Origin of the sequence: Nocardia speluncae NBRC 108251, from assembly GCF_001613245.1 — a bacterium.
Lineage (GTDB): Bacteria > Actinomycetota > Actinomycetes > Mycobacteriales > Mycobacteriaceae > Nocardia > Nocardia speluncae.
On record NZ_BDBZ01000001.1, the window covers coordinates 346,030 to 403,700 of the forward strand.

Consider the following 57,671-nt stretch of genomic DNA (forward strand, 5'->3'; position numbering starts at 1 on the left):
TCCTGGCCCACATCTCCCCGGCACACAGCGCCAACATCAACTTCTTCGGAGCGATCGAGGTCGATATCGATGCCGAGTTGGCGCAGCTCGGCCTACCGGGGATCGGCCTCTGCGCGTGCGCGGCACCCTGTTCTGACATTGCCGACTGCTGGGCCGTGCAAGAGTCCCGCCACAAGCTGGCCCGGGACGTGTGCCACGGCAAGCGCGGCACCATCCATCAGGCGTACCGCGACGGCGTTGAGGACCAGTTTGGCGCGCTCGGCCTGGTCCTCAACGCCGTCGTGCTCTGGACCACTCGCTACATCGACGCCACCATCGTCCAGTTCTAGGCCGAGGGCCACGAGCTCCGGGAGGAGGACGTCGCCAGGCTCTCCCCGCTCGATCGCAACCTGAACCTTCTCGGCCGCTACAGCTTCACCCCGAGCGTCCCATCCGCTGGCGCCCTGCGCTCGCTGCGCGACCCGGACGCGTCGGAACTGGACGAAGACGAGACCGGCGTGAATGAATCCGGCTCGCTGCTGCCCGCGACCCGGCGCAGGCTCGCTCGGTTGGTCAAAGGAGGGCGCCGCCGGAGACCTCGATGCGCTGGGCGGTCATCCATCGCAGGCCCTGCGACGCCAGCGTGGCGATGGCGTCGCCGATCTCCTCGGGTTCGCCGACGCGGCCGAGCGCGATCTGCCCGGCGAGACCCTGGCGCATCTCGGCGTCATCCCGCATGGCACCGCCGTTGAAGTCGGTGGCGGTCGGCCCAGGGGCAATGGAGTTGACCCGGATGCCGCGGGGGCCGAGCTCTGCGGCCAGAGTGCGGCTCAGGGCCTCGACGGCGGCCTTCGAGGCTGAGTAGACCGAGGTCGCGGGACTGGTGTGGCGCGTCAACGACGACGAGACGTTGATGACGCGGGCGCCCTGCGCCAGCAGCGGCACAAGCGCCTGGATGAGGAAGAACGTGCCCCGCACGTTCGTGCCGAACACCGTGTCGAAGTCGTCGGCCGTGACAGCTTCCAGCGGGCCGAAGACACCCACCCCCGCGTTGTTGACCACGATATCGAGCCGCGAAGCCCCCCAGCGCTCGAGCAGTCCGCTCAGCTCGGAAGTGAAGGCTCCGAAAGAGGAGACGTCGCTGATGTCGAGACGCACGACAGCGGCAGTCCCGCCCGCAGCGTGCACTTGCTGCGCCGTCTCCTCGGCCCCGGCCGCATCACCGCGATGGGTAACCACGACCCGCACCCCGCGCGCCGCCAGGGCAAGAACCGTACTTCGACCCAGGCCACGGTTCGCACCGGTCACCAAAGCGATCCTGTCGACTGTCATCAACTGCTCCTCGTCGCACGGCACCCGAGAGACGGCGGGCACCGCAATCAGATGCGAGTCGGTTGACTCGCCTTTCCGTCGCACTGTAGGCATGCCGAAGGAGGCGAGTCAAGTGACTCGCCTCGGAGCTAGGGCATACTGCACGCATGGCAGCAGAGCTCTCCCCCCATCACCGCCGCCTCGCCCAGCAAAAGCGTGAGGCGATCATCTCCGCAGCCACGGACCTCTTCCTGAACCGCGGTTACGACGGCACTTCCCTCGCCCGCATTGCCGAAGGGGCGGCAGTCTCGAAGTCCACCCTGTTCAAGCAGTTCCCCACCAAGGCAGCCCTCTTCGAGGCCATCGTCACCGAGTCCTGGCAGCGCGACGCCGGAGGCACTGTCGCACGGCCTCAGGCCGGAGACCTGCGTTCCGGCCTGACCTCCATCGGCCATCGCTACGCCGACCTGATCGGCCGGCCCGGCATGACAGCCCTGTTCCGCATCGTCATCGCCGAGCTGCCCCGCTTCCCCGAACTGGGGCGGATGCAGTTCCAGCTCGGCAAGCTGCCCTACTTCACCTCAGTCCAGCACTACCTCGAGTCGGAGCACGAGGCCGGTAACGCCGACGTCCCGGACGCCGAGAGCGCCGCCAACCAGTTCCTCGGGATGATCGCCAACTACGTCCTGTGGCCCCGTATGCTGCTGACCGACTGGAACCCCGCAGCCTCTGACATCCGCTACGCCGTCGAGCAGGCTGTAGAGACCATGCTCGCCCGCTACACCTCCGATCGACCAGCCTGATCCGAAGCCGGAATTCGTACGCCGGCACCGAGTGCTGGAGGGCCCGCGGAGCTGCGGCCGTGCGGACCTTCGCTGTCGGCAAACGATCCTTTGACGACATCGACCCGAGTCGCATTCGCGCTTGCCCGGATCGGCGGAAACAGCGCACCCCATCCGATGCGATCCATTCCGGTCTGACGACAGATAGAACGGGAACGGGAAGGCACTCAGGTCGCAGGAAAGGGCGCCGTGGTCATGGCCGAACTCGTCTACACCCGAGTGTCCACCGACGAACAGAGCACCCAGCGGCAGATCCACCTGCTCACCGAGGCCGGGCTCGTCGACGGCGCACCCGGCGTGCGGCTGTTCGCCGACCCGGCCACTTCCTCCAAGATCCCCGCGCTCGACCGCGACAGCGTCCACCAGCTCGCGCAGTATGCGCGCGGCGGTGACCGGCTGACGGTGTCCGAGCTGTACGGGAAGTGCGCCGCGGACAGGGGGCTACAGTCTGCACGTCACGGCGCCGCTGCACGTCCACCAGGCGCTGCCGGCCGCCGCCGAAACAGTCGGACAGAGCACCTCGGCCGCCGACCGCAAGGCATACCGGATCTACCGCGACCGCCTCAGCCAGCGGGTCCCATCCTGACGAGGTTTCCTGAGCGCGAAAACCGGCCTACTACGTCAAATCTGTTGTTTTTCGCGGAACCCCGACATCCTGAGCTGTTCCGTAAGACGTTCCACCACCGGAACACCGCGGCCGGGCGAGTCCAGCCATGGTCGCAGGTGTTCCGCGTCGGATACGTGCGCTGCTCCAGACAGTGTGGTCCGGGAGCAGTCCCGAGATCCCTTGACATGCGCGCAGGGCGTTCGCTGACCCACCATGATGCGTTGGATACATGTCCCTGTCAGAGTCCGAGTTTGGTGACGGCATTGTCGGCGAGGGGGTCGGCGGTTCTGATGTAGCGGTGGACGGTGCGTGGGTTGCTCCAGCGGCCCTGGCGCATGATTTCTCGGTCGGCGGCGCCGCCGAGGGCGGCTTGGGTGGCGAATCCGGCGCGCAGGGAGTGGCCGGAGAAGAGGGTGGGGTCGAGTCCGGCGCGGGCGGCGTAGCGTTTGACGATTTCGGCGACGGCGCGGCCGGAGAGTGCGGTGTCGCCGAGTCCGCCGTGCCGGTTGACGGCGGGGAACAGGGGTTGTGCGGGGGTGAGGCGGGGGTCGGGCCGGTAGCTGTGGCAGCGGTGGATGTGGGGTTCGGCGGTGGGTAGTTCATCGATCCAGGTGCGGATGTTGCGGGGGTTTTCGGTGTGCGTGGCGAGTAGCTGTAGCCAGTCGGCGCAGGCGCAGATGGGGCAGGTGCGTGCTTGGCTGCCGCGGGGTAGGGCGACGTGTTGTTCGGTGATTCCGGTGGGGTCGGTTTTGGTGGTGGGCAGGTGGATCAGCAGGAGTGGTTCGCCGGTGGTGTGGTCGGTGCCGAAGTGGATATCGGTGATGCGCAGGGCGGCGAGTTCGCTGCGGCGTAGGGCGCCGGCGAAGCCGAGGAGTAGGAGCAGGGTGTCGCGGCGGCGGGCGGGTTCGCCGGGCCAGCCGGGTTGGGGGAGGCCGGTGAGGAGTTCACCGAGGGTGTGCAGCAGGATCGGGCGTTTGCGGTGGGGCCGGGTTCGGCGGGTTCGGCGGATTCCGCGGAGGGTGAGGCGGACGACGTCGCTGCGGGTGGGTGCGGGTAGTCCGTTGGCGGCGTGGACGGCGGCGATGGCAGCGGATTTGCGTTCGAGGGTGGCGGGACTGTAGGCGTGGCGGCCGTTCGCGTGGCGGGCGTCGGCGGCGGCGGCGAGGTAGACGGCGACGTCGAGGGGGTCGGCGGGGAGGGCGGTGCGGTTTTCGCGGGTGCACCAGGCTGCCCAGGCGATCCAGTCGGTGCGGTAGGCGCGCAGTGTGTTGGGGGATTGGGAGGCGGTGAGGTAGCGGCCGAGTGTGGTGGCTTGTTCGGTGTCGAAGCGTTCGCGGACGTTGCGTAGTGCGGCGGTGTCGACGAGGACGCTGGTGATGCCGCGGCGGAGTTCGGTGCGCACGGTGTCGGGTAGGTCCACGGCTGGTTCGGTCACTACGTGTTCTCCTCGTCGGTAATTGCGTCACGTAATACGTTTCGTTGGGGGCAACGTAACGAAACGTATTAACCGGAAGTGCTCCGCCCGCAACCTTACCCGCCTAGCCTCCGATAATGTTCACTTATCGGAGGCTAGAACCATATAGGTCTCACTGAGTCCGCCACGCCCGCTTCAGGTTTCGTTTCGTGTCATACCGTTTGATCGGACGAAACAAACGCTACGATTCTCAGGTGCCGACAACCTGTAACTATCCCGGCTGCTCCCAGCCGATCCCACGCCCCACCGGCCCCGGCCGGCCTTCGGAATACTGCGACCGCCCCGAACACACCAGATGGCGTGCCTGGCGTGAAAGGCAACGGCTACAGCAGGAAGCCGACCTCCAACCCGATACCGTCACTGTGACGCAAACCGGTCCGGTCACGTCCGCCCGGCTACGCGCCGACGAACTGCTCACTCAATTCCGCAACCTGGCCGAACAACTCGGCACCACCCTCAATGCGGCAGTTACCGAAATGTCGACACTGGCCGACCCCTCGGCAGCCGAAGCGCAGGTCCAGGCCGTGCAAGCCGATGCCGCGCGCCGCATCGCCGAAACCGAAATGGCCGCGGCCGCCGCCGAACAGGCACGCCGCGACGCGCAGCAGGCACGGATCCGGGCGGAGGAAGCAGCCGAAGACGCGGTCGCAGCCGCAGATACCGCCGACGCCCGCATCGCCGAAGCCCGGTCACAGACCGCGGCCGCCGAAGCCGCCCGCGACGAAGCGCTTCACGAAGTGGAGGCCGTCACCACCCGCGCCGCGGACGACGTTTTCGCGGCCCGCTGCGCGGCCGAGGAAGATATTCGGGCCGCGCGGAACGAGGCCGCCGCGGAGAGAGAGCAGGTCCGGGCCGAATGCGCCGCGGACATCGATCGCATCCGCCGCGCCGCCGAAGCCGATATAGAACGCGCAGACCGGGAGAACACTCAGAAGGTAAAGGCGGCCGCCGCTGATCGGGATCTGGCCGTACAGCGGGCCGCCGATACCGAGCGCGCACTGGAACGGGCAGAACGGTCGGCCACCGAACGTGAGGAAGCAGCCCGGGAAGCTCGCGCCGAATTACAGCGGCTGCGGGCCGAATACGACACCGTCCGGCAGGACCTCGCCGAACTCCGTCGCGCTGCGGCCGCGGATCTGACTGCGGTCCGCGCCGAGGCCGCAGCGGCTGCCGAGCAGGTGCGCACGGAGACCACCCAGCGTATCGAGGCACTTGATCAGGCACGGACACAAACCCTGGCCCGCGCGGAACGCGCGGAACATCAACTCGATACGCTGATGTCCGAACGGGCGAAGCCCCCGGCGGAACCCGAACCGGCCGCAATACCGTCGAGAATCGTATGACCCCGGGGCAGTGAGGCACAGTCATCACACAGGGCGGCGGGCCTCACCGAAGACGATACTGCGGGTCCGGGCGCCGGGATCGGTGAATGCCAGCAACGCGTCGGCTTCTTCGGTCACCGCGGCCGCGTCCTCTGTCGTGAACGGCCGCGCGTAGGGGTGGATGGTGATGGTCACGGACCCGGTGTCGCGGGTGATCACCCAGTCGCCTGCGGTGAATCCGTGGAGCAGCAGGATCTGCGGCGCGGGGCGCTGGGTGCGGTACCCCTGTTTGCCGTACTCGTCGGTGATCACCCGGGTGCGGTCTGCGTAGGAGAGCAACAGGTTGTCGAAGTCGTACAGAAACCTGGGCGGAGCCGGGGTGTCGGGGTCCGGGCGTGCCGCGCCGGGGAGGTCGAACAGTTCCTGCCCGTGCTGATCCCGAAAGACCATCAGGTCCGGCCGGATCCGGTCGACGACCTCACGCAGCTTGGTGAGGCCGGACCACACCTGCACATCCTTCACGCCGGCCGGACCGAACGCGGCCAGGTACCGCAGGATCATCTGTTCCAGCGACGCGGGGCCTGTCGAGCCGACGCCGAGCCACGCGTCGGCAGTGGTGTGCGCGATGGGCCCGCTTCGGCCCCAGACACCACGTGGCGGCACCTGCACCAGTGGCACCTGGTTTCGGATGGCGTAGACCAGTGAGGCCGGCGCGCGGCCGGGCCAGCGCAGGGCGAGTAACGCGCCGAGCTGCTTGTTGGTCAATGGTTTCGCCGCGAGGAGCTCGGCACCGTCGGCGATGAGTTTCGCCATGTCGATGCCTTCGATGGGTTTGCCGTGGGTGTGGTTGCGGTAGAGGTCGCGATCCAATACAGGCTGGATCAGTGGCCGCAGCGCGCCCGCATCCTGCGGGGTGACCAGGTGAATCGTGGAGCGCATCAGCGCGATTCGAATCAGAGTGCGGTCGGTGAGCAGGTCGGCGGCCTGTTCGGGGGTGAACCCCGCCAGTCGTGACCACAACCCGATATACCAGGTATGTGGTGTCTGGGCTTGTAACCCGACCAGATGCTCGACCGCGGCGACGACCGGCAACTCGCATCGATGCAGCAGCAACTGCCGATCGAGTGTGGCGCGATTGAGTGCCCGGCGACCGAGTACGGGAGTCATCAACGGAAACCTTCCGACAGAACAAAGGTGGTGGCGCCGAACCGATGCCACCACCTTCCAGGACGCTACCGTGATCCCATGGCCGAGGACCCGCTGCCACACCTACGCCGGCTGTGCACCGCGCTGCCGGAAACCACCGAACGGCTCAGCCACGGCGAACCGACCTGGTTCGTGCGCGGCAAGAAAACGTTCGTCACCTACGCCGATCACCATCACGACGATCGGCTGGGCTTCTGGTGTGCGGCTCCGCCGGGCGCCCAGGAGGCGCTGGTGGCGGCGGAGCCGCGGCGGTTCTTCCGCCCACCGTATGTGGGGCATCGCGGCTGGCTCGGTGTGTATTTGGATGTCCCTGTCGATTGGGCGGAGATCGCCGAGCTCGTCACCGACGCCTACCGGCTGGTGGCGCCGAAAACTTTGGTGAACCTCCTCGACGATCTGTAGCCCGGGGAGGGTCCTACCGGGTGGAGCTGCCGGTAGCGGGCGCCGCCGCCACCTCGCCGGCGCTGCGGCCGCCGAGGTGGCGGGCGAAATGCTGTTCGATCGCGCGATACAGCATGGCCTGGTTCTCCGGGTTGTCGAAGCCGTGTCCCTCGTCCTCGGCGACCAGGTACTCCACCGGTACACCACGTTCACGCAACCGGGCAACGATGTTGTCCGATTCGGCCCGCACCACGCGGACATCGTTGGCGCCCTGGGCGACGAGAAGTGGCGTGCGGATTTCGTCGACCATGGTGATCGGGGAGCGGGCCAGCATATCGGCTTCCTGCTCCGGGATCTCCGGGTCGCCGACGTAGCGGTACCAGTTGTTGACGTTGAAGACGCGGGCGAACGGCGGCAGGGTACGCAGGAAGTTCGCGAGGTCGGAGATGCCGACGTAGTCGACGGCGGCGGCGAAGCGTTCAGGGGTGACGGTGACGCCGACGAGGGCGGCGTATCCCCCGTAGGAGCCTCCGTAGATTCCGATGCGGGCGGGATCGGCGTACCCCTCGGCGACGGCCCAGTCGACGGCGTCGATCAGGTCGTCGTGCATCGCGCGGGCGAATTCGCCGATCGCTGCGGTCACGTGCCGTTTTCCGTGGCCGAGCGACCCCCGGAAGTTCACTTGCAGTACCGCGTATCCGCGGTTGGCGAGGAACTGGACATCGTTGCTGTACGCCCACGAGTCGTGGTACCAGGGGCCACCGTGTACCACCAGCACCAGCGGGAGGTCGCGCGGTGGCACGCCGACCGGGAGGGTGAGGTAGCCGTGCAGGGGCAACCCGTCGCGGGCCGGGAAACCGACTGGTTGCATGGGGGCCATGGTGTCCGGGTCGCGGTCCGGGAAGGCCCGGAACAGCAGCCGGGCTTCGCCGGTGGTGTGGTCGTAGAACCAGGTGACACCGGGGTCGCGGTCGTGGACGAAGGTCGCGATCCAGCGCTGCCCGGAGTCGTCGCAGGACAGGGTGCCCAGCACACCGTCGGACAGTTTCTGCAACTGGGCGTGGATTTCGGCGAAGTGCGGGTCCAGGACCTCGATATGGGGGCGGGCGGCCACGAAGCGGGCGGCGAGGATGTCGCCGGTGCGCCGATTGGTGTGCACCGGGGGTGGTAGCACGCCTGGCAGCATCATTCCGCTGATATCGAGATCGTGACCGTCGACGGCGGCGACAACGGTTTCCGCTCCGGTCTCGTGGTCTATGCGGACCAGCCGCAGATTGTCGCCGTCCTGGTAGGAGCCGACGAGCAGGCCTTTTCCGTCGGCGGTGACCTGCTGGGGGTGGATACTCATCGGATGTTCGGCGCCGCCGAGACGGCGCAAGGGCCGCGTCCCGCCGGTGCCGGGGTCGATCGCGGAGATCTCGACGGCGCCGTCCGCGGCGAGCGCGGTCCGGAACACGGGCACCCCACCGCGGTCGAGCAGTATGGCCGCTGTCGGATCGTCCTGTTCGAGATGCAGAGTCGTGTCGCCGGTGGCGATGTCGATGCGGAATGTGTCGAAGTACAGTGGGCGCCGGTTCATCGTGACGAGCACGCTGCCGGGTTCCGACGGCAAGTCTTCGGCACCTACCACCCGTGATCCCGGGTCCATCGGGGTGAGGTCGACCGCGGGTTCGCTTGGGTTGTCGAGGTCGGCGCGGTACAGGTGCCAGTCCTCGTTACCGTCGGTGTCCTGCTGGTAGAGCAGCCAGCGGGGGTCGTCGGTCCAGTAGTAGGTGGTGATCCCGCGACGGGTGTCGTGGGTGACGGGGACCGCGTCGTCGTGGGTCGCGTCGATACCGCGAACCCAGACGTTGCGGCGGCCGCGGTGTGGGGCGAGGTAGGCGATACGGGTGCCGTCGGGGGAGATGGAGGGGTTCGCGAACTGTGGGTCGGCGAAGAAGGTGTCGATATCGATCAGTGCCGGTCGCTGGTCGATCGGGTCTCCGGTCGTGGTCATTACGCACTCCGCTCTGTTTCGGCTCGCGATGTCACCTCCGACTCAACACTGTGCCGTTGCGGCACACTCAAGCCCGTGGCATTGTGTTCCCGCCCACGCCCCTTTGTATCGCCCCGCGTCCCGGGCCGCGGGTCACATGCGCAGTGGTAGTCCGGCTTCCGTCCGCGTGACACGATCGGCGTGCACGATATGCGCCCGGTCGAGCAGCGTGACCAGTTCGGTTTCGCCTTCGCGGATATGCCGCCGGTACTTGGCGGGCAGGCCGGCGATCGTCTTCTCTTCGCCCAGCATCTTGTGATAGGTGCGTTCCCGCAGGCTCTGGTCGGCTTCGTAGCCGAGGTCGAGGTAGCGGGTGGCGTGGCGGCGGGCGTTGCCGACGGCGGTCTGCGCGCGTCCGGCGGGGCTGAGCAGGGAGGCGACGATGGTGACCACCAGTATCAGCACGATGAGGGCCAGCGACAGGCCGGTGGAGATCTCGGTGACCGGTACCGGTTCGCCGTGGTTGATGAACGGGACGTTGTTCTCGTGCAAGGCGTGCAGGACGAGTTTGACGCCGATGAGGGCCAGGACTGCGGCGAGCCCGAAACCGAGGTAGATCAGGCGATCCAGCAGGCCTTCGAGTAGGAAAAACAGCTGGCGCAGGCCGAGCAGGGAGAACGCGGTGGCGGTGAAGACGATGAACACGTTCTGGGTGAGCCCGAAGATGGCGGGTATGGAGTCGAGGGCGAACAGGACGTCGGTGCCGCCGATGGCGACCATGGCGAGCACCATCGGGGTCATATGGCGGCGGCCGTCGACGGTGGTGAACAATTTGTCGCCGTCGTAGGTGTCGCTGGTGCGCAGGAAGCGCCGTGCCAGTCGCAGGACGATGTTGTCGCCGGCGTGGCTGTCTTCCCCTTCGGGGCGGAGCATATTACCGGCGGTGAGGAGTAGGGCGGCGCCGAACAGGTAGAACACCCAGGCGAACCGGTTGATGAGGGTGGCGCCGACGAAGATGAATCCGGTGCGCAGCACGAGGGAGAACACGATTCCGGCGAGCAGCACCTTTTGCTGGGCGGCACTGGGGACCCGGAAGGTGGTCATGATGATGAGGAAGACGAACAGGTTGTCCACCGAGAGCGCTTTCTCGGTGATGTAACCGGCGAAGTACTCCAGGCCCATATCGGATCCGCCGAACCCCCACACCGCGAACCCGAATGCCACCGCGACAGTGATGTAGGCGGCGGACCAGACGGCGGCTTCGGTGAGTGATGGGGTGTGTGCGCTGCGGACGTGGAAGAAGAAGTCGAACAGCAACAGTCCGGCGATCAGGGCTAGGGTGCCTCCCCATACCAGTGCGGGAACGGTCACGACGACCTCCTGACTGGTGCCCTCGATACGTATCTCGCTGCGACTGTAGTTGCCCGGACCGGCTGGTTGTGCGGTTTACTGCGCAGTGTCGCGGGCCCGGTGGAGGGTCGCCGACAGGCGGATGGGGCAATCGTCCGGCAATCCGGCCCGTCGGCCCATATCATTCAGCTATGCCGACCTACGAGGAAGCGGGGGACGCTCCGGTGTTCGGTCGCGGTGTTCGTCAGACGATGCTGTCGATGGGGGTGTGTTCGGTGGTGATCGGGGTCGCGACGGTGGCGTGGCCCGATAAATCTCTGGGCGCGGTGGGGAACCTGTTCATGTTCTCGCTGTTGTGCGGCACGGTGTCGTTGGCGACGGTGGCGGTGGGCAGCAAGCTTGGCCGTTTTCCGCGGACTCTGCTGTTCCTGGCGGCGGTGGTGTCGCTGGTGACGGCGACGCTGTGTTTCCGGGCGGGGAACTGGACGCTGCTGTTGGCGATGTGGCTCGGGTTGGCGTGGTCGGTGCGGGGCATTGCGCATGCTGTGGCGGGGGTGTGGGACGACGACGAGGTGACCGGGCAGGGGAAACAGGAGCTGTTCGGTCTGGTGACGTTGGCCGCGGGTTTGGTGATCGCGGTGGCCCCGTTCGACAGTATCGAGATGCTGGCGGCGGTGGCGGGTTGCTGTATGACGGCGTTCGGTGCGCTGGAGGTGTGGACGGCTTTGCGTTCACCGCTGGCGGTGCGGTCGCCGGAGTCGGATGAGCTGACACCGGAGCAGCATCTGACGTCGGTGATCGCGAACGCGGGCGGTTCCGGGGGACGCGCCTCGGACTGAACCGCCGGATCGGTGCGGGTTTCGCTACTCTTTCCTGCTATGGCGATCAATATGAGCCATCGGATCATGCGCCTGCGTGCTCTTATCGAGCACCCCAATACCGGGGCCGGCGAGCGGGCGACCGCGCAGCGGATGCTGGATCGGCTGCTGGCCCGTAGTGGTGGCACGCCTATCGGTGACCGCACCTACGGAGACCGTCATCACCGGGTCGGTAAACACGCGGATCTGCCTGCTGTGGCGGAGATGATCCGCGCCGATATCGCGCTCGGGCGGATCATGTTCGCGCCGCAGACGCGGGTCGGTGAGCCCGCGATCCGGGACCCGCTCGGCGACGCGCCGGTGCAGATCGAGATCCTGGTGGATCTGCCGCATCACGCATGTATCGATGTCACCATCGACAAGGTGCCGCGGACATGGGGCTGGGTCGTGGAGGACGGTATCGAGCGGGTCGGTCCTCAGTTGCAGGAGCTGGCGACCGAGCTGGCCGACATCATGAACGGCTACAACTTCGACGGCAGCGATATCGCGAAACGGTTCTTCGGCCGTGTCCGTATCCCGGAGCTCACGTTGGTTTGGTAGATACCGTGGTGTCTGTTCGAACGGCAGCGGCGCCCGGCCCGGCTCATCCGTCGACGACCTCGCCCCGCGGAGGTGTAGGGGGCGCCGGACAGTTCACCGGTTCGGAAGCCTGGGTGGTCTTCTGATAGGCGGCGGTCAGTTCGGCGAGTACGCCGTTCTCGGGTGCCGGGTGCCGGTGCAGGTGGATGTCGCGGAGTTCGTCCATGAACCGCTGCCCGAGTTCGGGGCCGCCGGTGGCGAGTAGCTGCGCGCGGATGGCGAGTTCGGGGGTGGTGGGTAACCAGCGGGCGCCCCAGGCGCCGAGTTCGGTGATGAGGGGGACGAGCGCGATGGCGGCTTCGGTGAGGTGGTATTCGACTTTCTGCCGGTGGCTGGGGTCGTCGTCGCGGGTGAGTAGTCCGGCGGTGACCAGCTTGCCGAGCCGGGCGGCGAGCATATTGGAGGCGATCCCTTCCTCGGAGGAGCCGAGTAGCTCGCGGAAGTGGGTATTGCCGCTGAACATGATGTCGCGGAGCACGATGAGGCTCCATCGGTCGCCGAGCAGTTCCATTGTCATGTTGATCGGGCATCCGGATTTGCCGGGCGCTACGTGAAGCAGCGACGGAGAAACTGGTTGCGTCATAAGACCAGTCTAGGTAGGTTCACAACCGGTTGCAGAATAAAACCAGAAGGAGCTTCGATGAGCCCACTCGTGCGTGTGCAGAATTTCACCGTCTCCGTCGACGGCTACGGAGCAGGTACCGGCCAGAGCCTCGACCGGCCGTTCGGCCACGCAGATCCGCGGACCCTGATGGCGTGGGCCGGCGCCACCGCCAGCTGGCCGAACCGCACCGACCCCGGCGGCACCCGCGGCCTCGACGACTACTTCACGCGCGATTTCGCCCACAATATCGGCGCGGAGATCATGGGACGCAACAAGTTCGGTCCCCAGCGCGGGCCCTGGGAGAACCACGACTGGCAGGGCTGGTGGGGTGACGAGCCGCCGTTCCACACCCCCGTTTTCGTCCTGACACACCATCCGCGCCCTTCGTTCACCCTGAGCGACACGACCTTCCACTTTATCGACGCCACTCCGGAAAAAGCCTTGGAGCAGGCGTTCGCCGCCGCGGACGGTAAGGATGTGCGGATCGGCGGGGGCGTGGCGACGGTCCGCGAGTTCCTGGCCGCCGACCTGATCGACACCCTGCACATCGTCGTCGCGCCGAGCGAACTCGGCGGAGGCGAGCGGCTGTGGGAGCGTTCCGAGGACCTGCTGGACCGGTTCCATCTGGAGAAAGTGCCCAGCCCGAGCGGTGTCGTGCACCATCTGTTCTGGCGTCGCTGAACAACCGAGTGCCCCGGGCATCCGTAGATACCCGGGGCACATTGTGCCGATACCCGGCGAGCCGGGTGGTCGGGATCAGGCCAGGTCGAACCGGTCTGCGTTCATCACCTTGTTCCAGGCGGCGACGAAATCGTGCACGAACTTCTCCTTGGCGTCGTCGGCCGCGTACACCTCGGCCACCGCGCGCAGTTCGGAGTTGGAGCCGAACACCAGGTCGTAGCGGGTGCCGGTCCAGGTGACCTCGCCGGTCGCGCTGTCGCGCGCTTCGAAGGTCTCCTGGGTTTCGTCGGTGGATTTCCACTCCACACCCATATCGAGCAGGTGGACGAAGAAATCGTTGCTCAGGGTGCCGACGTTGTCGGTGAGTGCGCCCTGCTTCGACTGCTTGTAGTTGGCGCCCAGGACGCGCAGGCCGCCGACCAGGACGGTCATTTCCGGGGCGGTGACGCCGAGCAGGTTCGCGCGGTCGACCAGCAGGTGCTCCAGCGGCAGCCGGTGGCCCTTGCCGATGTAGTTACGGAAACCGTCGGTCCGCGGTTCGAGCACCGCGAACGAATCCACATCGGTCTGCTCCTGCAGGGCGTCGTTGCGGCCGGGGGTGACCGGTACGGTGACCTGCACACCGGCTTCCTTGGCGGCCTGCTCGATTCCGGCGGCGCCGGCGATCACGATCAGATCGGCGAGCGCGACCTTCTTACCACCGGTCTGGGCGGCGTTGAACGACTCCTGAATTTTCTCCAGCGCACCCAGCACCGTGCCCAGCTGCTCGGGCTCGTTCACATCCCAGCTCTTCTGCGGTTCCAGCCGGATCCGGGCACCGTTGGCGCCGCCGCGCTTATCGCTGGAGCGGAACGTCGACGCCGACGCCCACGCGGTGGAAACCAGCTGCGGCACGGTCAGGCCGGCGGCCAGGACTTGTTCCTTGAGCGCCGCGATATCGGCGTCGTCGACGACCTCGAAGTCGACAGCGGGGACGGGGTCCTGCCAGATCTGGATCTCGGCGGGAACCTCGGGGCCGAGGTAGCGTTCGATCGGGCCCATATCGCGGTGGGTCAGTTTGTACCAGGCGCGGGCGAAGGCGTCGGCGAACTGCTCCGGGTTGTCCTTGAAGCGGCGCGAGATCGGCTCGAACTCGGGGTCGAAGCGCAACGACAGGTCCGTCGTCAGCATCATCGGCTTCTTCTTCTTGTCCGGGTCGTGGGCGTCGGGGATGATCTCCTCGGCGTCTTTGGCCACCCACTGGTTGGCGCCCGCGGGGCTCTTGGTGAGTTCCCATTCGTATCCGAACAGGATCTCGAAGAAGTCGTTGGTCCACTGCGCGGGTTTGGTGGTCCAGGTGACCTCCAGGCCGCTGGTGATGGCGTCGCCCGCTTTACCGGAGGCGTGGGTGCTCTTCCAGCCCAGGCCCATCTGTTCGATGGCTCCGGCCTCAGGTTCGGCGCCGACCAGGTCGGCGTCGCCGGCGCCGTGGGTTTTGCCGAAGGTGTGGCCGCCCGCGATCAGCGCGGCGGTTTCCTCCAGGTCCATCGCCATCCGGCCGAAGGTTTCCTTGATGTCCACGGCCGCGGCCAGCGGGTCCGGGTTCCCGTTCGGGCCTTCCGGGTTGACATAGATCAGGCCCATCTGGACGGCGCCCAGCGGGTTCTCCAGATCGCGTTCACCGCTGTAGCGTTCGTCGTCGAGCCAGGTGGATTCGGGGCCCCAGTAGACGTCCTCGTCGGGTTCCCACACGTCGGCGCGGCCGCCGGCGAACCCGAACGGCGTGAAGCCCATGGTTTCCAGGGCGACGTTGCCGGAGAAGATCATCAGATCGGCCCAGGACAGTTTCTTGCCGTACTTCTTCTTCACCGGCCACAGCAGCCGGCGGGCCTTGTCCAGGTTGCCGTTGTCGGGCCAGCTGTTCAGCGGCGCGAACCGCTGCTGGCCACCGCCACCGCCGCCGCGGCCGTCGATGGTGCGGTAGGTGCCGGCGGAGTGCCAGGCCATCCGGATCATCAGCGGGCCGTAGTGGCCGAAGTCGGCGGGCCACCAGTCCTGCGAGGTGGTCAGCACCTCGGTGATGTCCTTGCGGACCTCCCCGAGGTCGAGGGTCGCGAATGCCGCGGCGTAGTCGAAATCGGGTTCCATCGGATCCGAGGCGGGCGCGTTCTTGCGCAGGATCTTCAGGTTGAGCTGGTTGGGCCACCAGTCACGGTTGCCGGCACCCGTGGTGGGGTGTTTGGCCGCGAACGGGCACTGGCCTGTGGTGGTCTCGGACACTGCTTTCCTTCCGGTTGGCGGGAGTCATTGCGGGCTGGACGATGTGGAGCAGGTGGGGCACAGGCCCCAGTAGATGACCTCGGCTTCGTCGATGGTGAAACCGTGGTCGCCGGGGGCGGTCAGGCACGGCGCCGCGCCGGTGGCGCAGTCGACATCGGTGATGGCGCCGCAGGAGCGGCAGACGAGGTGGTGGTGGTTGTCGGCGACCCGGGTTTCGTAGCGGGCCACCGAACCGGTGGGCTGAATACGGCGTAGTAGTCCCGCGACCGTCAGTGCCCGCAGCACGTCGTAGACGGCTTGCTGGGAGACGGCGCCCAGGGTGGTCCGTACCTGCCCGATGATCGTGTCGGTATCGGAATGGGGGTTGTGGTGTACGGCGTTCAGTACCGCGAGTCGCGGTGCGGTCACACGCAGCGCGGCGTCGCGCAGCATGTTCTCGAACTCCGCTGTCGTGGGCACGGCACGAAGCTTACCGCCTTTCTGGAATCAATCAAGTATTAGTATCTATCCAGAAAAGGCCCGGAATCGTTGTGCGGCGGGTACTATGCGCGCAACACCGACGGTCCTCGCAGGGAACCCGCCCCACTCAGGAGAGTGCAGGATAATGCGTCCCCCGGCCCACCGCACGACAATCGCCACACTGGGCGTTCTCGCCGCTCTCGCCGCGCCCGCATTCGCCACCGGCCCGGCCACCGCGCAGCCCTCCTACTACGCCCCCGAGATCGCCCCGTGCGACCACCTGTTCCGCAACCCACTGGACCCGCCCCGCCCCGGCGCCGCGGTCTACTGGAGCCCATTCGGCGCCACCGGCATCGTCTGCTACGACAACGGAACGGGGATGGCCGACTACTACCAGCGCGACCCGTGGGGCGCCTGGCACGATATGAACGAACTGACTCCCGGTCACTTCTTCTACAGCGTTTTCACCACCGGCATCCCCGATGCCGCACATCAGCGCGGACACACATCCCCCTGTACAGAACGCAGAAACTGAATACCCATTGCGCCTCTCCTCAAAACTTGCTTATCATTGCCTTCACAAGCTGGTTGTCAGAACGCAAGCGCGCTCCGGCGACTGCCGGACCGGAGATCGTCACCGACCGGTCGGGCGATACAGATGAATCCTCCAATTGTCGGGGTTGCGGGGAATCCATAGCGCGAATTCGACGACAGTGCGGTCGCCGAATTCTGCTGGAACAAACTGGTACATAGGCACGCCACTTCCGAGAAGGCGATCCAGTGCAGCCAATGAATTCCACTACGGTCCGCTTCCTGCTCGCCTACCCCCACTCGGGGGCGAGACCCCGCCGTGACCTGCGAACCCGCCGCCCGCCAGGCGTGGGTCGTGAATGTGTGCACACCGCGCCGCCGGTGCGCACAGGTCCGCCGGGAGTCCGCCCCGGAATCATCGGGTTCGCCGGAAACTTCCCGGCGCGGGATTCATTGCCGTACGCAGCGAGGACCGCTGAGTCGTCGCGCGCGGCGCCTCGGCACCCTGGCCGCCGCTAATTCCCGACGGTCTTCTACACGAAATCGATAACCGTCAGGTCTCAATACTCGAAGGTTATTTGTCACGGGTTGACCACAAAATATCCGGCCATTTTCGAAAGCCGCAAAATAACGAATGAATTCCGTACCGACGGTATCCGATGCCATTTCGATCGAATTCACTTCGCATTTTCGGAGTGATCGACGTTCTTTGCGGTACGAGGCCGATACCGGCATGCCGACCGGCCCTCGAAATGACGAACTCCATGGAGGTCAGGTGCCCCAGTCCAAGCGCAACCTCGACAGCAGCCGGGAGCAGCCGGTTTCCGCGCCGGGCGGCGCGGCGGAGTTCGCCGGACCGGTATCCGGTAACGGCGCGCGCTCACGCAACGGCAACGGCAGCCACAACGGTGCCGGACCGGCCCGCGAGGCCGGCGATGCGTTGCGCCTGTCCGCGGCGCAGCGCGGGATCTGGTTCGCCCAGCATCTGGCGGGGTCGTCCCCGATCTCGGTGGCACAGTATGTCGAGATCACCGGCCCGATCGACCTCGACGTCCTGGTCGCGGCCTGTGACACCGCCGGCCGCGAATTCGGCTCCGCCTATGTGCGACTGGTCGAAGAGGACGGCGAGCCGTATCAGATCGTCGACGAAGGACTACCCTCCCCGGTGTCGGTGCTGGATCTGCGCGGACACGACGACCCGTGCGCAGCCGCGCACGACCTGATGGTCCGCGACTATTCCGCCCCGCTGGACCTGCGCAGCGACCGTCTCATGAAATGTGTTGTCTTCCAGGTCGGCTCGGACCACTACCTGTGGTACCAGCGTGCACACCATATAGTGCTCGACGGTTTCGCCGCCGTCACCATGCTCCAGCGGATCACCGAGCTGTACAACTCGTGGGTGACAGGGGAGCAGGCCCCGGCATCCACCGCGAAAGATCTCAGCGAGATCGTGGACCAGGACCTGTCGTATCGGGGTTCGACACGGTTCGAAAACGACCGCAACTATTGGACCGAACACTTGAACGGCGCCCCACCCGTTGTCAGCCTCGCGGGCCACGTGGGCAAACCCACCATCCACCCGGCCCTGGTCAGCACCGCCCTCCCGGACGCCACCGCCCAATTGCTGGACCGGGTCGTCACCGACCGCGGAACCAGCGTCACACCGGTGGTCGTCGCCGCGTTCGCCGCCTATCTCGCCCGGATGACCGGCAGCGACGAAGTATTGCTGAGCCTGCCGGTATCGGGCCGCCATTCCGCGGTGCTGCGCCGGTCCGGCGGGATGGTCGCCAACGTGGTTCCGTTGCGGGTTCCCGTCACCGGCCGCGGCACCGGTGCCGTGATCGACGCCGTGCAGGGCGAACTGACCAGCGCCCTGCGGCGGCAGCGATACCGGCAGGAGGACATCTTCCACGATATGGGTACCGCCCGCGACGAAACCGCGTCGTTCGGGCCGGCGGTCAACCTCATGATGGTGGACAACGAGATCGTGCTCGGCACCACCACCGGCCGGTTGCATGTGCTGACCTCGGGGCCCACCGCGGACCTGTTCGTCAACATCTATCCCGGTGCCGGCCGCGACAGCACCCAGATCGATTTCCAGGGCAACCCGAGCGCCTACAGCAGTGCCGAACTCGCCACCCACCACACCCGGTTCCTGAGGTTCCTGCACGAATTCCTGGCCGGCGGACCGGACCACCCGGTCAGCACCCTGCCGCTGCTGGATCCGGCGGAACGGGCCACGCTGCTACCCGTACGAGGACCGGAAAGCGTCGGCGACCGGCTGCTCCCCGATATCCTCGCCGCCGGCGCCCGCCTCGACCCCGCCGCGACCGCTATCTCCGCAGCCACCGCGACGCTCACCTACCACGACCTCGACACTCGCTCATCGCAGCTCGCGCGATACCTGATCGGCCGCGGCTGCGGGCCGGGGACAGCGGTGGCGATCGTGCTCCGCCGCTCCGCCGAGACGATCGTCGCGGCGTGGGCGGTCGCGAAATGCGGTGCCGCGATCGTGCAGGTCGACCCGGACTATCCGGCGAAACGTATCGAGCACATGATCACCGACAGCGACGCCCGGATGGTGATCACCCTCGACGCCCTCCGGGACCGGCTACCGAGCGCCACGCCGGCCCTGATCGTCGACGCCCCCGCGACCCGGCAGGCCTGCACGGACAGCGGCACCGACCCGGTCACCGACGCCGACCGCACCCGCCCGCTGCACGCCGGCGACCTCGCCTACCTCACCTACACCTCCGGTTCCACCGGTGTGCCCAAAGGTGTGCAGGTCACCCATCACGGACTCGCGAACCTCATCGCCGACCACAGCGACACCCGCGGTATGACCCCGCAGTCGCGGGTGTCCTATGCGCTCTCACCGGCTTTCGACGCCTCCTTCGAGCAGTTCCTCGCCTGTTTCGCCAACGGCGCCACACTGGTGGTCGTGCCGCCGGAGGTGATCGGCGGCGACCGGCTCACCCGGCTACTCGCCGACGAGCACATCACCCACCTGACATTGACACCGGCGATGCTGGCGACCGTGGACCCGCATCCGCTCACCGACCTGCGGGTAGTGGTCGTCGGGGGCGACGTATGCCCGCCACATGTGATCGAACGGTGGTCGCGGCACTGCGCGATGTTCAACGAGTACGGGCCCACCGAAACCACGGTGACCGCCGCGGGCGCCCGGATCCGCCCCGACCGGGACCTCACCATCGGCGGCCCTGTCCGCGGTGTGGCGGCGATGGTGCTGGACCGGGCACTGCAACCGGTACCGGCCGGCACGGCCGGAGAACTGTATCTGGCCGGGCCCGGCCTGGCCCGCGGCTACAACCGCCGGTTCTCCGATACGGCGGCCCGGTTCGTCGCCGACCCCTACGGCGGCCCGGGACAGCGCATGTACCGCACCGGCGACCTCGCCCGCTGGACCGCCGACGATTCGACGGTTTCGCTGGAACTGCTGGGCCGCACCGATTTCCAGGTCAAGATCCGCGGCTACCGGATAGAACCCGCCGAAATCGATGCCGCCCTCACCGCCCACCCGGACGTCGACCTGTCGGTCACCGTCCCGGTGCACAACAATGCCGGTGCCACCGTCCTGGCCTCCTACGTCGTCCCCGTCGACGACCACCGCGCCGACCCGGAGCAGCTACAACGGTTCGCCCGGGAATCCCTGCCACCGCATATGGTGCCGGCGGTGATCGTGCCGCTGGACCGGCTGCCGGTGAACGCCTTCGGCAAACTGGATCGCGCCGCGCTACCGGAACCGGAATTCGGGGCGGCCCCCGCCGGACGCGCCCCGGAAACCGCCCGCGAAATCCTGATGGCCGGCCTGTTCAGGGAAATCCTGGGCGTCCCGCAGGCCGGCGCCGACGACAGCTTCTTCGCCCTCGGCGGTGACAGCATTCTATCGATCCAGCTGGTGTCACGTGCCAAAGCCGTGGGCCTGGGATTCTCCACCCAGGACGTGTTCGAGCACAAAACCGTCGCGGCCCTGGCCACCATAGCCACCGAAGCCGGTGGCGCCCCGCAACTGCGGGAACTACCCGGCGGCGGCACCGGCCCGATCCCACTGTCGCCGATCGTGCACGCCATGCTCGGCCGCGGACACTACGACCGGTTCGCGCAGGCCACTCTCGTCGAACTACCCGACCGCCTCGACCCCGGCCACCTCACGCGCGCCTTGCAGACACTGCTGGACCGTCACGACATGCTGCGCGCCGCCCTGCACGTCACCGCCGCCGGCGAACACCGGCTCGAAGTCCCGGCCCCCGGATCCATCGACGCCGCCGCCACCCTCACCGACGTCACACTGCGCGACCGCGACGCCACCGAAGTCGATCGGCACCTGCAGGCGGCCGCGGACCGCCTCGACCCCGCCGCCGGTGTGCTGGTGCAGGCCGTCCGCATCCAGGACGGCACCGGCGCCGGACCGGACCTGCTGTGGCTGGTGATCCATCACCTCGCCGTCGACGCGGTATCGTGGCGGATCCTGCTCGCCGACCTCGCCCACATCTGGCTACAGGTCTCCACAGGTGAGGACCCACAGCCCGGCGCCGGCACCACCTCGGTGCGCCGCTGGGTCCACGGCCTCACCGAACAGGCATCCGCGCGGCGTCCGGCGGAACTGTCCCGCTGGAAAGAGATGCTCGCCGACGGTGACCGGCCACTCGGGTCACGGCCATTGGACCCCGAACGAGATGTCATGGCCACCGCCGGGCGGATCGAGTTGCGTATCCCGGCCGATATCACCGAAGCGGTGCTCACCACCCTCCCGGCCCGGTTCCACGGCAGCGCCAACGACCCGCTGCTCGCGGCGCTCGCGCTCGCTTTGGCGCAATGGCGGGCCCGGCGCGGCGAATCCGCCGGCACGGAACTGATCTCACTGGAAGGTCACGGCCGCGAAGAGCAGGCGGTGCCGGGCGCGGATCTCAGCGCTACCGCCGGCTGGTTCACCACCCGGTTCCCGGTCCGGCTCGAAATGTCCGGCGTCGACCTCGACGACGCCTTCGCCGGTGGCCCCGCCGCGGGGTCGGTGATCAAACAGGTGAAGGAACAGTTGCGCGCGGTCCCGGACAACGGGATCGGCTACGGGATGCTGCGTGCGCTCGATCCCGTGGGTAGCGCCGAACTCGGGAACGCGCCGGAACCCCAGATCAGTTTCAACTATCTGGGGCGGGTGGGTGTCCACGATCATTCGGGGGCGTGGACACCCACCACCGAATTCACCTCACTCACCGCGACCACGGACCCGCGGATGGCGCTACCCGCAGTACTGGATATCAACGCGATCGCCGAACCCGGCCCCGACGGCCTCGAACTCGACGCCACCTGGGAGTTCGCGCAGAACATCGTGGCCGCCGACGCCATAGCGGAACTGGCCGATCTGTGGGTGCGGGCCCTGCACGGCCTGGCCGCACATCTGCACACCGAACCCGCCGGGGGGCACACACCGTCCGATTTCCCGCTGGTCTCGGTATCGCAGACCGATATCGACGGCTGGTCCCGGGAATTCCCGGCGATGACCGACGTGTGGCCGCTGACCGCGCTACAAACCGGGCTGCTGTTCCACACCCTCTACGACCGCGACGGCGACGACAGCTACATCGTGCAGGCGACACTGACTCTCGCCGGCGAAGTCGACCCGCAGCGGATGCGGCGGGCCGCGCAGACGCTGATCGACCGGCACGACAGCCTGCGCACCGCCTTCGTCGAAACAGCCGACGGCCCACGCCAGATCGTCCTGCAGAATGTCCGGGCCGACTGGCGCGAAACCGACCTCGGTAACCACGACCCCACCGACCGCGACCACGAAATACACCGCCTCACCACCGAAGCGGCGGCACCGTTCGACCCCGCCCACCCGCCGCTGCTGCGGTTCCGGCTGCTGCGCACCGGCGCCACCGAATACCGGCTGCTGATCACCGACCATCACCTCGTACTGGACGGCTGGTCGATGCCGCTGCTGATCCACCAACTACTCGTCCTGTACACCAACGGTAGTGATGCGGCCGATCTCGCGGCCCCCCGCTCGTTCCGCGACTACCTGCAATGGCTGCACACCCAGGACGACGACGCCACCACCACCGCCTGGCAGCAGATGCTGGCCGGAGTGGACAACCCGACCCGAGTCGCCGGCCGCCCGGACCGTACGGGCAGCGCACCCAGCGGTGAGGTCGGGCTCGACCTCGACACCGGCACCGCCGCCGCGGTACTCGACCTGGGCCGCTCCCACGGTGTCACCGCCGGCACCACCGTCCAGGTGGCGTGGGCGATGCTGCTCACCGCCCTCACCGGACGATCCGACGTGGTGTTCGGTAACACGGTGTCGCACCGGCCGCCGCAGCTACTCGGCGTCGAACACATGGTGGGCCTGTTCATCAACACCCTGCCGGTACGGGTCCGGTTCGACCCCCACGAAACCGTCGCCGACCTACTGATCCGGGTGCAATCCGAACAAGCCGCGATGCTCGAACACCGCCATATCGGATTGGCGGAACTGCAGCACGCCACCGGGATCGCCGATATGTTCGACACCGTCACGGTGCTGGAATCCTATCCACTGGACCAGGAAGGCCTGGCCCGCGACCTCGACGCCGCCGGACTACAGCTGATCGACCTCGACGCCCAGGACGCCACCCCGTACCCGCTGAGCCTGCAGGTCACCCCACCGCGTCCCACCGGCGACGACGCCGGCACCTACACGGTCACCCTGCGCTACGCCACCGACCGGTTCGACGCCGAACAGGCCACCACCCTGCTCGCACGATTCGAACAGATCCTGACCCAACTGGTCACCGCCCCCGCCACCCGCACCGCCGCCGTCACCCCCGGCCACACCCCGGAAACCCGCGAACCGCTACCGGCCACCGGTGCGCCCGCCCTCCCCGAACGCACCCTGCACGACATCCTCACCGCCACCGCCCACCGATACCCGGACGCCGCCGCCGTACGATCCGGCGACACCACCCTCACCTACCGTGCACTACAGCAGCGCGCCGACGAGCTCGCCGCCCTGCTCACCGACCGCGGTGCCCGCCCCGAAACCTTCGTCGCCCTCGCACTGCCACGGTCGATCGACCTGGTCGTCGCGATCTGGGCGGTCACGAAAACCGGTGCCGCGTTCATCCCCCTCGATCCCGCCAACCCCGGCGAACGGATCGCCGGGATGCTGGCGGATTCGGGCGCCGGCCTGGGTATCACCACCGCCCCCGTCGCCGCGCACCTCCCCGGCGCCGTCGACTGGCTGACCCTCGACGACACCACCCACACCCCGCGCCCGGCGCCCGCCCGGCCGTCGACACCGGCGACACCCGAGGCCACCGCCTACCTGATCTTCACCTCGGGGTCGACCGGCACCCCGAAAGCGGTGCAGGTGACCCACCGCGGTCTGGCAGACCTCGTCGCCGCCCAGACCGAAGCCTTCGGTGCGGATTCCACCGCCACGGTATTACAGGCCGCCTCGCCCGGTTTCGACGCCAGCATCTCGGAACTGCTGCTGGCCCACGGCAACGGTGCCTGCCTGCTGATCGCGCCCCCCGACGTGTACGGAGGCGCGGACCTGACCGAACTACTGCGCACCGGACAGGTCACCCACGCCATCATCACCCCGTCCGTACTGAACACCCTGGATCCAGCGCAGCTACCGGCCCTCACCTCCATAGCGGTGGTCGGTGAAGCAACCGGCACGGACACGGTGAACCGGTGGGCCCCCGGCCGGCGCCTCATGAACCATTACGGACCGACCGAAACCACTATCTGGGCCACCGGATCCGCCGACCTGCACCCCGGGGAGCCGGTGACGATCGGCGGCCCCATCCGCGGCGTCTCGGTGGCGGTACTCGATATGTGGCTGCGCCCGGTACCGGCCGGGGTCGCGGGGGAGCTGTACCTCGGCGGGCCGGGCCTGGCGCGCGGCTATTTCGGCCGGCCCGCCACCACCGCCTCCCGTTTCGTGGCCGACCCCCGATCGGGTCGCGGTGAACGCCTCTACCGCACCGGTGATTCCGTGCGCTGGATACACGGACACACCGGACTCGAACTGGAATACCTGGGCCGCAACGATCAACAGGTCAAGATCCACGGCCTGCGCATCGAACCGGGCGAGATCGACACCCAGCTCGGCCGCCACCCCGCAGTGGCAGGCGCCGCCACCGTCGCCCGCACCGGACCCACCGGCGAACCGATACTGGTGTCCTATATCGTCCCCGCACCCGGCGCAACCCCGGACACCACGGAACTACACGACCACCTCGACCGCACCCTCGCCCACTACATGAACCCAGCGGCGATCATCGAACTCGACGCGATGCCGGTCACCGCCACCGGCAAAATCGACCGCAAAGCGCTGCAACAGCACGAATTCACGGCAGCCGATACCGCGGGACGGGCCCCCTCCACCCCCGACGAACACACCATGGCAGACCTGTTCGCACAGGTCCTGCATCTGGACAACGTGTCCGCCGACAGCAACTTCTTCACCCTCGGCGGCGACAGCATCGTCTCGATGCGCCTGGTCGCACTGGCCAAAGCCGCCGGCCTCGTCCTCACTCCCCGCGAAGTGTTCGAAGGGAAAACGGTGGCCGCGCTCGCCGCCACCGCCCGCCACGACCTTCCCACCACCGACACCGCCACGCGGTTCCCGCTCGTCACCCTCGACAAACCCGAAATCACCGCGCTGCGGCAGCAATATCCCGGGCTGGCCGAAATATGGCCCCTGTCACCGATGCAATCCGGTATCCACTTCCACTCCACATTCACCACCGGCGAGGACATCGGCAGCACCGACAACTACACCGTCCAGACCGTCATCGGATTCACCGGCGATATCGACACCGGCCGCCTGCACCGCGCCGCGCAGGCACTGATCGACCGCCACGACATCCTGCGCGCCGGATTCGTCGAAACAGCCTCCGGACCACACCAGATCGTCCTCCAGCACGCCGACACCGTATTCCAGGAATACGACCTGACCCACGAGGAACTGCCCACAGCCACCGATATCGCCGCAGCCGACGCCGCAGCCGGTTTCGATCTGTCCGCGCCGCCGCTGATCCGGTTCACCCTGCTCCGCCTCGAACCCGGCGTGCACCGACTGCTCGTCACCAACCATCATGTGATCCTCGACGGCTGGTCGATGCCGCTGCTCCTGGGTGAACTCCTCGAAAACTACGGCGCACCCGAACATATCGGCACCACCGGACCCGCCCCCTCCTACCGCGACTACCTGACCTGGCTGCAACAGCAGAACCCCGCCGACTCCAAAGCCGCGTGGGCACAGGAATACGCGGACGTGGATTCCCCCACCCACGTTGCCCGCACAACCTCCACCGAGAGCACCGCAGCCGAGGTGAACGCCGACCTGCCCGCCGACCTGTACAGCGCATTGCGTGCGGTCGCCGCCGACACAGCAGTCACCGTCAACACGGCTGTCGCCGCGGCCTGGGCACTGAACCTGCGCGTCCTCACCGGCGACACCGACGTGATCTTCGGGTCCGCCGTCTCGGGCCGGCCACCGGAACTGCCGGACGTGGACCGCGCCCTCGGCATGTTCCTCAACACCATCCCCGTCCGGGTCCGGCTCGACCCGGCGCAGACACTGCGCGACCTGCTGACCCGGATCCAGGACCAGCACGCCCGCATGCTCGACCACCACTACATCGGGCTGCCCGAAATCCATCGCAGCGCAGGCGTCACCGAATTGTTCGACACCGCGATCGCCTTCCAATCGTTCCCCGTCGACCGCCCCGCCCTACAACAACTCGTCGAATCCGCAGGCCTGCGCATCGGTGAAATCAGTGGTGTCGACGCCACCCCGTTCCCGCTGAGCCTCGTCGTCGCCCCCACCGGCGACGACGCACCGGGCCTGCGGATCACCCTCCGCTTTCTGGAGGACGAATTCGACAGCGTCCGCGCCCACCAGATCCTCGCCCGGTTCGTCGACGTCCTCACCCGCATCGCCCGCGAACCCGCCACCCGGCTCGGCGCACTGGCAGTACCCGGCGCACCGGCCACCACCCACCCGGATACCGCCCACCACACCCCGGACACCCTCGCCGGCATCCTCACCACCACCGCCGCCACCACACCCGCCGCCGTCGCCGCACGCTACGGCGCGACGACCCTCACCTACCGGGAACTCGACGAACAATCCAACCGACTCGCCCGCATCCTGCTGCGCCGCGGCGCCCGGCCCGGCCGGATCACCGCCCTCGCACTCCCACGGTCCCTCGCCGGTGTCGTAGCGCTGTGGGCGGCCGCCAAAGCGGGCACCGCGTTCGTCCCGATCGACCCGAACCTGCCCGCCGGGCGGATCGAATTCCTACTGTCGGATTCGGCGGCCCCGGTCGGCGTCACCGATACCGCCACCGCACCGAGCCTGCCCACCGGAATCGACTGGCTGATCATCGACGACGACCACACCCACCGCGACGTGGCCGCCGAATCACCGGAACCGATCACCGACACCGAACGCGGCACCCCGCTGCACCCCGACCGCAGCGCCTACGTCATCTACACCTCCGGCTCCACCGGCACCCCCAAAGGTGTCCTGGTAGGGCACCGCGCCCTCACCGATGTCGTCGCGGCGCAACAGCGCACACTGCACGTCGACGAACAATCCACGGTCCTGCAGGTCGCCTCACCCAGTTTCGACGCCAACCTGTTCGAACTACTCATGGCACACGGGTCCGGTGCGCGGCTCGTCATCGCACCCCCCGACGTGTACGGCGGCCGCGAACTGGCCGAACTCATCCGCCGCGAACACATCTCCCACGTGGTGATCACCCCGTCCGCCCTGTCCACCGTCCCCGTCGCCGACCTCACCGGCCTCCAGGTCCTGGCCACCGCCGGCGAACCCGTCGGCCGGGAACTGGTCGAACGGTGGGCACCGGGCCGCACCGTGATCAATCTCTACGGCCCCAGCGAAACCACCATCTGGGCCACCGCCGGCGAACTGACCGCCGCCGCACCGATCGGCATCGGCCGCCCCGTCGGCCCCGTCACCACCGCCGTCCTCGACACCTGGCTGCGGCCCGTACCACAGGGCGTGGCCGGCGAACTGTACCTGCTCGGACCGGGCCTGGCCGAAGGCTACATCGACCGGCCCGGACTGACCGCCGCCCGGTTCATCGCCTGCCCGTTCGACACCGGCGGTGCCCGCATGTACCGCACCGGCGATATCGTCCGCCGCAACCCCGGCGGCGACCTCGAATTCGTGGGACGCAACGACTTCCAGGTGAAAGTCCGCGGCTCCCGCGTCGAACTCGGCGAAATCGATGCCGTCCTGACGGCCCGCCCCGACATCGGCTTCGCGACCACCCTCCCGCACAGCGACGGAGGACCGGCACGACTGGTGTCCTACGTGGTGCCCACACCGGACACACACGTATCGGTCGAAACACTGACCGCCGCACTCGCCGACGCGCTCCCCACCTACATGGTGCCCGCCGCGATCATGATCCTCGACGACGTACCGCTCACCACCCACGGCAAACTCGACCGCGGCCGGCTCCCCGAACCCGAATTCACCGCCCGCGAATACCGAGCCCCCGCCACCCCGCAGGAAGAACTGGTCGCCGACACCTACGCCCAGGTCCTCGGCGTACACCGGGTCGGCGCCGACGACGACTTCTTCGCCCTCGGCGGCGATTCGCTCAGCGCATCACTGGTGGTGGCCCGCGTCGGTGCCGCCCTCGGCGCCCGCGTACCGGTACGGGCCCTGTTCGAAGCACCCACCGTCGCCGCCCTCGCCCGCCACACCGCCGCCCTGCGCAGCGGTGACCGGATACCGCTCACCGCCCGCCCACACCCCGAACCCACACCGCTGTCGCTGGCCCAGCAGCGCATGTGGTTCCTCAACCGATTCGAACCCGACTCCGCCGCCTACAACATTCCCGTGATGCTGCACCTCACCGGCCACCTCGACACCGGCGCGCTGCACCACGCCCTCACCGACGTCATCGCCCGCCATGAAGTACTACGCACCATCTACCCCGAAACCGCCGGCGAACCCCGGCAACAAGTCCTGCCCGAACCCGCACCGGCCCTGCACATCCTCCCCGCCGACACCGCCACCCTGACCGACACCGTCACCACGTTCGTACGCACCGGATTCGACGTCACCACCGAGGTCCCGCTCCGCATCGGACTGTTCGATCTCGGCACCGGCGAATACATGCTCGTCCTCGTCGTGCACCACATCGCCGGCGACGGACAATCGATGGGCCCACTGGCCCGCGATGTCGTCACCGCCTACGCGGCCCGCGCCGGCGGCCACGCACCCCACTGGCAACCCCTGCCCGTCCAATACGCCGACTACGCGCTATGGCAGCGGGAAGTCCTCGGCGCCGCCGACGACCCCGAATCGCTGCTGTCGGCCCAGCTGCGGTTCTGGCGCGACACCCTCACCGACGCCCCCGACCACCTCGACCTGCCCACCGACCGCCCCCGCCCACCGGTCGCGTCCCTCACCGGAGGCCGCATACCCGTCGATATCGGTGCCACCCTGCACACACAGCTACTCGACCTCGCCCGCACCCGAGGCTCCTCCCTGTTCATGACGATGCACGCCGCCCTCGCCGCAGTACTCGGCCGGCTCAGCAGCAGCGACGACATCGTGATCGGCACCCCCGTCGCCGGACGCGGCGAACCCGGCCTCGACGACCTCGTCGGCATGTTCGTCAACACCCTCGCCCTCCGCACCCCCATCGACACCGGCGAACCGTTCACCGAACTCCTCACCCGCACCCGCGACACCGACCTCGCCGCCTTCGAACACGCCGACGTACCGTTCGAACGGGTCGTAGAAGAACTCAACCCGCAACGCACCGCCGACCGGCACCCCCTGTTCCAAGTGATGCTCGCCTTCCAAAACCTCGCCGGCACCGACGTCGAACTCCCCGGCGTCACCGCATCCCGCGCCGACGTCGACACCGGACTATCCCAATTCGACCTGCAACTGATCCTCGCCGACTCCTACGACGACGGGGGAGCGGCCCGCGGACTCTCCGGAACCCTCACCTACGCCCGCGACCTGTTCGACGACACCACCGCACACCAACTCGTCGCGCGCCTGCTCCGCGTCCTGGAAGCCGTCACCACAAACCCCGCCGTAGCCGTCGGCGATATCGACTGGCTCGACACCGCCGAACACCACGACCTGCCGGCCAGGATCGGGCCCCGCCCCCGCGGCCCACAACCACCCGCCCTGCTACCGGACGTGTTCGCCGCCGCCGTCCACGACAACCCCACCGGCACCGCCCTCATCTCCGGCGATACCGAACTCACCTACCGGCAACTCGACACCCGGTCCAACCAGCTCGCGCGGCTACTGATCCGCCGCGGCGCCGGACCCGAACACCCCGTCCTCGTCGCCACCGGCCGCACCACCGAAGCGATCATCGCCTGGTGGGCCGTCGTCAAAACCGGTGCACCCTACGTCCCGGTGGACCCCCGCTATCCCACCGGCCGCATCGAACAAATGGTCACCGACTCCCACGCCCACCTCGGCGTCACCCTCACCACCGCCCGACCCCAACTCCCCGGCAGCATCGACTGGATCCTCCTCGACTCCCCGGCCGGCAACCCCCAACTCGACACCGAAACCACCGAACCCGTCACCGACACCGACCGGATCCGGCCACTCCGCCCCCACAACACCGCCTACATCGTATTCACCTCCGGATCCACCGGCCGCCCCAAAGGCGTCGCCGTCACCCACACCGGCATCGCCGACTTCGTCGCCGCACAACGCAGCGGCACCCCACCCCACACCACCGACCGCGTCCTGCACTTCGCCTCACCCTCCTTCGACGCCTCCCTCCTCGAAATCCTGCTCGCCGCCGGCCGCGCCGCCACCCTCGTCATCGCACCCACCGGCATCTACGGCGGCAACGAACTCGCCCAATTCCTCCGCACCCACCACATCACCCACGCCTTCGTCACCCCCGCCGCCCTCGCCTCCGTCGACCCCACCGGCCTCGACGACCTCCACACCGTCATGTCCGGCGGCGACGAAGTCCCCGCCGACCTCATCAACCGGTGGGCCGGCACCGACCGCGCCGGAACCCGCCGATTCCAGGTCCTCTACGGCCCCACCGAAACCACCATGGTCGCCACCGCCACCGGCCCCGTGCCCGCCGGCGAACGACCCACCATCGGCAGCCCGCTTCCCGGAATGCAGGCACTGATCCTCGACGACCGCCTCCGGCCCGCACCCGTCGGCGTCACCGGCGAACTGTATCTCGCCGGACCCGCCCTGGCCCGCGGCTACCTCCACCGCGCCGCCACCAACTCCGCCCGATTCACCGCCTGCCCCTACGCAGAACCCGGCAGCCGCATGTACCGCACCGGCGACCTCGTCCGGTGGAACACCCACGGCGATATCGAATTCGTGGGACGCAACGACTTCCAGGTGAAAGTCCGCGGCTACCGCGTCGAACTCGGCGAAATCGACACCGCACTCGGCGCCCGTCCCGATATCGCCTACGCCGTCACCATCCCACACCGCGACGGCACCGGACCCGTCACCCTCGTCTCCTACGTGGTCCCGGCCCCCGGCGCCGACATCGCCGCCGACACCCTCACCACCGCACTCACCGACACCCTCCCCGCCTACATGGTGCCCACCACGATCATGGTCCTCGACCGGATCCCGCTCTCACCCAACGGCAAACTCGACCGCAAAGCCCTCCCCGCACCCGTCCGGCAAGCCAAACAATTCCGGGCGCCCGCCTCCCCGGTCGAAGAAATCGTGGCCGGCGTATTCGCCGACGTACTCGGCCTCGACCGCACCGTCGGCGCCGACGACGACTTCTTCGAACTCGGCGGCAACAGCCTCGTCGCCACCCGCGTCGCCGCCCGCATCGGCGCCGCCCTCGACGCAAGCGTCCCCGTCGCGATGATCTTCGACGCACCCACCGTCGCCAAACTCGCCGCCCGCGCCGAATCCCACGCCGACACCGGACGCGTAGCCCTCACCCCACAACCCCGGCCCCCGCACATCCCGCTGTCCCACGCCCAGCAGCGCATGTGGTTCCTCAACCGATTCGAACCCGACTCCGCCGCCTACAGCATCCCCATCATCATCCGCCTCACCGGCCACCTCGACACAGACGCCCTGCACCACGCCCTCACCGACGTCATCGACCGGCACGAAGTACTACGCACCATCTACCCGCACACCGACGGCGAACCCGCACAAGTCGTCCTCCCCGCCGACCACACCACACCACCCCTGCAACCCACCCCGATAGACGAAACCGATCTACCCGCCACGATCGCCGGTTTCGTCGCCACCGTATTCGACGTGACCCGCGAAGTACCGTTACGCGCCCGGCTCTACAACACCGGCCCCGACACCTGGGTCCTGGCCGTCGTCATGCACCACATCTGCGGCGACGGATCGTCGCTCGCCCCACTGGCCCGCGACATGATGATCGCCTACCAGTCCCGAGTCCACGGCCGCCCACCCACCTGGAAACCACTACCGGTCCAATACGCCGACTACACCCTCTGGCAGCACACAGTCCTGGGCCCCGAAAACGACCCCGACTCGCTGCTACGCGCCCAAATCGACTACTGGACCACCCAGCTCGCCGACCTACCGCCCCTACTCGAACTACCCGCCGATCACCCGCGACCGGCGATCCAGACCTACACCGGCGCCGATATCCCACTCACCGTCGACGCCGACCTCCACGCCGATCTGGAGAAAATCGCACGCACCCACAACACCACCCTGTTCATGGTGTTCCACGCCGCCCTCGCCGCCACCCTCGGCCGCCTCGCGGCCACCGACGATATCGCCATCGGCACTCCCTACGCCGGACGCGGCGAACCCGAACTCGACGACCTCGTCGGCATGTTCGTCAACACCCTCGTCCTGCGCACCCGCCTCACCGACCACATGACCTTCACCGAACTCCTCGATCACATCCGCGACACCGACCTCGCCGCCTTCGGGCACGCCGACGTCCCGTTCGAACGCCTCGTCCAAGAACTCAACCCCGTACGCTCCCACGCCCACCACCCCCTGTTCCAGGTGATGCTCGCCTTCCAAAACCAGACCGGCACCGAATTCGAACTCCCCGGACTCACCGCCGCCGCCGTCGAAGCCGACACCGCGACCTCCCTGTTCGACCTCCAGATCACCGTCTCCGACACCTACAGCCCCACCGGCGCACCCACCGGAATCACCGGTGGAATCACCTACGCCACCGACCTGTTCGACCCGGCCACCGCCACCGCCGTCGCCGACCGCCTGCACCGGATGCTGCGCGCACTCGCCACCGACCCCACCCAGCAGGTCCACGACATCGACCTCCTCGACACCAGCGAACACGACGCCGTCCTGCACCGCTGGAACGCCACGAACCACCCCCTCGACCCCGACGAAACCCTCGCCGCCTTGTTCACCCGCGCCGCCGCAGCCCACGCCGACCGGCCCGCCGTCGAATCCGGCACCCACACCCTCACCTACGCCGAATTCGCCGCCCGCGTCAACCGCCTCGCCCGCTGGCTCATCACCCGCGGCGTCGGCCCCGACACCCTGGTCGCGCTACGCATGCCCCGATCCCTCGACCAGATCACCGCCATGCACGCCGTCCACGCCGCCGGCGGCGGATACGTACCCATCGACCCCACCCACCCCGCCGACCGCATCGAGTACATGCTCGACACCGCCGCACCCGTCGTCGAACTCACCACCCTCGACGGACTCGACCTCACCGGATACGACGACACCCCCGTCACCGACACCGATCGCCACCACCCGCTACGACCCCACAACACCGCCTACGTCCTGTTCACCTCCGGATCCACCGGCCGCCCCAAAGGCGTCGCCGTACCGCACAGCGCGGTACTCAACCAACTGCACTGGATCATCGACACCTACCGTCTCACCGCCGCCGACACCGTCCTGCAGAAAACCCCCGCCACCTTCGACGTCTCGGTGTGGGAACTGTTCGCCACCCTCGCCGTCGGCGCCCGCCTCGTCATCGCCCGCCCCGACGGACACACCGACCCCGCCTACCTCGCCGACACCATCGACGACCGGCACATCACCCTCACCTCCTTCGTCCCGTCCATGCTCGCCGCATTCGCCGACGCCGCACCCGCACAATCCCTCGAATCACTGCGCGCGCTACTCGTCGGCGGCGAAGCGTTCGGCGCCGACGTGGTCGCCACCGCGCGCCGCGCCATGCCCACCACCGAACTACACAACCTCTACGGCCCCACCGAATTCACCCTGCACGCCACCTCCCACCACGTCGCCGGAACCGACGACGGCAGCGTCCCCATGGGCACACCCGTCTGGAACGTCCGCGCCCACGTCCTCGACTCGCGCCTGCGCCCCGTCCCACCCGGCGTAGCAGGAGACCTCTACCTCGCCGGCAACCAGATCGCCCGCGGATACCACGCCCGCCCCGGCCTCACCGCGGAACGATTCGTCCCCGACCCCTTCACCGACGGCCAACGCATGTACCGCACCGGCGACCGCGCCCGGCGCCTGCGCACCGGCGAACTGGAATACCTGGGCCGCACCGACTTCCAGGTGAAACTCCGCGGCCTGCGCATCGAACTCGGCGAAATCGAAGCCGTCCTCGCCGAACACCCCACCGTCGCCCGCGCCATCGCCGCCGTACACACCTCCGGCACCGGCGACCGGCTCATCACCTACCTCGTCCCCACAGCCGGCGCCACAGTCGATACCGACGCCGTCCTCGCCCACGCCGCCACCGAACTACCCGACTACATGGTGCCCACCACCGTCATGGTGCTCGACACCGTACCGTTCACCGCCTCCGGCAAACTCGACCGCAAACGCCTACCCGAACCCGTATTCGAGGTAGGGGAGTACCGCGAACCCGAATCCTGGCTCGAAGGACAAGTCGCCCGCGCGTACGGACACGTCCTCGGCGTAGACCACGTCGGCGCCGACGACGACTTCTACGCTCTCGGCGGCAACTCCCTGAAGTCGGTACAGGTCGTCAGCGAACTACGCAAGGAACTCGACTACGAGGTCCCCGTCAGCTGGATCCTGTCCGACCCACGCCCCGCCGAACTCGCCAAACGCATCGAAACCGGGATGCGCACCGGACACGTCACCACCGAATCCACCACCCCCGGATTCGATGTCCTGCTACCGATCCGCACCACCGGAACGCAACCCCCGCTGTTCTGCATCCACCCCGCCTCGGGCCTGGCCTGGAGCTACCGTCCCCTCGGCGAATACCTCACCGCCGACCGGCCGATCTACGGAATCCAGGCACCACAGCTCACCGGCGCCTCCGACGGGACAGGCACCATCGAAGACACCGCACGCCGGTACCTCGACGAGATCCGCACGGTCCAGCCGCACGGCCCGTACCACCTCCTCGGCTGGTCACTCGGCGGTCAGATCGCCCATGCGGTCGCCGCCGAAATGCGGGCCGCCGGTGAACAGGTCGCGCTGTTGGCCCTACTCGACGCCGAAGTGGACGGTATGGACCGATCCGCGGTCACCTCCGTGACCGCGGGCGAATTGGTCAGCAACCTGGGGCCGGTCATGGGCATCGATTTCGTCGACGAAGACGCCACCGCCGAGGAAGCTGCCGCGCTGATCGAACAGAAACTCGGGGACAGTCTCGGTATCGACGCCACCCTGATCCAGCGCATGACAGACTCCTACAACCACTCGATCCGCGCGGCCGCCGACTGGCGACCACGGCTTCTCGACAGCGACCTGCTGTACTTCACCGCGACCAGCGAAAGACGGTCCGACGCCACCGGACACCGAGGATGGGAGCCGGTGGTCCGCGGATATGTCACCAATATCGATATCGACGCGACCCACCTCGCGATGACCGAACCCACCGTGCTGGCTCGCATCGCGCGTGTGCTCGACGAAAGATTCGATACCTAGGCGGGCCCGGAGCCGCCCGGTCCGGCCCGTGCCATGCTGTCGCCGGGCGAGTAGGACGGAACCGGACCGGGCGGGTGCCCGGTCCGGTTCGTCCGCACCGGTACGCCCGGTGACACCATCGCTCAGCGATTGACGATCCGGGCCGGCACCATCAAGGTGAAGAGCGCCCCGATGATCAGCAGAACTGTGAGCGCGTAGATTCCCAGATCCGTGTGGCCGGTGGCGGTTTTGATCCAGCCGAGCATGTACGGAGCGAGGAATCCGGCGATCGCGCCGCACGAGTTGATCAAGGCAATTCCGCTCGCGGCACCGAGTCCGGAGAAGAATGCCGGGGGGAGATTCCAGAACATCGCGGTGATCGTGATGCATCCGGCGGCGGCGAAGCACAAGCTGATCATCGACGCGACAACGTTCGAACTGAGCGACACACTCACCGCAAGCCCGCCCGCACCGACGAAGAACGGCACGATGACATGCCATTTGCGTTCCAGGGTCCGGTCCGAGTGCGCGCCCACCACGAGCAACGCGACGACAGCGCACGTATACGGGATCGCCGACAACAGACCGACATGGAGCAGGTTCGACACCCCCGTCTGGTTGATCAGTGACGGAAGCCAGAAGGAAAGCCCGTACGTTCCGGCGCTCTGGCAGAATGCTATCGCGATCAAGATCAATACATACTTGTTCCGCAACATACTGCGCAGGCTCGTGATGGCGTAGGACTCCTTCATGGCAACATCTGCCGCAATATCGGTTGCAACGAGCTCTCGCTGCTCATCGGTCAGCCACGTCGCCCGCTGGGGAGTATCGGTGATCAGCCAGTACGCCATGATGCCCAGGACGAGCGTCGGGATCGCTTCGAGTACGAACATCCACTGCCAGCCGGCGTAGCCGTGCCAGTTGTCGAGCGAGGTCAGGATCAGACCCGACAGCGGGCCCCCGATGATCCCGGACAACGGGATCGCACAGTAGAACAACGCGGTCATCTTGGCCCGGCGGCGGGAAGGAAACCAGTAGGTGAGGAGCAGAATAACCCCCGGGAAGAAACCGGCCTCGGCCGCCCCGAGAAGAAAACGCAGTATATAGAACTGCAAGGGTGTCTCGACGAATGCGAAGAGCGACGAGATCACTCCCCACAGCAGCATGATCCGCATGATCGTCTGCTTGGCGCCGATCCGGTGCATATACAGATTGCTCGGCACTTCGAAGATGAAATAACCGACGAAGAACAAGCCGGCACCGAGCCCATAGACGGCCTCACTGAATCCCAGATCGTCCAGCATCTGCAACTTCGCAAATCCGACATTCACCCGATCCAGGAAGGACGCGACGAAACACGCCATCAGGAATGGCATGAGACGCCATGTAATTTTCCGGTAGGTGCGGGACTCGAGCGCGGCACGATCCTCGCTCGACGTGGTGGCACGAGTCATCTTGGTCGTCCTTCGAAGAAGGGTGCACACAGTGCGCCCTCGGTTGCTGAAAGGAATGCCGAGTGCAGCAATGATCTCGGCGTTATCGCGGCAGACGAATCGCGAGAAAGGTTCCACAAGAAGTGGGAGCACCGAAACTCGCGGGCCGCGGAGAAGTGGGACATTCAGAGGACCACCCGGATGTCGTAACCGGAAAATGATGGCAGCCAGCAGGTTACGATCATCCGGGAGGTTGCGGTATCTGCGGATCAGGCGGCGTCGGTGATACCGGACCCGGCGCCCGCAATGAGACAGTGGAGCTCTACTTGTCGTTCTTCTTGCGCTCGAGAATCTCGGCGTCGGTGTACCAGGTCTTACGCGGCGGTGACTTGACCTCCAACTGGACGCAATCCTCCAGTGCCTCGCTCATATGCGGCACACCACGGGGATGTAACCAGGTGTCACCGGCCTCGGCGATGAACTCTTCGTCTCCGATAACGAGGCGGAGACGCCCACGCAGCAGATACCCGATGGACTCGTGGTCGTCGTGGACGTGCATGGGGTCGACCATTCCCTTCCCCTTGAACGCCTCGATGAAGATGATCTCCTTACCCACCATCAACGGCTTCACCGTGAGTTCACCGTCCTCGACGGCATCCTCGATGAGGCTCACGGGATCGGCGGGCACATCCGCGTTCTCGACAAAGTTACGTCCTGTGGGCTGGATCAATCGATCCTCGGGTTCGATAGCCATGATCACTCCTGTTGTTGATGGGTTGATGCCTGCGGGGTCGTCAAGACCACATGAGCAGGTCGTTGTTCGCGTTCACACCGAGAAACGAGCCGATCGAGACACGTCCCTCGGACGCGGATCCAGCGGCGATCTTGTGCGGGTTACGCGGGTTGAACAGCACGATCTCGCCCACATTCGGCGCGAATGTGAAGCTCTGCACGGTGGGATCGGATTCCACGGTCGAATCGGGCAGCCCACGGGCCGGGTCGTCGTCCTCGGCAGGGGTCCACGGTGCGTTGTAAACGGTCGTCTGTCCACCCACGCTCGGGCACTGAGTGTAGAGATTCCACGTGATCTGGGCCTCGATCGCACCGATCTCCCACCCCGGTGAGTTGTACGGCGCGAAATCCGCATGCAGATGCACACCGTTCGAGGCGATACGCACCACCACCGGACAATAACTCCCGTATCCGGGTTCGATCGGCACCACAATAGGACCGTCGTAGTACGGGCCCAGCATCTCCCGAAACCTACTGGGAACATCGAACGACTGGTCGTACAGTTTCTGCTGAGCCGCGACAGCAGCCGGCGCGGCATCGAAGAACTCCGCCTTCCGCCCGCCCCCCTGCCGGTACTCGTACATGACGAGACCGAGATAATGCGTCGGAGTCTCGACACTGTAAGACTTCAGATCCGGCGAGTTGTAGACCGCGTTCGTGAACGCGGCACATTCCTCCGCAGAAGCGAAACCACTGATTCGAACAGCCGGTATCTCATTCCGGATGAGAGCCTCGACGGATTCGCTGCTGAGTTCGGCTGCGTCCTCCCGCTTCCAGGTCGGCATACAAATTTCTCCAATCATCGGTGTGCTCTGGCGGTACGGGTTCGGTCGGGCATACTCAGATGGCACCACTGGTGCGCATGGCGTCGATATCGCTGCGGGATCTGGCCAGAACGTCACGAAGCACTTCGTCGGTGTGCTCTCCCAGCTCGGGCCCGAGCCAGCGGATGGAACCCGGCGTACCCGAGAGCTTCGGCGCCACGTTCTGAACCGGGAAATCACCGAGCAGCTTGTGCTGCACAGTGACAATGGCTTCACGGGCCGTGAAATGGGGATCGGCGAGCATGTCCTGCGCCCGGTAGATACGGCCGGCCGGAACACCGGAGTCCTCCAGGAGCTTCAGAAGGTCGTCGGCAATCTGCTGGGAGGTCCACCGGGAAACCAGGTCATCCAGTTCTCCCTGGTTGGCGCCGCGCGCGGTATGACTACCGTACCGAGGGTCGTCCGCCAGTTCCGGTCGGCCCATGGCGATCGCCAGGCGACGAAAAACCGTATCCTGATTCGCTGCGATGAGAATACTGCTCGAGTCCGCAGTGGGGTAGACGTTACTGGGAGCGACGTTCGGCAGTATCGAACCGCTGCGCTCCCGCTGGTAGCCCGTGAGTTCGTACTCCGGAACCGTAGACTCCATGAGCGCCAGAACAGCCTCGTAGATCGCCGAGTCGACTATCTGGCCGCTCCCGGTACGTTGTGCCGAATGCAGCGCCACCAGGGCGCCGATAGTCGCGAAAATCGCTGCGAGAGAATCACCGATCGAGATCCCCGTGCGGCTCGGCAGCGACTCGGGATCTCCGGTGATGTAACGCAGCCCGCCCATCGCCTCACCGATCGAACCGTATCCGGCGCGAGGAGCATAGGGTCCGGTCTGCCCATACCCGGTAACCCGTACCATCACAAGTTTCGGATTGAGTGCCCGCAGCTCTTCGTAGCCGAGTCCCCAACGCTCCAGGGTGCCGGGCCGGAAATTCTCGACGAGAATATCGGCCGTGGCGATCAGGTCGCGGGCAATCTGCTGCCCCTGCGCTGTCCGGAGGTTGCAGGTAACCGATCTCTTGTTCCGGCCCACGACCGGCCACCACAGCGACTCGCCGTGGGATGTGTTGCGCCCCCATTGACGCATCGGATCACCGCGCCCCGGATCCTCCAGCTTGATCACATCGGCATCGAAATCGGCCAGTAGTTGGCCACAGAACGGACCGGCGAGCAGTTGGCCCATCTCGATCACACGCACATTCGACAGCGGACCGCGCGGGCTCGGATCATCCTGCGACGTCGGGTAGGACATAGCGCTCCTCATGGTGTTTCCGGTGCGGGCCGCGGACGTGCCTGCGGGCCCCGCTGCCGGGGCTCCTGTGCGTTCGGCACAGGGATCTGCTCCGGGGGTTGGGGGAGTGGGATGGGGACGGCCGCTACCGGGCGCCGGTGGCCGTCCATTTCGGGTCAAACGAGAACATTGGTGATGTCTTGGCCGATAGCGGTGGTCTCGACGCCCTGCGGCGGCGTAAGCATCGCGGCGCGGGCATTGTGCAGATGCGATCGAACGACGGCCTCCACCCACTCCCCGTCACCCACCCGAAGCGCCGCCACGATTTCGAAATGGTGCGCGAGACTTCTCGCCAGCGACCGCTCCGTATAAACGTTGTAGTTGCGAGTGGCGATCGAGATATGGGTGACCGATGTGAGCGTCGCCAGCAACTGCGGACTGTCGGATGCCTCGAGCAGGGTCGTGTGGAACTGGCGGTTCAGGGTCGCTATCCTGCCGAAATCCCTTTCACCCTCTGCACTTCCGAGCTCCTGCATGGATTCCGCGAGCTGTTCGAGCGTATCGATCGTTTCGGCCGAGAGCCGCCCCGCCGCCTTCCCCGAGGCGACCGGTTCGAGCAATAGCCGGAGATCGAAGATCTCCGCGACCTGCTGCGGCGTCCACGAGGCAATCCGAGCGCCTCGGTTCGGCGCGATCTCCACGAGGCCCTCTGCCGCGAGGCGGGACAGTGCCTCACGCACCGGGGTCCGGCTGACCTGCAGGATCTCGGCCAGTTCGGCCTCACCCAAACGCTCGCCCGCTTCCCAACGCCCGGCCAGGATCTGTTCGCGCAGCAGAGTTGTTGCGCGTAGAGATGCTTGTGACATTCCCACCTCCAAGATTGCATACAGAGTAACCCCACTACGCCGGGTCGGCAACGGAAACAGCCAGAAACTTGCAGGATCTTCCTGATCCTGCACGCTCAGCCAAGAAAGTTGCATACATTTAACGCGCGAGGCACCATTCGACCATGAGCATCGACAGCCGTCCCGCGCCGGCCACGGAACCGAACTCCGAGATCACGATCATCGACGTATCACCACGAGATGGCCTACAGAACGAAAAGACACCGGTATCGACAGACAACAAGCTCACACTGATCAACTCACTGATCACCGCCGGTATCCGCCGAATAGAAGCGACAAGTTTCGTACACCCCCGGCTCGTACCGCAGATGGCCGACGCCGAAGCGGTCGCCGCCGCCCTGCCACGCGGCCACGTCTCCTGGATCGGGCTGGTACTCAATGAACGCGGGCTGGACCGGGCGATCGCCGCCGGCCTGGACGAAGTCAACATCGTCGTCGTCGCCACCGACACCTTCAGCCGAAAGAACCAGGGAACCAGCACACACCAAGGAATCGAACTGTGGACACGCCTCGCGGCACGAGCCCGATCCGCAGGCCTACGCACCACAATCACCATCGCTGCCGCCTTCGGCTGCCCATTCGAAGGCGAAGTACCGATAACCCGGGTAACGGAGCTCATCGCCCGCTGCGTGCAAGCCCAACCCGACGAGCTCGCACTCGCCGACACCATCGGAGTCGGCGTACCCAGGCAAGTTACCGAACTGGCCGGCGCAGCCGCCGCCGAGGCACCCGGCATCCCCCTGCGCTGGCATTTCCACAACACCCGCAACACCGGCTACGCCAACGCACTCACCGCCGCCGCCCTCGGACCCTGCACCCTCGACGCCAGTGTCGGCGGAATCGGAGGCTGCCCATTCGCCCCCGCGGCAACGGGCAATATCGCCACCGAAGACCTGTGGTACCTCCTCGACCGCAACGGAATCGACACCGGCCTCGACATCCACCCACTTCTCGACACCGCGAAATGGCTCGACACTGTGCTCGGATACCGTGTACCCGGTCAACTCGCACGAGCCGGTCTCTTCCCGGCCTCCTGACCACGCGCCGGAGCGAACCTTCCTCTGCGCCTAGTGGATCCGACGCATTGCCGGCAGACGGACAGCACCATAATCTGAACTGCAATTCGAGAGGGGCGAAGTATGTCGCAGAGCAGCTCGGCGTCGATCCGTGCCACGGATCTGTTACGCGAGAAAATCCTTTCCGGACAGTGGGCACAGGGCGAACGCCTCGGCGAAGTCGAGCTCGCCGAGATCCTCGAAGTGAGCCGGACCCCCGTTCGTGAGGCGCTGTCACGCCTGGCGGCCCAAGGGCTGGTGGAGATACTGCCGAACCGCGGAGCCCGGGTAGCAACCTGGACCGCCGAACAACTACGCGAAATCTTCGACTTGAGGATGCTGCTCGAACCCGTCGCCTGCGGAAAGGCCGTGGGACGGCTGACATCGTCCGAACTCGACGAACTCGACGAACTCGCACACCGAATGCACGAACTGGCAGCAGTACCGGCGAACCGTGATTTCATCGCGCTCGCCGAACTCAACCGCCGGTTCCACGCCACCCTGATAGGAGCCTCGGGAAGCCCGCAACTGCAGCAGACACTTGCCTCGGTCGCCCACATCTCGATCGCCACCCAGAACTACCACCACTACACCGACGAGGCACTCGCTCGTAGCCTCGCGCACCATTTCGAAATCGTCGCGGCACTCCGCAGCGGCAACGCCGACTGGGTCGAATCGGTCATGTGCTCACACCTGCACAACGCGCGCGCAGCAATGCTCCCGATTCCGGACGGCACCGCGCCGGGCCGATGAAGATCCACAGCGGAAGGGAACCGGGCGGGGCCAACCGAAGGACTCCCCACCCCGCCCGGTTCTACACGAGCACCCGTGTCACGCAGCACCGTTCGTGGCACCGGAACCTGCGAGTGGGCCCAGCGTTTCACCCGTGATGTACGTCGAATCGGGGGAGACCAGGAACGCGATCGTGCGCGACACATCGATCGGTTCGATCCACGGCACCCCCATCGGATTGATCACATAGGCGTCCCGGATCTGCTGCTCACTCGGGTTGTCGACGCCGGGCAAGAACAATGCCTCACACGCGGGATTGCGGATCATATCTGTGTTGACATTGGTCGGCGTAACCGCATTCACGGTAATCCCCTTACCGGCCAACTCCATAGCTGCCGACTTCACCAAACCGATAACACCCCACTTGGACGCACAGTAGTGGCCCAGGTTGTTGAACCCGATATGCCCACCACCGGACGAGGTGGCAACCACCCGGCCGTAACCTGCCGCGATCATATGCGGCAACACCGCACGGAAAGAATTGAACACCCCGGTCAGATTGATATCGATGGTCTCGGCCCAGACCTGTGGGCTCATCTCGGAGATCTCGACCGCGGTCATGATGCCTGCATTGGCAAGCAGGATGTCGATCTTGCCGAACTTGTCGACCACCTCGTCCGCGAAAGCAACCAGACCATCGAAATCGCGCACATCGATCTGACGCGTGTAGACGTCACGACCCTGCGCCCGCACCAAGCGGACGGTTTCGTCGAGGTCCGCCGGGCCTGCCATCGGATACTCGGTTGTGTCATTGTCCTTCAGGGAGTCGACGATGACGATATCCGCTCCCAGGCTCGCAAGGTGCACCGCATGCGACCGTCCCTGACCGCGTGCGCCGCCGGTAACAAAGGCGATCTGTCCGTCGAGCGTTCCCATGATCTGTTCCTTCCACGTTGTCGACCAGCTGATCGAGATGAAATGCCTGATTCCGGACGATCAGCCGAACGCAGCCACACCGGCTTCGGCGACAGCGATGTCCTCTTCGACCGCCCCGCCGCTGACACCGAGAGCGCCGACCAGGGTGCCCTCCGCCCGCACCGGAATCCCGCCGCCGAACGGTGTGAACTTGTGGATGCTCGTGATCGATCCCGCGAACGACGGATTCTCGTTCGCCACCGACTCCCATGAAGACGTCGGCACACCCATGCCGACCGCGGTGTACGCCTTCTGCTTCGCCATCGCGAGTGCCATCAGCGGGCTTTCGTCCATTCTGATACCGGCCACCGGATGCCCCGAGTGGTCGACCACTACCAGTGTCATCGCCACACCGATCTCGAGCGCTTTCGCTTTGCCGGCCGCGAGGATGATCTCCGCATCCTGCAAGGTCAGCACGTTTCTCTCGATCATCGACATCTCTCCTTCGAACACTGCGATTCGCCGACAACTGCGTTGGCGCGCTGAGCCGGCACTCCGAGTGAGCGGGTCGGGCACGGGCCTCCACGACTCACCGGAGGTGAGACGAGTATGGGGGGCTGCGACGGGATCGGTCAACAGTTCGTATACAACTTGCGTGTGCCGCAGGGGAGTGGCACACAGCGCCCGTGGCACCCCCTGACGTACAAGAACATCAGGAAAACCTGTAAAAACCTGGTTAATGACGTACATTTGCAGCCATCCCGGATTGCGGAGATGCTTGGATGTACCACATGCACCGGCACGACCGCCCGCCATATGTACACAATCTACTCTGGACGGCACTCCGGTTCTGCTCACTGCAAAGGAGACTCATGGTTGACGTACTCGGCTGGCGCAGCGTATTCGGTGTCCTGGCCCCATCGACGAATACAGTCGTGGAGCCGGACTACTACCGGATGTCCGTCCCCGGTGTCACCGCACATGTATCGCGCATCCATATCCGAGACCAGAAGCTCGCCAGCAACGAGGATTTCGAAGGGCTCCTCGAGCAGATCCGCGCGGAGATCGAAGCATCCTGCGAACGCCTGCTCACCTGCGATCCGGACTACCTGGTGATGGGGATGTCGGCCGAAACCTTCTGGGGCGGCATCGAGGGCAATCGGCAGTTCACCGAGCATCTCGAGGGTTTCTCCGGTAAACGGCTGGCTACGGGCGCGGACGCCGTACGGAGAGCACTGGACCTGTTCGGATCCCGCCGCCTCGGTGTCGTCACCCCGTACCAGCCCATCGCGGACGACAACGTTCGCCTCTTCCTCTCCGAATGCGGCTACGACGTGGTGAAGCTCGAAGGGCTGAAATGTCCGTCGGCAGTCGACATAGCACGAGTCCCGGAGGCAACACTACGAGCGGCAATCCGAGCGGTGGACGGACCGGACATCGATGCAATCGTCCAGGTCGGAACCAACCTGTCGATGGTTCGTCTGGCCGATGAGGCCGAACGCTGGCTCGATAAACCGGTGATCGCCATCAACGCTGCCACCTGGTGGCATGCACTGCGCACCAACGGCATCACCGATCAGATCCACGCATCGGGAACTCTGCTTCGCGAGTACTGACCCTGCCGCCACCGATTTCGAGGAGAGACGAATGCACACCACCATCTGGGCTACCGCGATGCAAACACCCCGGCCGGTTCACCACCCCGGCCGTACCGTCCAGGTCTCGCGGCAAATACGGATACAGGGCTCGGCGGTGGGCTGATGAGGCTCGACACCGACTACAGCGAGGCAGGCTTCGGCGGACAACTCGGCTGGGGGCAGCGGCCCGCCCTCTTGATGATCGACATGATGGAAGCGTATTTCCGGGCCGGCTCCGCACTGTGCCTGCCCGACCGCACCCTCGTCGACAGGGCGGCAGCTCTGCTGTCGGCAGCACGATCCGCCGGACTTCTCATCGTGCATACCCGCGTCGAATACTCTACGTCCCTCACCGACGCGGGACTCTTCGTCAAGAAGGTCCCGGCTCTCGGCCTGTTGACGGCCGAACACCCCGAAGGCTTGGGACGGTTCGTCGCCGATCTCGAACCACATGCCGGCGAGATCGAGATCGTCAAACAGTACGCTTCGGCATTTCACGGTACTTCACTGGCAGCCACCTTTACGGCCAACGGAATAGATACCGTCGTCGTTGCCGGTGTCACCACCTCGGGATGCGTTCGTGCGAGCGCGACCGACGCCTTACAACACGGATTCATTCCGAAGGTCGTCGAGGATGCCTGCGGGGAGCGCAACCATGCGGTGCACGAGGCGAACCTCTTCGATCTGGGCGCCAAGTACGCGGACATCACCGATATCGATTCCGTCTGCAGCCACCTACACAAGACGGGGTAGCAGCCCTCGCCAGAACTGAGTTGACAGAATGTAGATTATCGGCAGTCTTCGGCGGCCTGGGCCAGGAACTCAATCGTGAACAACCGCTTGCGAAATGCTGCCGTCGGACCACACGGACAGGCCCCGCCACCGTTCAGGAGTCCCGACGGAACGACGCGTCGAGTTCGCCGCAGGGCCCGGAAGCCGGCCCGGCTCCATATGGCCGGTACGCCGCACGCATTATGTCAACTCGGAAATCTCCCGTGACGCTGCGAGATCGGCCGACCGGCGCCGTGGCGGCGCGTCCACGCGTATGGCGCCGACCAGGAGTCGGCCGGCAACTGCGACGCATACTCCCGGCGCCCTCGATCGTTCCACAGGGAGCTCGCATACGGGGTCGGCGCTCACTTGCCGACGATCAACCCACTCCTCCCCTGATTCGTAAGCCCCTTGCCTCACCATAATTCGTCACGGTGACGAATTATGGTGAGGCAAGGCCGCACCGCTATGCCTTCGACCGAGATTCCTCGGCCACCTATGGTGCGCGTTCAGATTTCTCGCCGGGCACGCGGTAGTACGCCCTACTCCGGTGCCTGGAATCCGCCGATCTTCTGCTCGAGCAATTCGGCCAGCCGCAGCGGGGTGCGGTCCTCGAACATCGGACCGATCAGCTGCACACCCACCGGCAGACCTTCGGGCGACCGGCCCGCAGGTATGGCGGTGGCAGGCAGCCCGGGCATAGTGGCCACACCGGCCCAGACGAGCTGGTCGAAGTACGGGTACCCGACGCCGTCGATATCGATGTGCCGGTCCTCCAGACCTCCGCTGTGGTCGTGCGGAAACGCGGGAGTCGGTGTAATCGGACACACCACAGCATCGAACTCGGTGAACAGCTGCCGCCAGCGGTGACGGTGCAACTCACGACCGTTGTCAGCCTCGACCCAATCGCGGTGGCGCAGCACCATGCCGCGCAGCCGCGCCGCATCGAGACTCCCGTCGTCCGCGGTCAGGGTGGCGGCACGGGCCTGCAACTGTTCGTACACGTCGACGGAAAGACCGGCTGCGGCGTTCGACAGCATCAACCGCATATAGAGCGTCGCAGCTTCGGCCGGATCGGGCAGCAGCGGACTGCGCCGTACGATACGGGCCCCCTCCTCCGCAAGGGCGTCGGCGACCCGGTTCACGCCTGCTCGCACCGCCGATCCGGTCGGAATGAGCGGATGGTCCTCGACGACCAGGACACGGAAATCCGATAACCGCTCGTGGCGGGCGGGCGGCAGTGCGACCCTGTAGGCGACGCCGTGGGTCAGCGGGTCCGGTCCGGCCATCACGTCGAGCAGCAGCGCCAGGTCGCGGGCGGTACGCGCCATCGGGCCGACCACAGCCAGATCGAGGTCGATCGGCAAGGCCGGCGCAGGCGGCGCGACCATGCCACGCGTCGGCGCCAGTCCGAGTGTCGGCTTATGTGCGTAGACACCGCAGAAATGCGCCGGGGTGCGCAGTGAACCGGCGAGATCGGACCCAATGGAGAGCGCACCGAATCCGGCCGCCAGCGCCGCCGCCGAACCGCCGGAGGACCCACCCGACGTACGGGCGTGATCCCACGGATTGTTGGTCGTGCCATAGATCTCGTTGAAGCTCTGGATATCCCGCAGCATCAACGGCACATTGGTCTTCCCGAGGAGCACTGCACCGGCTGCCTTCAACCGCGACACCTGTACCGCGTCCTCGGCCGGCACATAGTCCCGCTGCGCCGGCATGCCCCAGGTCGTAGGCAACCCGGCGATGTTGTAGCACTCCTTGACCGTCACCGGAATTCCGAGCAACGGCCGATCCTCGCCGCGGGTGCGTGCCCGGTCGGCATCGAGTGCGGCGGCCCGCGCCCGATCGAAATCTCGCACACAGATCGCGTTGATCACGGTGTCGTCACGCTCGATACGAGCGATCGCCTCCTCGGTCAGCTCTACCGAGGTCACCGCACCGGCACGCAAGGCGGCCGCGAGCTCTTCGGCCGACTGAAAATTCCACTCCATGCACTCGACGGTATTGGCCTGCCATAGAGGACATAAAACGCCGCTGCATACAACGGGAACGTCGAACCGACCATCTGTGGTGGGAAGCCACGCACTCGTTGCGTCATCGAGGACGGTCCGACTCCAGGTCACAGCGTCGACAGTGGGCCGGCTCCCTCCGTGCAGGGCACGAAGTCCCACGTCGCGCAACGGGATAGATGTCTCACGACCATCCTGTTCCGCTCCGTCCACGGACTGTTCATCCGACCCTCGCTGCGATTCCGGCGGCCCGCGCCCACTCCCCCCAACATGTACGACGGAACCGACTCTCGGACCTGCACTTCGAGTTCTGATAGGAAGCCTCTTCCTTTGTCTTTTCTATCTTTTGGTTGTGGGTGCAACGGGACCACACATTGAAAGCACACATGGTTAGATGCGCATATCGTCGTATGGAGATTATTTTTCATCGGGCCTGACAGCTCGAGGTTCAGGCTGTTCCGGGATCTCGGCCGAACTTCGCGGCCCTGCGTTCACACCGCGTCCCCGGGGGCTCCGCATTCCGCGGGCGTCCCTCCCCTACGTACCCGTCCCGGGCTGCGGCGCAGCGCCGGAGTGAGTGACCGAACCGGAGCGCTCCCCCGCCAGGGATCAACGTAGTTGTCGCCGAATACCGCGCGGATATGGGAGTACCCGCAGCCCGGGGGTGCTATCGGTGATGGTGCCGGCCGTCGAGCGGTAGCATCCGGGGTATGGCGCTCGCACCAGGAACTTGGCCCCGCCCGCTGCTGCGCGCGATTCGTATCTCGAACAAGTACCTGCTCAACCCGGTGATGGGCGCGTTTGCCGGGCAAAAGAATTCCTATGCGGCCGCTATCCGGCATACCGGCAGAAAGTCGGGCAGACAGTACTCCACGCCGATCGGAGCAGACCGCGTACAGGACGGGTTCATCATTCCCCTGGCCTACGGCACCCGAGTGGATTGGCTACAGAACATGCTTGCCACCGGGCAGGCGACAATGTCGGTCGAAGGCGAAACCCGGGACGTGACGGAACCCGAAGTGATCGACGCGGCAACAGCCTTGCCGATGCTCTCGTCGAAGCGACGGCGGACGTTCGAACGGATAGGGATCGCCCAATTCCTCAGGGTGAAGCTCGTCTGAGGCATTCTCTGAATATTTGGGCCGATAGTCACGGTGTGTATCGGATCCGGCGGCGCGGGCGGAAGGTGAGCGAGTCGTCATCGATGACCTGGGCCGGCCGCCTTGATTGCCCGGCGCGGGCGCAGGGCGGCACTCGCACCGGTTTCGGCTCCGCCCTGCGCTACACCGCAGAAACCGGCACCTACCGCGACACCCCCGTGGACGCGACCCGGCGGCAGCTGGAAAACGCCGACCCTGCCGCACAGCCACCGCTGGATGTCAACCGGAAACCCGAAATCCGCCCGCCGCCAGTGATCAGCGCGCCGGAGCCGGTGAGGGGTCGGGACATGACGCGGACCGCCTGTCGTCGTAGCGGTGGATCGGTTCGTCGTCACGGGAACGCCGGGATCCCGGCCCGGCGGCTACCGGGGCGGGTCGCCGGCCGAGTGTCAGGGCGATTTCCCGGGCTGCGGAGGCCACCAGCGGGGCTGCCCGCTCGAACGGTGCGGTGTCGGCGGGCCCGCAGACCGATAGTGCGGCCAAGGGACCGCGGGTGCCGCGGATGGCGGCGCCTGCGCAGGCCAGACCCCGGAAGGCTTCGCTCCAGTCGAAAGCCAGACCGCGGCGCCGCACGAGATTGAGTTCCCGGTGCAGTGCGGTGATCTCGCCGATCGTGCGTTCGGTGCACCGATGCAGTCGCTGACCGTACATGCCGTCCACCCATTCGGGGGCGAGGAACGCGAGCATGGATTTTCCGCAGGCCGTCGCATAGGCGGGCCCGCGGCCGCCGATCCGTGACGGCAGCGTCGACGCGTCACGACCACCGACTTTGTCGAGGTAGACGTTTTCACCTCCTTCCAGCACGGCGAGGTGGACGACCATCCCGGTCTGCATGTGCAGGTCCTGCAATACGGGGGCCGCGGCCGCGCGGATCGCGCTGTAGCCTTCGGAGATTCCGCCCATTCGCAGCGCGCGGCGCCCGATGGTGTAGCCGAAGGGGGTGTGTTCCACCCACTGGAGCCGGACCAGCTGTTTCAGGATGCGGTGCACCGTCGAACGAGGTAGTTGTGACCGGCGGCTGATTTCCTCCAGGGTCAGGCGGGAGGTGCGGTCGTCGAAGACATCGAGGATTACGGTGATCCGTTCGATCATTGCCATGATGTTTTCCGCGGCCGGGTCAGTGCCGCGCGCTACGCGGGACGGGTACGGGGATGGCTGCCAATAGTTTTTGCGTGTACTCCTGCTGGGGGTTGTGGTAGATGTCCTCGACGGTGCCCGATTCGACGACTCTGCCGCCTGCCATTACCAGGACCCGGTCGGCGATCACTTCGATCAGTGCGAGGTCGTGGCAGACGAAGAGGTAGGCCAATCCGAGTTCCTCCTGGAGGTCGCGTAGCAGGTTGAGTACTTGGGACCGAACGGATACGTCGAGGGCGGCGACGGGTTCGTCGCAGACGATCATTTTGGGTTTCAGGGTGAGTGCGCGGGCGATCGCGACGCGTTGCAGCTGTCCGCCGGACAGTTCGGCCGGGTAGCGGGCGAGGTAGCGGTCGCCGATACCGACCTTGTCCAGCAGGGTTCGTACGGTGGCGGTGCGGGTTTTGCGGTCGAGGCCGGTGTGGACGACGAGTGGTTCGGCGACCGCGTCGAGGATGCTCATGCGGGGGTCGAGTGAGCTGTGCGGGTCTTGGAAGATCATTTGCATGCCGCGGCGCAGGGCCCGGAGCTGGGTGGGTGTGGCGGCGCGTACATCTTGGCCATCGAAGGCGATACTGCCGGTGTCGGGTTCGATCAGTCGCAGCACGATTCTGCCGACGGTCGATTTCCCGGCCCCGGATTCGCCGACCACCGCGAGGCATTCGCCGGTGCCGAGGTGGAAGGAGACGTTCTGCACGGCGTGGGTCCAGCCGGTGCGGCGGCCGAGGAAATCGCGGCCTGTCGAGAACGACTTCGAAATATCGGATACCTCGAGCAGGCTCATGGTTGCTGCACTCCTTGTAGTTCGATCTCGGTGGTGCGCAGGCACCGCGCGGTGCTCCGGTCCCCGGTGGGGATGGTCGCCGGGTGGGTGGTGTCGCACAGTCCGGACCGGGCGTGTGGGCAGCGTTCCCGGAACCGGCATCCGGGCGGCCATTCGCCCGCGACCGGTACTCGGCCTTCGATGGCAGTGAGGCGCCTGTCGCGGTTGCGGCCCGGGTGCGGGATGGAGGCCAGCAGGCCGGCGGTGTACGGGTGGCGGGGTGTGTAGAACAGGTCTTCGGCGTCGGCTTCTTCGATTACTTCGCCCGCGTACATGACGACCACGCGCCGACACAGTTCGGCGACCACAGCGAGGTCGTGGGTGATGAACAACAGCCCGATGCCGGTCTGTTCTTGCAGGTCCCGTAGGAGCTGGAGGATGGTTTCCTGCACTGTGACGTCGAGTGCGGTAGTGGGTTCGTCGGCGATGAGCAGCCGCGGGTTGCAAGCCATGACCATGGCGATCATGACGCGCTGGCACATTCCGCCGCTGAAGGCGTGCGGATATTCGCGGGCCCGTTCGGCGGCGCGCGGTACCTGGACCAGCTCGAGCATTTCCACCGCGCGGGCCATGGCGGCCCGGCGATCCAGGCCGAGGTGTCTGCGGACCGATTCGGCGATCTGGTCGCCCACTGTGTAGGCGGGGTTGAGGCTGCGGATGGGCTGCTGGAAGATCATGCCCATCCCGGTGCCCCGTAGTGTGCGCCATTCGCGGGGCGGGAGCGCGGTGAGGTCGCGGCCTTCGAATTCCACGGAGCCGCCGGATATGCGGCCGCCGGTGTGCGCGGTCAGCCCCATGACTGCCAGGGAGGACACGGTTTTCCCGGAGCCGGATTCGCCGACCAGGGCCACTGATTCGCCGGCGCCGACGTCGAAGGAGGCGCCGTCGACGACGGTGGTCCAGCGGCCGCGGCCGGCAGGGAATTGCACGGTGAGGTCGCGGACCCGCAGCAGGGTGCCGGCGGGAGCGTCTTGCGGCAGCTGGAGTTCGTTAGTTGCTACTGCCATTGCGGCTCCTCGTCAGGGCTCGGCGCACACCGTCACCGAGGTAGGTGAATGCGAGCACGGTCAGGAAGATCATCACGCCCGGTGGCCACACCAGGTGCGGGGCGAGTTGCATATTCGATGCGGCGGTGCTGAGCATCGACCCCCAGCTCGCGGCCGGGGCCTTCGCGCCGAGGCCCAGGAAACTCAGGCTCGCCTCGGCGGCGACGGCGGTGCCCAGGGACACCGAGATGACCAGGACGATCGGGGGCATCACATTCGGCAGGATGTGCCGGGTGATGATCCGCGACGGCTTGCACCCCAAGGCGACGGAGGCCTCGATATAGGTGTCGCCGCGGACGTCCATCGTCGAGGCTCGGGCGACGCGGAAGAACCGGGGCGCCATCACCAGGCCCACCGCGAACATCGCGTTGGTGATTCCGGAGCCCAGGACCGCGACGATCGTGATGGCCAGAACCAGGGACGGGGCGCTCATCAGGGCTTCCATGAGCCGGGTGAGCAGGGTGTCCACCCAGCCGCCGCGATAGCCGGCGATCACGCCGAGGGGCAGTCCGAGGATCAGTGCCAGCGCCACCGCCTGCAGGGCGGCCGTCAACGATATGCGGGCGCCGAAGATCAATCGGCTCAGCGCGTCGCGGCCGTAGTCGTCGGTACCGAGGAGGTGCCGGGCGTCGGGGGGTTGCAGGCGGTGCAGCAGGTCCTGGGTGTACGGATCGTGCGGGGCGATCCAGGGCGCGAAGATCGCGACGAGTATCAGCAGGGCGACGAACAGTGCCGCGGTCGCGGTGACGGGGCGGCGGCGTAGGAAGTCGAATACTCTGCGGCCGACCCCGGGCCGGGTGCCGGTGGCTGCCGGTGTGGTCGCGGTCATGAACGCACCTTCGGGTTGAAGTAGCCGTAGGAGATATCGACGAGCAGGTTGACGAGGATGACGACGACCGTGGTGAACAGGACGAAACCGAGGAGCACCGGTACGTCGTGGTTCTGGACGCTGTTGACGGCCAGGCTGCCCAGGCCGGGCATGTTGTAGATGATCTCGATGGTGACTGCGCCGCCGAGTACTTCGGAGACCCGGAAGCCCAGTACGGTCACCACGGGGATACAGGCGTTCTTGAGCCCGTGTTTGCCGATCACGCTTGCTCGTGACAGTCCGCGGGCTTCGGCGTTGAGGATGTAGTCACTGCCGAGGACCTGGCCGAGCGCCGACCGCAATTGCAGTGTCACCTCGGCGGCGGGCAGCAGCGCCAAGGCCACCCCGGGCAGCACGAGGTGCTGGAACCACGGCACGACCCCCTCCGATATCGGCACATAGCCGAACGCGGGAAATATCTGATGCGTGACCGCGAACAGCAGGACCAGGACCAGTCCGAACCAGAAGGCGGGGATGGCGATCGCCACCGAAGCCAGGGCGTTGATCCCCCGGTCGACAACACCGCCGGGCCGCAGTGCGCCCAGGATGCCCAGGACCAGGCCGATCGTCACGGCCAGCACTATCGCGAACAACACCAGCGACAGGGTCGTGGCCATTCGCCGCAGCAGCAGTTCGGTCACCGTCTGGTTGGACCACAGCGACATACCGAGGTCGCCGCGTAACGCCGACCCGACCCAGTCCAGGTAGCGCACGAAGACGTTCTCGTCGAGGTTGAGGTTCTCGCGTAGTTCTCGCAACCGTTTCGGTGTCGCGTTCTCCCCCGCCAGCACCACCGCCGGATCGCCCGGAGCCAGGTCCATCAACAGAAATATCAACAACGGAACGATCAGTAGCAGCGGAATCGCCGCCAGTAACCGCTGCCCGGCATAACGCAGCACAGGATCTCCTCATACTTCCGGCGGACTATTTGGTCATTGCCACATGGCGAATATCGAAGATTCCGAGATCCGCCCATGGGATGTCTTGTGCGCCGACGACCTGGCTGGTGAACAGTGTGGCGTTGGTCTGATTGCAGATCGGGACGAACATGGCTTCTTTCAGCGTGAGGTCCCATGCCTGGTGGTACAGCGGGGCGCGCTGTGTGTCTGTCAGGGTGGGGTCGGCTGCCCGGGTCGTCAGATCCCGGATCTGCTGATTACCGTTGGCGAGGGCGTAGGCACCGAACAGGAAGGTGTTCACGGTTTCCGCGGGATCGACCTTCGCGTTGAAACTGTTGGCCACCATCGAGGGGAAATCGCCGGCGATATAGCGGGGTTCGTTCTGCGTGTTGGGGACCGGGTTGAGGTCGGTGTCGATACCGGCCTGCGACAGGGTCGATTGCAGGACGTTCGCGGTGTTCTCGGTGTTGGTGCCGGCGGCGAAGGTCAGTGCGATCTGCGCGCCGCCGGCTGCCTGCACCAGGGCCCTGGCCTTGTCCGGATCGTATTGATACGGGTAGGTGTAGTTTTCGTCCGCGGGCCAGCTGCCTGCTGGATAGAGCTGCCGGTGGGGTGTGCATGTTCCGGAGAACAGCGCGCTGACGGCCGCGGGGTCGATGGCGGCAGCCACGGCCTGCCGGACTTCCGGTTTCGCGAGATCACCGTCGGGCCGCATATACAGGCCGAGCACGTTGCGGAAGACGACCTCGTCGACGCCCAGAGTCCGGTTCCGCCCCAGCGTCTGGGCTTCGATGACTTCGTTTGCGGAACTGACCCAGCTCAGATCGGTCATTCCCGTTTTCATTCCGTTCAGCCGGGTCCGGGCGTCGGGGATCCATTCGAACTCGATCCCGGCGAGCCGGCCGGCCTTCGGATCCCAGTTGGGGCCGCCGCCGGCTCGCGCCAGCGACAGCGATTCCTCGGGCACGTACTCGGTGACCACATAGCCGCCGGAGCCGGAGCCGCCCGGATCGTTGCGGATATCGGTTCCCGCGGCGATCGTTTCCGGGCTGACCATCATTCCGACGTTGGTGCTGAACACCCCTGGCAGTTCCACGCCGGTACCGGGACGCAAATGCAGGCGGGCGGTGGAGTTGTCGACCTCCTCGACCGAGGTGATGTTCCGCAGGGCGTCGGCGACCGTGCTGCCTTCCATGTTCTGGCCTCGGTGAATATTCGCGGCCACGGCTGCGGCGTCGAAGGCCGCACCGTCGTGGAAGGAGACATCGGTGCGGAGTTTCAACTCCAGATACGATCCGTCCCCGGCGAACTGCCATGATTTCGCCAGTCCCGGAATCAGCTTCCCGTCTTTGTCGACGGTGGTGAGCCGGTCGAAGACAACGGTCAAATACCCCCAGCCGCCGTAGCTGGTCTGCAGGTAGGGGTCCAGGTTCCTGGTAGGCGAGCTGCTGGTGATCCGCAGGATGGCGTCCGGATCGATTTCTCCGATCGGGCCGCCGAAACCGCCGTCGATGGGTCCGCCCCCGCAACCGGACACGATCAGCGTCGCCACGGCCGCGGCCATCAGATGCCGGGCACGGCGAAACCTTCTGCGGTTCATAAAGTTCCTTTCACACAAGCTGTGAGCTTCGGGTCGGGCGGCCGGGGTGCGGGCTGCGCACATCGGGAATGGCCCGATCACGTGGGGATATCTGCCGGTAGGCGGCTGCTCGGGCCGCTGCTCGGGGTGTGGTGTCCGGCCGGGGTACGGGGCGGTGGGTCGCCGGACGTTCCGGGGTCGCGGCCGGTGTCCGCGCAGGTATGGATTCATGGTCCGTGGTCTGTGTTACCGCGGAGCCGAGAAGTCGCTGGGTTCCCGCGGTCCGGTGGCTACCGGAGGGGATTCACCGATGCGCCGGCCGGACCGGTGTCCGGGTATCGCGGGGGCCGCTCATCACGATTCCGACTGCGGCCGGACGAGTTCGGGTCGGTCGCTGCGGCCGTCGTTGTGTCGTTGTGGGGAAACCGGCGGAATCACCGCAATGAATGAACCGAGACCCATGCTCTCTCCTTGCATGCTGCTTGGTTATCAGCGCTCACCACAGAGGAACCAAGCACTGTTAGGGCGCTACAAAGCAATCGCTTGCTTGGAACGTTAGATGGATCACAGCGGCCTGTCAACGGTTTCCCGGGATATCCCTCACCGACCGGCCGAAGCGCGCCGTATCGCAGGACTCGACCGCGACAGCACAACTCACATTCGGTCATAGCAGCTGGCTGTTGCACAGCAGTCGACACCCGGCCGGATTGGCTCGCAACCGGTGTTTTCCCAGGCCCGCACACTCACGGACAAGCAGGTCTGCGCGGTCGTGTAGCCTTCGAATCGAGCAAGTGCTTGATCGGGAACCGGACAACACGGCACACGAGGAGACGCCAGGTGTCACCCACTCGGAAAGAGGCCATCCTGTTCCACGCCGCGAAACTGTTCAGCGAACGCGGTGTCGCGCGCACCACCGTGCGCGATATCGCCGACGAGGTCGGGATCCTTTCGGGCAGCCTGTACCACCACTTCGCATCCAAACATGCGATCGTCTTCGAAATCGTCATCACCTTCATCGACGATCTCAACGACCGCTACGAAGCCGCGCTCGTCCCCGGCGAAACCGCCCGCGGGCGGCTCGACCGGATGATCGCGGTCTCCTTCGAATCGGCCACCGACCACCCCTACGCGACGGAGATCTACCAGAACGAGAGCACACTCTCGTCGCAACCCGCCGACAGCCGTATCGCCACCGCCGTCCGCCGCGCCAACCAGTACTGGGCCGACGCCATTGCACGCGGTATCGAAACCGGGGAATTCCGGACCGATGTCGACCCGCACCACTTCCACCGGATGCTGCGCGAATCGGTCTGGTTCACCGTCCGCTTCCACCGGGACTCACTGGCGACCAGCGCCGATCGGCTCCGCCACGATCTGATCGGGGTCTTCCTCGACGGTTTCGCCACTGGAGACGCGGCCCGGAAGCCCGCCGCCTCCACCCTCGGGGTTCCGTCCGGACCACCTGCTGTGCCCGCACCCGAGGGCCCCGCCGGCGAGCCGGCGCTCATCGACCTACAGCGCAATATCCGTGAACTCGAGGAAGCAGTCCGGGAGCTCCGCCTGCAGCGAGGCTGACGAGCGGCCGCGCAGGCACGCTCATCCTGGCGCCCTGCCTGCGCGACCTGACCACGATCCCGCCGCATCGCGCGGGATGACCGCGGCACAGCGCGATGCGATGCACCCGAGTGCCGGGTCGTCCGGTCACCGACGGGACGACCGCTTACTCCGCGGCGCCGGAGATATCCGCCCATTTCGACCAGCCCTGGATCTATCGGGTCGAAGGCCGGCTCCCTCGAGCTCCTCCAGGGGCCGGGGGGCGGTCCGGCTCGACGGCCGCGGGGGCCGGCGGAACCGGATTCCCCTCTCGCATAGGGTCACCCACCCGGCCGGGCGGGTCAGGCGCAGTCCAGCGGAGTACCGGTGCTCCTGCTGTGCGGGGTCGTGCGACGGTTTTATCGATGAACAGGGCCTCGACGGAGACACACAGCTCACCGTCCGCGGTGTGGATCGCACCCACGGAAGTGATCTTGTTGCCGTCCTGCGAAACCAGCCTGCCACTGACTGTGAGTGGCACGAACAACGGTGTCGGGCGGTGGTACCGCACATTCAATTGCGCGGTAGGACCGTTGCAGCCGCCCCACGTGTTGGCGACCCCGAGCGTGTGATCGAGCAGTTGGGCCGACACTCCCCCGTGCACATGTCCCGGCGGGCCCTGATAGGGGATGGTCAGGGTGACCACACCGTCGACCGATCCGTCGGCGCGGCCGGTGAGCACCAGTGGCGGCGCGATCGCGTTCTCCGGGCCGGTGACCGGGTCATGACGTGTGACACCCTCACCGTGCCACATGTCCACCAGGCGTTCGGCCACCTGCGGAGCATGCTGCTCGAGATGATCGGCAATACTGTCGAGCTCCTCGGCCACCCGATCGAGGTTCGCGTTCGCACGGTCGGTGCGCAGCAATGCGTCGATCACCCGCCGCGCCGCCGCTGTCGCACGATCGACCGGCGTGTCCTGCGGTGCCGAGGTGAGCACGCTGCCGTCG

General features: G+C 66.5%; 38 protein-coding genes and 1 pseudogene (1 of these 39 running past the window's edge). 16 read left to right on the forward strand and 23 right to left on the reverse strand.

Annotated elements, in window-relative coordinates:
• Positions 1–155: 155 nt before the first annotated feature.
• Positions 156–329 carry a Tn3 family transposase gene (locus NS6_RS36400; protein WP_371859294.1) on the forward strand — a complete coding sequence of 58 codons (174 nt, stop codon included), beginning with the start codon at positions 156–158 and terminating at the stop codon, positions 327–329.
• A 223-nt stretch (positions 330–552) separates the two neighbouring features.
• Here the strand turns inward: NS6_RS36400 and NS6_RS01455 are convergent, their stop codons facing one another.
• The gene (locus NS6_RS01455) at positions 553–1,311 is read right to left on the reverse strand and encodes an SDR family NAD(P)-dependent oxidoreductase (protein ID WP_068036040.1); all 759 of its coding nucleotides are present in this window, start codon (positions 1,309–1,311) and stop codon (positions 553–555) included.
• A gap of 146 nt (positions 1,312–1,457) precedes the next feature.
• On the opposite strand from NS6_RS01455, the gene NS6_RS01460 reads away from it, so the two are divergent.
• Both NS6_RS01460 and NS6_RS36405 read left to right on the forward strand, forming a co-directional pair.
• The gene (locus tag NS6_RS01460; RefSeq protein WP_068035444.1) at positions 1,458–2,093 is read left to right on the forward strand and encodes a TetR/AcrR family transcriptional regulator; all 636 of its coding nucleotides are present in this window, start codon (positions 1,458–1,460) and stop codon (positions 2,091–2,093) included.
• Positions 2,094–2,327: 234 nt separating this feature from the next.
• Positions 2,328–3,035 carry a recombinase family protein gene (locus NS6_RS36405; RefSeq protein WP_084470558.1) on the forward strand — a complete coding sequence of 236 codons (708 nt, stop codon included), beginning with the start codon at positions 2,328–2,330 and terminating at the stop codon, positions 3,033–3,035.
• On the opposite strand, the gene NS6_RS01465 is transcribed toward NS6_RS36405, so the two are convergent.
• Positions 2,978–4,174 carry a tyrosine-type recombinase/integrase gene (locus NS6_RS01465; protein WP_068035446.1) on the reverse strand — a complete coding sequence of 399 codons (1,197 nt, stop codon included), beginning with the start codon at positions 4,172–4,174 and terminating at the stop codon, positions 2,978–2,980. The genes NS6_RS36405 and NS6_RS01465 overlap by 58 nt on opposite strands.
• 233 nt (positions 4,175–4,407) lie before the next feature.
• Here NS6_RS01465 and NS6_RS01470 point away from each other — a divergent pair, with 233 nt between their 5' ends.
• Positions 4,408–5,556: a coiled-coil domain-containing protein gene (locus NS6_RS01470; RefSeq protein ID WP_245669088.1), complete on the forward strand. Its 1,149-nt coding sequence runs from the start codon at positions 4,408–4,410 to the stop codon at positions 5,554–5,556.
• Between the two features lie 24 nt (positions 5,557–5,580).
• Here NS6_RS01470 and NS6_RS01475 read toward each other — a convergent pair whose 3' ends face one another.
• Positions 5,581–6,702, reverse strand: coding sequence for a winged helix DNA-binding domain-containing protein (locus tag NS6_RS01475; protein WP_068035448.1), 1,122 nt, complete (start codon positions 6,700–6,702; stop codon positions 5,581–5,583).
• Between the two features lie 78 nt (positions 6,703–6,780).
• Here NS6_RS01475 and NS6_RS01480 point away from each other — a divergent pair, with 78 nt between their 5' ends.
• Positions 6,781–7,143 (forward strand): MmcQ/YjbR family DNA-binding protein, encoded by a 363-nt coding sequence (locus NS6_RS01480; RefSeq protein ID WP_068035450.1) that lies wholly within the window; start codon positions 6,781–6,783, stop codon positions 7,141–7,143.
• A 13-nt stretch (positions 7,144–7,156) separates the two neighbouring features.
• Here the strand turns inward: NS6_RS01480 and NS6_RS01485 are convergent, their stop codons facing one another.
• Complete coding sequence (locus NS6_RS01485; RefSeq protein WP_068035452.1) at positions 7,157–9,118, reverse strand: S9 family peptidase; 1,962 nt, start codon at positions 9,116–9,118, stop codon at positions 7,157–7,159.
• Between the two features lie 132 nt (positions 9,119–9,250).
• The gene (locus tag NS6_RS01490) at positions 9,251–10,468 is read right to left on the reverse strand and encodes a TerC family protein (protein WP_068035454.1); all 1,218 of its coding nucleotides are present in this window, start codon (positions 10,466–10,468) and stop codon (positions 9,251–9,253) included.
• A 170-nt stretch (positions 10,469–10,638) separates the two neighbouring features.
• On the opposite strand from NS6_RS01490, the gene NS6_RS01495 reads away from it, so the two are divergent.
• Together NS6_RS01495 and NS6_RS01500 are read left to right on the forward strand one after the other, a co-directional pair.
• Positions 10,639–11,286 carry an HdeD family acid-resistance protein gene (locus NS6_RS01495; protein WP_068035456.1) on the forward strand — a complete coding sequence of 216 codons (648 nt, stop codon included), beginning with the start codon at positions 10,639–10,641 and terminating at the stop codon, positions 11,284–11,286.
• A gap of 39 nt (positions 11,287–11,325) precedes the next feature.
• The gene (locus NS6_RS01500; protein ID WP_068035458.1) at positions 11,326–11,865 is read left to right on the forward strand and encodes a hypothetical protein; all 540 of its coding nucleotides are present in this window, start codon (positions 11,326–11,328) and stop codon (positions 11,863–11,865) included.
• 43 nt (positions 11,866–11,908) lie between these two features.
• Here the strand turns inward: NS6_RS01500 and NS6_RS01505 are convergent, their stop codons facing one another.
• Positions 11,909–12,487, reverse strand: coding sequence for a winged helix-turn-helix transcriptional regulator (locus NS6_RS01505; RefSeq protein WP_068035460.1), 579 nt, complete (start codon positions 12,485–12,487; stop codon positions 11,909–11,911).
• 57 nt (positions 12,488–12,544) lie between these two features.
• On the opposite strand from NS6_RS01505, the gene NS6_RS01510 reads away from it, so the two are divergent.
• Positions 12,545–13,189, forward strand: coding sequence for a dihydrofolate reductase family protein (locus NS6_RS01510; RefSeq protein ID WP_068035462.1), 645 nt, complete (start codon positions 12,545–12,547; stop codon positions 13,187–13,189).
• A gap of 75 nt (positions 13,190–13,264) precedes the next feature.
• Here the strand turns inward: NS6_RS01510 and katG are convergent, their stop codons facing one another.
• Both katG and NS6_RS01520 read right to left on the reverse strand, forming a co-directional pair.
• Complete coding sequence (katG, locus tag NS6_RS01515) at positions 13,265–15,448, reverse strand: catalase/peroxidase HPI (RefSeq protein WP_068035464.1); 2,184 nt, start codon at positions 15,446–15,448, stop codon at positions 13,265–13,267.
• Positions 15,449–15,472: 24 nt separating this feature from the next.
• Entirely contained in the window at positions 15,473–15,907 is a 435-nt protein-coding gene (locus NS6_RS01520; protein ID WP_068035466.1) for a Fur family transcriptional regulator, read from the reverse strand.
• 145 nt (positions 15,908–16,052) lie between these two features.
• Here NS6_RS01520 and NS6_RS01525 point away from each other — a divergent pair, with 145 nt between their 5' ends.
• Positions 16,053–16,442, forward strand: coding sequence for a hypothetical protein (locus NS6_RS01525; protein WP_174552548.1), 390 nt, complete (start codon positions 16,053–16,055; stop codon positions 16,440–16,442).
• Positions 16,443–17,213: 771 nt separating this feature from the next.
• Positions 17,214–35,339, forward strand: coding sequence for a non-ribosomal peptide synthetase (locus NS6_RS01530; protein ID WP_245669089.1), 18,126 nt, complete (start codon positions 17,214–17,216; stop codon positions 35,337–35,339).
• 122 nt (positions 35,340–35,461) lie between these two features.
• On the opposite strand, the gene NS6_RS01535 is transcribed toward NS6_RS01530, so the two are convergent.
• From NS6_RS01535 to NS6_RS01555, 5 genes are all read right to left on the reverse strand, one after another.
• Positions 35,462–36,772, reverse strand: coding sequence for an MFS transporter (locus tag NS6_RS01535; RefSeq protein WP_068035470.1), 1,311 nt, complete (start codon positions 36,770–36,772; stop codon positions 35,462–35,464).
• Positions 36,773–37,073: 301 nt separating this feature from the next.
• Positions 37,074–37,505: a cupin domain-containing protein gene (locus tag NS6_RS01540; protein ID WP_068036046.1), complete on the reverse strand. Its 432-nt coding sequence runs from the start codon at positions 37,503–37,505 to the stop codon at positions 37,074–37,076.
• Positions 37,506–37,545: 40 nt separating this feature from the next.
• Positions 37,546–38,328, reverse strand: coding sequence for a 2OG-Fe(II)-dependent halogenase WelO5 family protein (locus NS6_RS01545; RefSeq protein WP_068035472.1), 783 nt, complete (start codon positions 38,326–38,328; stop codon positions 37,546–37,548).
• 55 nt (positions 38,329–38,383) lie between these two features.
• Positions 38,384–39,610 (reverse strand): CaiB/BaiF CoA transferase family protein, encoded by a 1,227-nt coding sequence (locus NS6_RS01550; RefSeq protein ID WP_068035474.1) that lies wholly within the window; start codon positions 39,608–39,610, stop codon positions 38,384–38,386.
• Between the two features lie 155 nt (positions 39,611–39,765).
• Complete coding sequence (locus NS6_RS01555; protein ID WP_084470562.1) at positions 39,766–40,455, reverse strand: GntR family transcriptional regulator; 690 nt, start codon at positions 40,453–40,455, stop codon at positions 39,766–39,768.
• 143 nt (positions 40,456–40,598) lie between these two features.
• On the opposite strand from NS6_RS01555, the gene NS6_RS01560 reads away from it, so the two are divergent.
• Together NS6_RS01560 and NS6_RS01565 are read left to right on the forward strand one after the other, a co-directional pair.
• Entirely contained in the window at positions 40,599–41,531 is a 933-nt protein-coding gene (locus NS6_RS01560; RefSeq protein ID WP_068035477.1) for a hydroxymethylglutaryl-CoA lyase, read from the forward strand.
• 102 nt (positions 41,532–41,633) lie between these two features.
• Positions 41,634–42,302, forward strand: coding sequence for a GntR family transcriptional regulator (locus NS6_RS01565; protein WP_068035479.1), 669 nt, complete (start codon positions 41,634–41,636; stop codon positions 42,300–42,302).
• A 78-nt stretch (positions 42,303–42,380) separates the two neighbouring features.
• On the opposite strand, the gene NS6_RS01570 is transcribed toward NS6_RS01565, so the two are convergent.
• On the reverse strand, positions 42,381–43,217 hold the full coding sequence (locus NS6_RS01570; protein ID WP_068035480.1) for a mycofactocin-coupled SDR family oxidoreductase: 837 nt from the start codon (positions 43,215–43,217) through the stop codon (positions 42,381–42,383).
• 60 nt (positions 43,218–43,277) lie between these two features.
• Positions 43,278–43,688 (reverse strand): GlcG/HbpS family heme-binding protein, encoded by a 411-nt coding sequence (locus NS6_RS01575; RefSeq protein WP_084470563.1) that lies wholly within the window; start codon positions 43,686–43,688, stop codon positions 43,278–43,280.
• Between the two features lie 380 nt (positions 43,689–44,068).
• Between NS6_RS01575 and NS6_RS01580 the strand changes: the two genes are divergently transcribed.
• On the forward strand, positions 44,069–44,812 hold the full coding sequence (locus NS6_RS01580; protein WP_068035484.1) for a maleate cis-trans isomerase family protein: 744 nt from the start codon (positions 44,069–44,071) through the stop codon (positions 44,810–44,812).
• Between the two features lie 144 nt (positions 44,813–44,956).
• Complete coding sequence (locus tag NS6_RS01585; protein WP_068035486.1) at positions 44,957–45,586, forward strand: isochorismatase family protein; 630 nt, start codon at positions 44,957–44,959, stop codon at positions 45,584–45,586.
• 560 nt (positions 45,587–46,146) lie between these two features.
• On the opposite strand, the gene NS6_RS01590 is transcribed toward NS6_RS01585, so the two are convergent.
• The gene (locus NS6_RS01590; RefSeq protein WP_068035488.1) at positions 46,147–47,598 is read right to left on the reverse strand and encodes an amidase; all 1,452 of its coding nucleotides are present in this window, start codon (positions 47,596–47,598) and stop codon (positions 46,147–46,149) included.
• Between the two features lie 728 nt (positions 47,599–48,326).
• Between NS6_RS01590 and NS6_RS01595 the strand changes: the two genes are divergently transcribed.
• On the forward strand, positions 48,327–48,737 hold the full coding sequence (locus tag NS6_RS01595) for a nitroreductase/quinone reductase family protein (RefSeq protein ID WP_068035490.1): 411 nt from the start codon (positions 48,327–48,329) through the stop codon (positions 48,735–48,737).
• Positions 48,738–49,031: 294 nt separating this feature from the next.
• Here NS6_RS01595 and NS6_RS01600 read toward each other — a convergent pair whose 3' ends face one another.
• From NS6_RS01600 to NS6_RS01625, 6 genes are read right to left on the reverse strand one after another with little or no spacing between them, the layout of a single operon-like run.
• Positions 49,032–49,874, reverse strand: coding sequence for an IclR family transcriptional regulator (locus tag NS6_RS01600; protein ID WP_245669090.1), 843 nt, complete (start codon positions 49,872–49,874; stop codon positions 49,032–49,034).
• Positions 49,875–49,893: 19 nt separating this feature from the next.
• Entirely contained in the window at positions 49,894–50,697 is an 804-nt protein-coding gene (locus NS6_RS01605) for an ATP-binding cassette domain-containing protein (RefSeq protein WP_068035494.1), read from the reverse strand.
• On the reverse strand, positions 50,694–51,743 hold the full coding sequence (locus tag NS6_RS01610; RefSeq protein WP_068035496.1) for an ABC transporter ATP-binding protein: 1,050 nt from the start codon (positions 51,741–51,743) through the stop codon (positions 50,694–50,696). The genes NS6_RS01605 and NS6_RS01610 overlap by 4 nt, the downstream gene beginning before the upstream one ends.
• Entirely contained in the window at positions 51,727–52,611 is an 885-nt protein-coding gene (locus tag NS6_RS01615) for an ABC transporter permease (RefSeq protein ID WP_068035499.1), read from the reverse strand. The genes NS6_RS01610 and NS6_RS01615 overlap by 17 nt, the downstream gene beginning before the upstream one ends.
• Positions 52,608–53,549: an ABC transporter permease gene (locus tag NS6_RS01620; RefSeq protein ID WP_068035502.1), complete on the reverse strand. Its 942-nt coding sequence runs from the start codon at positions 53,547–53,549 to the stop codon at positions 52,608–52,610. The genes NS6_RS01615 and NS6_RS01620 overlap by 4 nt, the downstream gene beginning before the upstream one ends.
• A 25-nt stretch (positions 53,550–53,574) precedes the next feature.
• Positions 53,575–55,149: an ABC transporter substrate-binding protein gene (locus tag NS6_RS01625; protein WP_068035504.1), complete on the reverse strand. Its 1,575-nt coding sequence runs from the start codon at positions 55,147–55,149 to the stop codon at positions 53,575–53,577.
• Between the two features lie 816 nt (positions 55,150–55,965).
• Between NS6_RS01625 and NS6_RS01630 the strand changes: the two genes are divergently transcribed.
• Positions 55,966–56,703 (forward strand): TetR/AcrR family transcriptional regulator, encoded by a 738-nt coding sequence (locus tag NS6_RS01630; RefSeq protein ID WP_068035506.1) that lies wholly within the window; start codon positions 55,966–55,968, stop codon positions 56,701–56,703.
• Between the two features lie 358 nt (positions 56,704–57,061).
• On the opposite strand, the pseudogene NS6_RS01635 reads toward NS6_RS01630, so the two are convergent.
• Positions 57,062–57,671, reverse strand: a pseudogene (locus NS6_RS01635) (PaaI family thioesterase) (its annotated part continues 44 nt past the right edge of the window); the annotation flags it as partial.

What these genes read in the sequence shown, in the direction of transcription:
- NS6_RS01455 (WP_068036040.1), bottom strand. Translation starts at nt 1,311, where the DNA reads ATGACAGTCGACAGGATCGCTTTGGTGACCGGTGCGAACCGTGGCCTG.
- NS6_RS01460 (WP_068035444.1), top strand. Translation starts at nt 1,458, where the DNA reads ATGGCAGCAGAGCTCTCCCCCCATCACCGCCGCCTCGCCCAGCAAAAG.
- NS6_RS36405 (WP_084470558.1), top strand. Translation starts at nt 2,328, where the DNA reads ATGGCCGAACTCGTCTACACCCGAGTGTCCACCGACGAACAGAGCACC.
- NS6_RS01475 (WP_068035448.1), bottom strand. Translation starts at nt 6,702, where the DNA reads ATGACTCCCGTACTCGGTCGCCGGGCACTCAATCGCGCCACACTCGAT.
- NS6_RS01480 (WP_068035450.1), top strand. Translation starts at nt 6,781, where the DNA reads ATGGCCGAGGACCCGCTGCCACACCTACGCCGGCTGTGCACCGCGCTG.
- NS6_RS01485 (WP_068035452.1), bottom strand. Translation starts at nt 9,118, where the DNA reads ATGACCACGACCGGAGACCCGATCGACCAGCGACCGGCACTGATCGAT.
- NS6_RS01495 (WP_068035456.1), top strand. Translation starts at nt 10,639, where the DNA reads ATGCCGACCTACGAGGAAGCGGGGGACGCTCCGGTGTTCGGTCGCGGT.
- NS6_RS01500 (WP_068035458.1), top strand. Translation starts at nt 11,326, where the DNA reads ATGGCGATCAATATGAGCCATCGGATCATGCGCCTGCGTGCTCTTATC.
- NS6_RS01505 (WP_068035460.1), bottom strand. Translation starts at nt 12,487, where the DNA reads ATGACGCAACCAGTTTCTCCGTCGCTGCTTCACGTAGCGCCCGGCAAA.
- NS6_RS01510 (WP_068035462.1), top strand. Translation starts at nt 12,545, where the DNA reads ATGAGCCCACTCGTGCGTGTGCAGAATTTCACCGTCTCCGTCGACGGC.
- NS6_RS01525 (WP_174552548.1), top strand. Translation starts at nt 16,053, where the DNA reads ATGCGTCCCCCGGCCCACCGCACGACAATCGCCACACTGGGCGTTCTC.
- NS6_RS01535 (WP_068035470.1), bottom strand. Translation starts at nt 36,772, where the DNA reads ATGACTCGTGCCACCACGTCGAGCGAGGATCGTGCCGCGCTCGAGTCC.
- NS6_RS01540 (WP_068036046.1), bottom strand. Translation starts at nt 37,505, where the DNA reads ATGGCTATCGAACCCGAGGATCGATTGATCCAGCCCACAGGACGTAAC.
- NS6_RS01545 (WP_068035472.1), bottom strand. Translation starts at nt 38,328, where the DNA reads ATGCCGACCTGGAAGCGGGAGGACGCAGCCGAACTCAGCAGCGAATCC.
- NS6_RS01550 (WP_068035474.1), bottom strand. Translation starts at nt 39,610, where the DNA reads ATGTCCTACCCGACGTCGCAGGATGATCCGAGCCCGCGCGGTCCGCTG.
- NS6_RS01555 (WP_084470562.1), bottom strand. Translation starts at nt 40,455, where the DNA reads ATGTCACAAGCATCTCTACGCGCAACAACTCTGCTGCGCGAACAGATC.
- NS6_RS01560 (WP_068035477.1), top strand. Translation starts at nt 40,599, where the DNA reads ATGAGCATCGACAGCCGTCCCGCGCCGGCCACGGAACCGAACTCCGAG.
- NS6_RS01565 (WP_068035479.1), top strand. Translation starts at nt 41,634, where the DNA reads ATGTCGCAGAGCAGCTCGGCGTCGATCCGTGCCACGGATCTGTTACGC.
- NS6_RS01570 (WP_068035480.1), bottom strand. Translation starts at nt 43,217, where the DNA reads ATGGGAACGCTCGACGGACAGATCGCCTTTGTTACCGGCGGCGCACGC.
- NS6_RS01575 (WP_084470563.1), bottom strand. Translation starts at nt 43,688, where the DNA reads ATGATCGAGAGAAACGTGCTGACCTTGCAGGATGCGGAGATCATCCTC.
- NS6_RS01580 (WP_068035484.1), top strand. Translation starts at nt 44,069, where the DNA reads ATGGTTGACGTACTCGGCTGGCGCAGCGTATTCGGTGTCCTGGCCCCA.
- NS6_RS01585 (WP_068035486.1), top strand. Translation starts at nt 44,957, where the DNA reads ATGAGGCTCGACACCGACTACAGCGAGGCAGGCTTCGGCGGACAACTC.
- NS6_RS01590 (WP_068035488.1), bottom strand. Translation starts at nt 47,598, where the DNA reads ATGGAGTGGAATTTTCAGTCGGCCGAAGAGCTCGCGGCCGCCTTGCGT.
- NS6_RS01595 (WP_068035490.1), top strand. Translation starts at nt 48,327, where the DNA reads ATGGCGCTCGCACCAGGAACTTGGCCCCGCCCGCTGCTGCGCGCGATT.
- NS6_RS01600 (WP_245669090.1), bottom strand. Translation starts at nt 49,874, where the DNA reads ATGGCAATGATCGAACGGATCACCGTAATCCTCGATGTCTTCGACGAC.
- NS6_RS01605 (WP_068035494.1), bottom strand. Translation starts at nt 50,697, where the DNA reads ATGAGCCTGCTCGAGGTATCCGATATTTCGAAGTCGTTCTCGACAGGC.
- NS6_RS01610 (WP_068035496.1), bottom strand. Translation starts at nt 51,743, where the DNA reads ATGGCAGTAGCAACTAACGAACTCCAGCTGCCGCAAGACGCTCCCGCC.
- NS6_RS01615 (WP_068035499.1), bottom strand. Translation starts at nt 52,611, where the DNA reads ATGACCGCGACCACACCGGCAGCCACCGGCACCCGGCCCGGGGTCGGC.
- NS6_RS01625 (WP_068035504.1), bottom strand. Translation starts at nt 55,149, where the DNA reads ATGAACCGCAGAAGGTTTCGCCGTGCCCGGCATCTGATGGCCGCGGCC.